Below are 57,168 nucleotides of genomic sequence, written 5' to 3' on the forward strand. Positions count from 1 at the left end.
CAATTGTACAAGTTTATTTGGTTAATGGTTTTTGGTTCGTTTTTGCCCAAACAAAAATGATTGCCCGTCCCTGTCTGCCGACAGGCAGGTGGCAGGACAGCAGAGAATTAGAAGTCTTCGTAAGAACACTATGATGTTAAGAACAAGTTTTCTAATCAAAAACAACAATCCCCGATATTTATCATCAGACCCTATCATAATGAAAAAGGTCTCTCTACCTTTGCGGCTTCAAAAGCAGGAATATATGATTTCGATAGATAATGTAGCGGTAGAGTTTAGTGGAAGAACACTTTTTAGTGATGTCACTTTCAATGTCAATGAAACTGACCGAATAGCCCTTATGGGTAAAAATGGAGCGGGTAAGTCAACGCTTCTTAAGATTATTGCGGGAGTAGATAAACCAACTCGCGGTAAGATTTCTACTCCAAATGACGCCGTGATTGCTTATTTACCGCAGCATTTATTAACAGACGATACCAGTACCGTTTTTGAGGAAACGTCTAAAGCTTTTTCGGAAATACTAAAGCTTAAAACAGAAATGGACGAGCTGAATGGACAGCTAGAAACCAGAACAGATTATGAGTCGGACGAATACATGGCCATTATTGAAAAGGTTTCTGATATAAGTGAGAAGTATTATTCTATAGAAGAGGTAAACTATGACGCCGAAATAGAGAAAACGCTTCAAGGTTTAGGTTTCATGCGGTCAGACTTTACTAGGCCAACCAGCGAATTTAGTGGAGGTTGGAGAATGAGAATTGAATTGGCTAAAATACTTCTTCAAAAGCCAGATTTGATACTTTTAGATGAACCTACCAACCACATGGATATTGAGTCTATTCAGTGGTTAGAAGATTTCCTGATAAATAGTGCTAAAGGAGTTATTGTGATTTCTCACGATAGGGCTTTTGTTGATAATATTACTAATAGAACTATTGAGGTGACCCAGGGCAAAATTTACGATTATAAAGTAAACTACAGCCACTATTTGCAGCTAAGGAAGGAAAGATTAGAGCAGCAGCAAAAACAGTTTAATGACCAGCAAAAGGAGATTGCCGATATTCAAGGTTTTATAGACCGTTTTAAGGGAACATATTCCAAAACACTTCAGGTGCAGTCTAGGGTGAAGATGTTAGAGAAAATGGAGATTGTGGAGGTTGACGAAATTGACACTTCTGGTATTAGTATTAAATTTCCTGCGGCACCCCGTTCTGGAAATTACCCTGTCATAGCTGACCAAGTCAGTAAGTCTTATGGCGATAATCTGATTTTCAAAGATGCCAATATAACCATAGAAAGAGGTCAAAAACTGGCTTTTGTGGGTAAAAATGGGGAAGGAAAATCAACCATGGTCAAAGCCATCATGGGAGAGATAGAATATGACGGAGAACTAAAAGTAGGGCATAACTGCCAAATAGGCTATTTCGCTCAAAATCAAGCTTCCATGTTAGATGGTGAGCTTTCTGTTTTTGATACCGTTGATAATGTAGCGGTAGGGGAGATTCGCTCTAAAATTAAAGACCTTTTAGGTGCGTTTTTGTTTAGTGGTGATGATTTGAACAAGAAGGTGAAGGCTCTGTCTGGTGGTGAGAGAACAAGGCTTGCCATGATAAAATTGCTTTTAGAACCAGTCAATCTTTTGATTTTGGATGAGCCTACTAATCACCTAGATTTAAGAACAAAAGATATTCTTAAAGACGCTCTTTTAGCGTTTGAAGGAACGGTAATTCTAATTTCTCACGATAGAGATTTCTTAGATGGTTTAGCCACAAAGGTGTTTGAGTTTGGGAATAAACGCATCAAAGAACACTTTGAAGACATCAATGGCTTCTTAAGAAATAAGAAAATGGAAAACTTGAGTGATATAGAGCGTAAGAACCAAGCTTAATATCGTAAACTAAACTGTTTAACCTTTGGCATATCCTTGACCTTTACCTCTAATTAAATAGGAAGGTAAAGAACCATTAGAATTTGCAGAACAAAGTATATTAGAAAAGGGATGGCCAAATATCCCATGACATCTCTGGCCTGAATCTTTAATCCCGCACCCATAATAGGCACCACTATCAATAAGAAAAATGGTTGAAGCAGATTAGTTAAAGCTTCGCCATAGGCCAAAGATAGAGAAGCCCTTGCAGTCATTTCTGTCAATTGAGCCTCAGATAAGCCTGCCCCGATTTGATTCACAGCCTCTATGATGGATGGCCCTATAACCGCAAATTCACCGCCACCAGAAGGAATAGCAAAGTTCACAATACCGCCCAAGACATAAGCGTAAAAAGGGTAGTTATCTGATGTTGCAATATTTGCAATGGCCTGTCCTAAAGCATCTCCTAGTCCAGAATAGGTCATGATTCCCATTATGCCGGCATAAAAAGGGTATTGATATAAAATACTTGAGATATTGGTGGAAGACCTTTTCATGGAGATGCTATATCTCATGGGGGTTTTATGCAATAGCATTCCTAGCATTATGAAGAAGAATATCATAATGTTCAGATTAAGGTCTAATCCCTTAGTATAAAAATGATAAACAACATAGGAGAGCCCCATGAAAACAATGATATATTGAATGATAAAAGTATTATTCATGAAGTCTGAAAATGACTTTTCTGGTAGCTTTAGGTCTTCGGCTTCTTGCGAAATGCTTTTATTGAGTGCTTGTTCTTCTTTTCCTAATTCATCAATTATGTCTATGCCTTTTTCTTTTTTTGGTGCAAGCCAAAGCATTAGAAATGGTCCTAAAAGAACAAACAGTGCTATCATGCACATGTTAATAGTAGAGCCTAGTGTTAATGATGTTGGTAGTATCTTATCCAGTATTCCAGCTTCTATTAGAAAGTTTTTTTCTGTATTTAAAAGGAGGGGGACTGAGCTAGACAAACCTGATACCCAAGAAATAGAAGAAAAGTAAACACATGCAATTAAGTAAGCATAATTTACTCCTCTTACCCTTAAAGCTAATTCTCTGCCCAGTAAAGCAGCAATAATTACCCAGCCCCAACTTACTAGACCAGCCAGCATACCAAATACAACTGTGATAAAGTAAACTTGCTTAGGTGTTGAAATGTAATTGGCCACTTTATCTATAGCTCTAGATGAAAAAGGCGATAGAGCAATACTGTAACCTGTTATGATTAATAAGACCATTTGCATACCAAAGGCAAGCATAGACCAGAAACCATCATACCAAGATTGAATGATTTTAAGAGGGGTGGCTTCCACCCAGAAAAAGGCAGTAATTGATGTTATTAGGGTTAAGACCAGTGCAAAAACGAATGCATCTGGCATGTTCTTACGAAATATATCCGTGAACTTTTCTCCGAGTCTTGAAATCATATTTCAATAGGTAATTTTCTGTTTTTAAGGCTATTACCTGCTAAAGTACAATTTTTTGATTCTTAAAATGGAAAAAGAACCAACGTTGTCAATATCGCCAAGCCAATACTCGGCTGATTTTATTACCAGTCGCCATTTCTATGACTTTAACCTCTTTAGCTTCTAACTTAGTTAGGAGCTTTTTTAATGGCCTGATATTATCTTTTTTAGAAACCAAAGAAGTAAACCAACCTACTTGCCTAGTGAAATGCCTACTTTCGTAAATCATGTTAGTCAAAAAAGCTTTTTCACCACCTTCACACCAGAGTTCGTTGCTTTGTCCGCCAAAGTTGAGTAGAGGCTTTTTGTTACCAAGGTTTTTCGTCTTTCGTAAACTTCCTAGTCTTGCTTCTTTTTCTGAAGCATGAAAAGGTGGATTGCATATACTTACATCAAAGTACTCATCAACGCCAAGTACCTCTCTAAATATAAATCTAGGATTTATCTGACGTCTAAGTTCTATTCTACCTCTTAGTGCATCGTTATTATTGACAATTTTAAAAGCCACTTCCAGAGCTTCTTCGTCAATATCTGTTGCCACAAAACGCCAGTTATATTCCGCTACGCCGATAATGGGGTAGATGCAATTTGCCCCTGTTCCTACATCAAGACATTTGATTTGCTTATCATCATCAGCTCCAATTAAATCTGCTATATAATGTATATAATCGGCTCTTCCGGGTACTGGAGGGCATAAATAGCCATTTGGAATATCCCAGTAATCAACATAATAATGGCTTTGCAGCAAAGCCTTATTGAGTAGTTTTACAGCTTCAGGGTTTGAGAAGTCTATGGTTTCTGAATCGTATTTATTGACAAAAACATGCTCCTTTAATTCTGGGAGAACTTCTGTTAAAACGGTGAAATTATATCCTTCGTTATGCTTGTTTCTGGGGTGTAACTCAGATTTTACAGCTAGTTTGGAATTTGGCATGTTTCTAATCTACGTCAATTTTAGCTTAAAGCCTTCATGTGATTGGGCAAAACCCAGTTTTTTATAAAATGAGTGGGCTTTGTCTCTGTTTTTATTAGAGGTTAGTTCAATTAAACAAGCACCTCTTTCCTTTGATTTAGCCACTGCCCATTGAATAAGTTGCTCTCCTATTCCATGACCTCTTCTTACTTCTTTAACTATAACGGCTTCTAGCAATGCCACTTTTCTAGCATGTCTAAAGAGGTATTGTATAATGCTGAGATGTAAGCTTCCTACCACTTCTCCATTATCTTCTATCACCATCAAATATTGATTAGCATCTTCAGAAATAGTGTTAAATGCTTCCAGATAGTTGGGCGATAATTCAGGCTCGTTCTTTTCTAATCTAATGGAGTTTTTATCCGTAGCCCACATGGCTATGATAGGCTTAATATCTTCCTTTTTTGCTCTTCTAATTTCCACTAGTCAAAGTATTTAGAAGTTCTAAATTGGTTTTACAATGAATTGGATGCACAAAATCAGGAGCAATATTGGCCAAAGGCTCTAAAACAAAAACTCTCTCCGAAATATAGGGGTGGGGTACTACCAAATTCGGTGTATTGAAATACCAGTTATTAAAATACAGGATGTCAATATCAATCACTCTACTAGCCCACTTTTCTGTTCTGGTACGTCCTAGTTTTGCTTCTAAAGCTAAAACCTTCTCAATTAACTCAAGAGGAAGAAGTTCTGTTTCAATTTGGACAACAGTATTAAGGTAATCGGGCGAATCTGTTTTGCCCCATGCTTTTGTAGAAATGGTAGGGGCTACTTTTATAACTTTGCCTAAACTTCTTCCTATATTATCTATAGCGTTTGAAATAGAAGTTTCTCTATCCCCTAAATTAGAACCGATGCCTAAAAACACCTGATACATCAAATAGTCTTTTGGGTCGAAAGTTCCTTTTTCAAAGCCCCTAATTCCATGATGAAATTTGGGTCTTTTTCGGTGGCATTTCCTACCACTATTATATCTGCACCGGCTTGATAAGCACTTTTAGCTTTTTCTATAGTATTGATGCCACCACCTACTATAAGTGGGGTTTCTATATTGGCCTTCACGGCCTCTATCATTTCTAAGCTTACAGGGGTCTGAGCTCCACTGCCAGCATCTAAATAGGTTAATTTAAGACCTAACATTTCGCCAGCCATAGCCGTAGCCACTGCTATATCCGCCTTGTCATTAGGAATAGGCGTAGTGTTGCTTATGTAAGAAGCAGTAGTTTGCTTTCCACCATCTACCAATAAATAGGCCGTTGGCAAAATTTCTAAATTAGACCTTTTAAGAGCTGGAGCCGACAATACATGCTGACCTATCAAGAAATCAGGGTTTCTACCAGACAAAAGAGAAAGCAATAAAATACCGTCAGATTTACTATTTACATGTAGGCTGTTTCCAGGGAAAAGTACGTTTGGGATGTTTTTTACATCGTTTAATTTAGAAAGTACCATATCCATGTTGTCAGAGCTAATAAGACTTCCTCCCACCAGAAAGAGGTCCACTTTAGCTCGAATGGCATTTATAATAAGGTCGTTTAGAGAAGCTTCATTAACCTTATCTGGGTCAATAAGAATAGCCAAACCTTTGTGCTTTAAACCCTTTATGTTATTAAGAATCTTGCTCACTCTCTTCTTCGTTTAAACCTTCTAAATAATCTGTTAGTTTACTTTTAGCCACTGCCAATAATATGCTAGAAGCAGCACCTTTTAAGGCTGATGAGAATATAGAAGGGCTTTCTGCTTCAGTTGATATTTCTTGGGTTTCGTCCTCATCTTCAGTGAAAAGTTTCATTAGCGAATAACCAGCCACTATAATTCCGCCTATAACTAGAGCATCTTTACCAAGATTTTTAAATCCACCGGCTTTTGATTTCAAGTCTTCCGTGAAATCGTTTATCTGCTTATTGAGAGCTATTTTCTTTTCGTTTCTATTCACAGTCTTAGCTATTTCGTAATAAAAACAAAAATACTAAAAAGGGAGTATAAGAGATTTACCTTTGGCAATTATATAGATTCTGATTCTCTTTTTAGGCTGAGAAGTGGTTTTGCAAACTCAAAAATTAATAAAGCAAAGAAAACTACCTGACTTTCAACACACCATTTTGTAGTATCCAATAGTTTCGGTCTACAAAGTGGTGCACTATTTCTTCAATATTGACATTTGAGTCAAAAGTTAATTCTGTAAGCTGTTTAGGAAGTTGTTTTGCTAGTTCGGCTCCTAACTTTTCAATGTTTTGAATTCGTAGGATATCCTTTTGTTTGCTTTGACAGATATCACATTCGTCGCAGTCTATGGCATTTTCTTCCCCAAAGTAATCTTGCAGCTGTGTCATTCTACACCTTCTATAGCCTGATACGTAACTAATCATTCTTTCAATAGCTGCTTTTTCACTTTTCTTTTTACGGGCTATTTCAGAATGGTTTAGAGGTAATTTTTCTGCATCGTACCTTTTACCAAGAAAGCTTATTGTCGGCTTGCCAGATTGCTGGAAATAGCTACCAATGTTTAGCTTTTCTAGCCTTCTAAGCATTCGTTCTACTATTATTTTCCCGGCTCCATAGGCTTTAGATATTTCACTTTCAGAAATGATTGATGGATTTAGAAAGAGCTCGCCACCGTAAATGCGGAGCAATGTTTGGGTGAATTTTTCTAAATCTCTATTTTTCTCTTGAAGCTCTCCCAGCTCAAAACTACTTACCAAAAACTGGAATTTAGACGGAGCTTGGTAAGAATCATTCATTTCAATAATGCCTTGATTTTCAAGCATTTTTAAGCCGTAGTAGGTCGGGATAGCCTTTAGCCCAAAGGTGCTTTGAAAGTGAAAAGCGTCAAACTCATAATATTGCTCTGGTACCGAACCATATGCCAGCTTATAAAAATTACAAAGCGATTGGTAGAGTTTTATTATGGCCTCCATCGGAGGAAAAGCCTGTTCTAAATTAAATTTTAACTTTTCAATGTCTTGACCATTATATAATAGAAATACAGAAGATGCTGCCCCATCTCTTCCTGCCCTGCCAATCTCTTGATAGTAAGACTCCATATTTTCAGGAATGTGAAGGTGAAAGACTGAGCGAACGTCAGATTTGTCAATCCCCATTCCAAAGGCATTAGTACTCACTATAACTTGTGTTTTATTCTGAATCCAGTCCTCCTGTTTTTTGAAACGAAGTTCATTTGACAGGCCAGCGTGGTAAAAATCAGAAGATATGCCACAATTTTTAAGGAAGAAAGCGACTTCTTGGGTGTCTTTTCGGGTTTTGCCGTAAACTATGCTAGAGCCTTTAGTCTTAGCAAGTAAACCAGCCAGTTCTAAATTTTTGCTGTTTGATTCATGAGCGTAAATGGCAAGGTTGCTTCGTTTGAAGCTCATTTTAAAAACCTCAGGCTTTTTAATTTGAAGTTGTTTTAAAATATCCTCTTGAGTCTCTTTGGTGGCAGTGGCGGTTAATGCAATGAGTCTTGCTTTTGGGCAATATTGCTTAAACTCCTGGATTTTTAAATAGGAGGGTCTAAAATCATGTCCCCATTTAGAAATGCAATGGGCTTCATCTATTACCAAAAGGCTTACGTTCATCCTCTTGGTTCTTTCTATCATCATCTCTGTTAATAACCTTTCGGGAGAGACGTAAAGGAACTTGTAATCGCCTAGAACAAAATTATCCAAGGTTCTGTCAATGTCACTTTTATGCATGCCAGAATAAATGGCAGCAGCTCGAATGCCTCTATTTTTAAGCTGACTTACTTGGTCTTTCATCAGGGCAATGAGAGGTGTAATTACTATACTCACACCGTCTAAAATCAAACCTGGAACTTGAAAACATAAAGACTTACCACCACCAGTTGGCATTAGTGCTAAGGTGTCTTTTTTCTCTAAAACAGAAGAAATTATTTCAAACTGAAGTGGTCTAAAGGAATCATATTGCCAATATTTTTTAAGAATATCTTTCGGAGAAGTCATACCTTTTGCCTGCCGATTACGTATTAGAATTAAGAAGTGGCATAAAAGTCATGAAATAAATGCTATTGTAGCCAATCAAACGGTGAAATATCATTTATATTTACCAATATAACCTATCCTGTACTACAAATATGAAAAGAAAAGTTTTATCTGTTTTAATCGGATTTATTTCTCTTACAGCTTTTGGTCAGCAAAAGTTTACCGATAGAGAATTTAAAGCCAAAATGGAATGGAAGAAAGGTAATGAAGTGGTTTGTCCTGCGAGCCACATTGATGAAAATACCTTTAGAGATATTCCTATTGAAATTAAACAAGCCATTGCGGCAAAGAATAGGTTAAGACCAGCAGCTACCAATGCTGCTAAATTTGATGTACTCTATGACCCAGAAATGCCAGAAGTAGCTCAAGAAGCTTTTCAGAGAGCAGTGGATATTTGGTCTGAGCTTTTAAATTCAGAAGTAGAGATTAATGTGATTGCATTGTGGCAAGACCTTGGGCCTAGTGTTTTGGGTTCCGCAAGTCCAGGAACTTATTACAGGAATTTTTCAGGAGCCGAAAAAGCTAATACTTGGTATCCTATTGCATTAGCAGAAAAAATGAGTGGTCAAGAACTTAACTCACCTGAAGATTTCGATATTGTAGCTCGTTTTAGTTCTGCACAAAACTGGTACTATGGTACCACAGGAACACCAGCCGTAGGACAGTTTGATTTTACTTCAGTGGTTTTACATGAGTTATGTCATGGTTTAGGTTTTGTAGGTTCTTTAGGTGTAGAAGGTACCCAAGGTTATTATGGATTAGGTACTGACATTCCGGTAATTTTTGACACTTTCGTTCAAAACGAGAAAGACCAGAATGTGGTTGATACTACGCTATTTCCAAATCCATCAACTGCATTGAGAAATGAGCTTATTTCTGAAAATCTGTTTTTCAATTCGCCTATGGCAATTGAAAAAAATAATGGAGATAAAATCAGTTTATACGCTCCTACAATTTTTGATTCAGGGTCAAGTATTTTTCACTTAGATGATAATACATATCCGGCAGGAACCATAAACTCTTTAATGACTCCTACTGCGGGAATTAGAGAGATTAATTATGATGTGGGGCCAATAGTGATGGATATTTTCACGGATATGGGATGGAAAAGTTCATCCATTATTCATTCGCCAGTTAAGGATATTGCTTCAGCTACAGAAGTCCCTATCAATGTTACTATTTTTTCGGATACTACTTTAGTAGAAGGTTCTGCTATCTTAAACTATGTATCTATTGATTCTGAAACAGGTACAATCGAGGATAGAGACGCTGGTCTTCTTAATCCTACTCAAATTCCTTTAGTTAAAGGAGATGGCAATAGTTATTCTGCTGTTATTCCAATTACAGACCCAACTTCTTTCATCTTTTACTTTATAACAGCTTCGGATAATTTAGGAAATAATATGAGTAGCCCACCGAATGCCCCAGAGCTTTATTGGCTATTTGAAGTAGGAAGACCTGACGAAGCTGGTCCGGTAATAGAGTATTATCCTCCTACTATTATTTCTTCTGGAAACGCAGTGAACTTTGTAGCTAATGTAGAAGATGATTTTCAAGCTGGTGTAGATACCGTTTATGTAAATTATACAATAAATGGAGTAGACCAGGCTCCTTTTGGTTTAAGAAAGTATAATGCTGCTACTGATGCTGAGTTTTCTCAAGGTGGGGCTGATGATATAGCCTACATTATGCCTGAAGGGATTCCTGCATTGGAAGATAACGACGTGGTAACATTGAGTATGACAGCCATTGATAAAGCAGGGAACATTACCACTATTCCTACAACTACGGGAGGAACAAGCTTTGACAGTCCAGTGGTTTCTGACGTTTATGAGTTTGTAGCGACCACGCTTTTAGAAACTATTTCAGAAAATTTCTATGATTTTGAGGAAGATGATGATGCTTTTGCTACTACGGGCTTTAATATATTGACACCATCTGGCTTATCTAATGGAGCTTTACAGACTGAAAGCCCTTATAAGAATGGTTTAGGTTTATATGACCCTGTATTTGGAACAGTTGCACTACCTTTTGATTATAATGCCATAGCACTTTACAGACACCCTATTTTAATTAGCACAGATTCGGCAACCATTAGCTTTGATGAAATAGTAATGGTAGAAGGTGGTGAGGCTGGTGTTGAATATGGTGATGAAGGGTTTTGGGATTATGTAATAGTGGAAGGTTCTTTAGATTACGGAGGCTCTTGGTTTTCATTAACTGATGGTTATGATTCTAACGCTGATAACGCATGGTCTGAATTATTTAATGGCTCTCTAACTCCAGCAGATGCAGAAGTACCGACTTCCAACGGAATCCCATCACCAGCTTTGTACAGAACTAGAGAAATTAATATTTATGATGCCTTGTTACCTGCTGCTGCAGGTTCGGAAATGCTTTTAAGGTTTAGGCTATATGCTGACCAATGGGTAAATGGTTGGGGCTGGGCTATTGATAATTTATCAATACAAAAACCAGCACCAAAAGCTTTAGCTTCAGAAGCTGCTCTATTCGATATGACTTTATCTCCTAACCCTACGGTTAATCACATAGATGTGAAAGCAAGAATGGCTCAAGCCACAAAAGCTAAAGTAGAAATATTCCAGATAAATGGTGTGAAGGTTTATGATAGAGATTTAGACTTAGAAGATAATGCTTTAGAGCATAGAATTGATACACAAACGTATGATGCGGGTTCTTACATTGTTAAATTAAAAACAGAAGAAGGCGTACAGTCTAAAAGGTTTGTGATTAACAGATAGGATATTCTAAACAACTATTAAAGGAGCTTTTACTCAGGTAAAAGCTCCTTTTTTGTTTTAGACTTTCTTTTTTTGCCAGCGGTTTGTCTTAAAATAAACTACTGCAGATATGGCAAGTATAAAATCGGCAACGACAATGGATACAAAAACTCCAGTTTCTCTCCAACCTACTTTTTCTGCTAAGTAGTAAGCAAGCGGAATTTGAATAAACCAAAAGCATACTAAATTAAAAATAGTAGGAGGGAGCGTATCGCCAGCACCATTAATAGCTTGGGTAATGACCATACCCAAAGCAAAAATAATATAGCCCGAGGCTAGTATTTTCAAACAACTAACACCTGTTTCTACTACCTGGGGCGTGTTGTCAAAAAACATAATAAAGGGCTTGGCAAACAGAAAGAAGAAAATGGCAATGAACGTCATAAAGGCCATATTCATATAAGCGATAGTCCAAGCCGATTTGACAGCTCTTTCCGCTTTACCGGCTCCTAGGTTTTGACCTACAAGGGTGGCACCAGAATTAGCTAAACCCCAAGAAGGTAAAATGGTAAAGATGATTATTCTTAGAGCTATGGTATAGCCCGCAATAACCTCGCTACCATAAATCGATAGGATTCTTACCATAAATACCCAGCTCGCAGATTGAATCAAAAATTGACCAGTACTTCCAGCGGCTATTTTTAAGACATTGACAATTATCGTCTTTTTTGGTATAAAGCCTTTCAGTATTAATTGAAGTTTACTACTGGCATTGGTAAGAATATAAAGTTGGTATAAAACACCTACCGTTCTACCAATCATAGTTGCTATGGCAGCTCCCTTAATACCCAAGCCCATTACTGGAATGAACAAATAGTCAAGAGCTATGTTTAGCACATTGGCAATAATTACAGACTTCATAGCTAGGGATGCACTACCAGCCCCCCTTAAAGATCCACTTAAAGTAAATAAAAGTATAATGATAGGCGAACTAAGAAATTGGATTCTTGTGTACCAGTGGCCTTCTTGAACTAGTTCTTCGGAACCACCCATAAGGCGGAGTATGTCCGTAGAAAAATAATATCCGAAACTGGCTATGATTAAACCTAGCGAAACGGATATTAAAATAACATTAGCTAAGGCCAAGCCAGCTTTCTGGTTATCTTTTTCACCAATTCGTCTGGCTAATACTGCCGCCGCTGCACTGCTTAAACCCCATGCCATGGAGTATATAATGGTAAGAACGGATTCCGTAAGCCCTACTGCTGCTACGCCTAAAGTACCTACATAGCGTGCCACAAAAAATGCATCTGCTAAAGCAAAAGATGCTTCAAAAAACATCTCTATTACCATAGGTACTGATAATAAGAAAATGCCCTTGTTAATGCTTAAAGAGGTATAGTCTCTTTCTTCGTCGCCTTTGAGGGCGTCTTTAAATAATTGAATGTAATTTGACATAGAAATGATTGTTCTTTCAGAAATTGAAGAAATTTTTCAGGGAAAATAGAACACCAAAAGAGCTGGTGTTAGCAAACAATCAAAGTAATCATGGGCGTAAAATTTTGCACAAAGTAAAGTGATTTTAATTTAATGGGGAAATAATTGCTCTAGAACTTACATTTAACACTTTGTTTTTAGAAATTTAAAACTTGTCAAAATACGTTTAAAGGAAATTAAAGCCTAATAAGGTATATATTTGAATTTAATTCTAATCAACAAATAAATGACCAAGCCCCAAACCTCTATTTCACTCTTTCAATCCTTGATTCCCGTCGTCATTCTGGTGGCTATTTTAGGTTTTAATGTTTACGTTTTTGGAGATAATGCCCTTTCAGGGTCAAATCAATTTGCATTACTTTTGGGTGGAGCAGTTGCTGCAATAATTGGTTTTACAAAAAAGATATCGTTTGAAAAAATGCTTGGGAATGTAGCCAGTAATATTGAAACTACTTCAGGAGCTATTTTGATTTTACTTTTTGTGGGAGCACTTTCAGGAACTTGGCTTATTAGCGGAATTATACCTGCCATGATTTATTATGGATTAGAAATATTGAGCCCTTCTATTTTTTTACCTGCCTGTGTGGTTATATGTTCTATAATATCTGTGGCTACCGGAAGTTCCTGGACCACCACGGCCACGGTAGGTATAGCTCTAATTGCTATTGGGGGCTCTTTGGGCTTTTCATTAGGCATGGTGGCAGGTGCTGTTATTTCAGGAGCATATTTTGGCGATAAGCTTTCGCCAATGTCTGATACCACTAACTTGGCTCCAGCTATGGCAGGGACAGACCTCTTTACACACATAAAGTATATGCTATTTACTACCGTTCCTAGTATAGTGATAACCATAATTCTTTTTACAATTATTGGCTTAATGCAAAGCTCAAAAGGCAATGTAGATGTGTCTCAAATGCAGGAGGCTATTACCACTACTTTTGATATTAATGGTTGGTTGTTTTTAGTACCAGCCTTGGTTATTTTCCTAATTGTTAGGAAAACGGAGCCCTTAATTGCACTCTTTGTAGGAACTATGGGGGGAGCACTATTAGCCCTAGTATTTCAGCCAGATATTGTTGTCAAAATTTCAGGAGAAGGTCAAATGTCTTTTGTGGCGGCATACAAAGGAATTATTAATGCCATATCAGGCCCTGCGGGTATAGATACCTCAAATGCTGAGTTAGTAGATTTATTCAAATCAAAAGGAATGGCAGGTATGTTAAATACCATTTGGTTAATCTTATGTGCTATGACATTTGGTGGTTTTATGGAGGCCATAGGTGCTTTAGATAAGATTTCTAGTTCTTTGCTGAAAGCGGCCAAAAGTGTATTTGGTTTGTTTGCGAGTACAGTTGCCAGTTGTTTAGCGTTAAACCTTACGGCATCAGACCAATATTTAGCCATTGTGGTACCCGGCAAAATGTTTAAAAATGCTTTCAAAGAAAAAGGTCTTGCTCCTGAAAACTTAAGTAGAACTTTAGAAGATAGTGGAACCGTAACTTCTGTTTTAGTACCATGGAATACCTGCGGAGCTTACCAGTCAAATGTACTTGGTGTAGACACCATGGCTTATATCCCCTATGCTTTCTTCAATATTATTAGTCCTTTTATGACACTTTTCTTTGCGATGTTTAGTCTCAAGATAAGAATGATTTTGGACAAAAAATAATTGCAAAACACCCTAAGTAAAATGAGTAACAAGGAAATTTCTGATGTAATAGAGCTTACCAGTAAGCTAATGATTCTTCATGGTGAAGATGAAACGAGAGCAAAAATTTATGGAGGGACGGCTTTTAATCTAGACAGGTTAGAAGATGACCTCTTTAGTATGCCCGAAGAAGAATTGATGAAGATTAGAGGTGTTGGGAAATCCATGGCTGCTAACATTCTTCAAATAGTGGCTACTGGAATTACCACAGAATTACAAGAATTAATAGACAAGACGCCAGAAGGGGTTTTGGAAATGTTTAAGGTCAAAGGCATAGGTGTCAAAAAAATAAAGACCTTGTGGGAAGAGTTAGGAATTGATAACCTAAACGAACTCCAAATAGCCTGTGAAAGTGGTAAAATAGCTGAAACAAAAGGCTTTGGATTAAAGACCCAAGAGAAGATATTGGAGTCTCTTTTGTTTCTACGTCAGCAGTCAGGGAAGTTAAGAATGAATCAAGCGGCTGAGCTTTCTGCTGTAATTTTAACAGAGCTTTCAGGTATTTATGGCAAGGTGGAAGAGGTAGGGGCTATTCCTCGTAAGTTAGAAACTATTGATGCCTTATCTTTCTTAGTTGAAGGTGATTTTACTAATAAGTCGAAGCTGCCAGAAGGCTTTGTAGAAAACATGAAAGCCTCTTCACCTTTTATTTGGCGTGGTACCTATGGCGAGAATCAAATTTTGATAGAAATTCAGTTTGAGTCAGCAGATACTTACGAAAGAGAAAAATTAATTTGTAATGCCTCTGAAGACCATTTGAAAATTGTTTTGCCCGAAGGGCAACAGAACTTTTATCATTATGTGAAGTCAAATATATTTGATACCTCTGAGGCATATTATGCTGGTTTTGGCTCAAATTATATACTCCCTGAAATGCGAGAAGGTTTGTCTGAGTTTGATTGGATAAAAGAAAACTCAAATGATGACCTTATTTCTTGGGATGCTTTAAAGGGAAGTTTGCATAATCATTCGAAATATTCTGATGGTAAGAACACATTGAAAGAAATGTCGGAAGCCTGTAGAGATTTAGGCTTAGATTATTTTGGTATTGCAGACCATTCTCAAACGGCTACATACGCAGGAGGTCTGACTGCTGGAAGAGTAGTACAGCAACAAGCAGAAATAGATGAGATAAACGAAGAAATGACTCCCTTTAAAGTTTTAAAGGGTATTGAGTCAGATATACTTAGCGATGGTGGTTTAGATTATGAGCGTGAGATTTTAGCCACTTTTGATTATGTGGTAGCCTCTGTTCATGCTAATCTTGATATGAGTATTGAGAAAGCTACTGATAGAATCTTAAAGGCTGTAGAAAACCCTTTTACTACTATTTTGGGTCACCCCACAGGTAGGTTGTTACTTTCAAGAAAAGGGTATCCTTTAGATTTCAAGAAAATTATAGATGCTTGTGCTGTCAATAAGGTAATAATGGAGATCAATGCCAGCCCATATCGTTTGGACATTGATTGGAGATGGATTCCATATTGTTTGGAGAAAGGAGTGATGCTTTCAATTAATCCTGATGCTCATAAGATAGAGGGCTTCCAAGATATGCATTATGGAGTAGCTGTGGCCAGAAAGGCTGGATTGACAAAAGACATGACTTTTAATGCCATGTCTTTAGATAAATTAGAAAGTTTTCTTAAAAGTAGAAAGGCTTAAAGCATCTTCCCTATAATATTTTGTACTGAAACGCCTTCGGCTTCAGCCTTAAAGTTTCTAACGATTCTGTGGCGAAGTACGGCTGTTGAAACGGCTTTTACATCTTCAATATCTGGAGAGTATTTGCCGTTTATTAGTGCATTACATTTTGCTGCCAATATCAAGTTTTGAGAGGCTCTAGGTCCTGCTCCCCAATCTAAAAAGTTGTTTGCAATTTCTGAGGCTCTTTCTGTTTGCGGTCTTGTTTGCTGTACCAAATTCACAGCATACTCTATAACATTATCTGCCACGGGTACCCTCCTTACTAACTGTTGGAAGTAAAGTATTTCTTCTGCTGTAATTACTTCTTTAACTGTTTTCTTCTTATCAGAAGTTGTACTTTTTACAATAGCCAGTTCTTGATCATAAGATGGATAATCTAAATAGACCATAAACATAAAACGGTCTAACTGTGCCTCTGGAAGTGGGTACGTACCTTCTTGTTCAATCGGGTTTTGCGTAGCCAAAACAAAGAATGGCTTTTCTAATTGGTGCTTTTGACCAGCTACTGTTACAGAATACTCCTGCATAGACTCTAAAAGAGCTGACTGCGTTTTTGGAGGAGTTCTGTTTATTTCATCAGCCAAAATGATATTAGCAAAAACAGGTCCTTTTATAAATCGAAAATTCCTTTCATTATCTAGGGTCTCAGAACCTACAATATCCGAAGGCATCAAATCTGGTGTAAACTGAATTCTATTAAAGTCTAAATCTAAAGCATCAGATATGGTTTGAATAAGTAAAGTTTTAGCCAAACCAGGAACACCTACAAGTAAGCAATGCCCTTGACAAAATATCGCTGTAAGAAGTAGTCTTACGGTTTCCTCTTGTCCAACTATAACTTGTCCTATTTCTTTGCTTAGCTTCTCGTATGCTATCTTTAAAGCGTCTGCCGCTTCTACATCAGATTTGAAATCTATTTTTGCCATTTTAAGGGTTTATTGTTCGAATAATCTACAAACGTTGTAGTCTGGGTCAATTTTTATATATACCTCTTTGATTGCATCGCCAAACCACTTTTCAATTTCAACATTTCTTTTGTTCATCAGAGCAAATTCTCTGATTTTTTCATAATCATCTTTAATATTGATGGTATGAGGTGCATATTTTTTCTTGAGGTAAAGTAATCTCATTCCAGTTTTACCATCTGGGCTACGGTAAGGTAGTGGTTTGGTAACAGAACCAACCTTCATAGTATCAATAGTGAAATACAAATTAGGCTCCATAGAAAGATCCAAAGCCATTTTATTACTACCTGTGTTTGGGTCTGTCAGGCTACCGCCAGTGTATTTGCTGTTTTCATCTTCGCTAAATTGAGCCACAGCATTTTCAAATTTGATACTGTCCATCACTATAAAATTTCTTAAACTATCTAAGAAATTAGTAGCATCAGTCATGTCTAACCTGCTATATTCTGGTCTTAGTAGAATATGTCTAGCGTGATATTCTTGACCTCTTATTTCTAAAAGCTGGATTAGGTGAAAACCAAAATCACTTTCTACTACTTCACTCATTTCATTAGGCTTAAGTCTCATGGCTGTAGCTTCAAATTGAGGAACCATTTGCCCTCTTTTTGCCCATCCCAAGTCTCCACCGTAGGTTTTTGAACCTTGATCTTCAGAGTATTCTTCTGCTAATTTTTCAAATTTTTCTCCCGCTTCTATTCGCTTTCTAATATCGTTCAGGCGGGTAACTAACTCTCCTTTTTGAGAAACAGTAAGTTTTGCAAGTCTTACCAACTGACCAACTTCCACTTCAGAGGGAATGGTAGGTAAACTGTCTTTAGGAATTGCAGAGATAAACTTTTTAACCTCATGCGGAGTAACAGTTAAGCCTTCCGTAATAGTTTCTTGCATTTGTTGGGCTGTAAGCTGCTCACTAACTTGCTTTCTTACTTCACTTTTTAAGGTCTCTAGAGACTTATTAAACTGCTCTACAATGTTTTGCTCATTCCCATAAATTCTAACCATTTCAGCCATTCTGGAATCAAGCTGGCTTTCTACCATGACTGGCTCTACTATTACCGAGTCAATTTCAGCTTTAGCTACTAATAACTTCTGAACAGCTAGAGACTCTAGAGCTTGACACTTGTCTAATGCCTGACCTTGCTGCTGTGATCGAACCAAAAGGTTCTCTACTTCTGAGCGTAAGATATAATAGTTATCAACCTTGGCTATAATTTTATCCAAATTGACGCCTACCATCTGCGAATGCCCTAAAAATGGAAGTAGTAATAAAAGGAGTACTTTCTTTAACATAAATGTAATTTTACAGATTCTTTTTCTTGTGATCAGTATAAAGTTTTAATAATTCTTTTCGGTTGAGTTGGGCTGGATATTTAACGGCTAATTCTTTGCTAAGTTGCTCTTTTAGCTCATTTTGATAATCAGAAACTACAGAACCAAAGGCTTCACGATAAGTTTTTGTCCTAGCCGGACTTACTTTGTCAATTTCAATTCTATAAAATTCATCGTCAAATTCTGCTTCAAAAGAGCCTGTTTCCCATGCAGTAGCATCCACCATAACATTTTCTCCCTTATAAAATTCGCCTTCTGTTACAGTCAAGCTGTCATTCTCTAGTTTAATAGTACGAGCTACGTCAATTTTTTGAGTAGTAAAAAATTGAAAACTCACTCTTTGATTTTGGGTCCAATCAAAACGGTCTGATAAATGAGACGTTCCGTAGTCGTATTCTCTAATTTGAGTGATTCTCAAACCGTTTTTCTTTAGAAAATTAACAACTTCTTGTATGCGTAAATAAGAGGCTTCCACTTCTTCATTTACATCCCTATGACCACCTATTTCCACCACGTAATTAGGGTTGTTTTGCATTATAACCGTTAGGCCCACTAGCTTTCGTTTCACATCCTCGCTTAAGATAGAAACGTTTTTGTCAAAGTAAGCAGGAAGAATACCTCTTTTTAGTCTATACGGGCCTTCTCCTTTAGTTGTTTCAAAATACTTATCTAAAAGGGCTTTATTTTTTGATTTTAAAATAAGGGCTTTGGCTCTTTTAGGGAGTTGGTAGCTGGCAAGGTGATTGTTATAGTAATTTTTTAAGCCTAGACTATCTAACACAGATTTTTCATAAATTTCTTTGTTTAGGTAGCTGCTGTTAACCAGATTTTCTTTGTAAGCAAGTGACATTAGTTTAAAGTCGCTATTCCATTTAGAAAGATTGTTTACAATAGCCTCTTCCACTTTTGACGTTTTAAAGTCTTTGTAGAAAGACCTGATATACATGTCTGGTGTAAATCCTTCTACTTCTTTTTCGAAGGTTTGTTTGTCTTCTGCGTACCTGTAAAAGTCAAGGTTAGTAAAATCATCACCAGCTACGGTAAGTAAGATCTTTAGAGCAATTCCGTTTTTGTTGACTTTCCAATTTTTTTCTAGAATGTCCTGATTAGCAGTTTGAATAACTTCCTCTAAGACAGCCTTATTTTCTTTAATATTAAGTTTTGGTGCATATTTTTTAAAACTTAGTTTCTTTAAATACTCACCCCTAGAATCAGTGGTTACTTTCTTTAAGATAGTGGGTTCTATTTCTTCAAATGAATTTAAAGGTTCTTTCTTTACCAGTTTTATTATATGCCAACCAACTTCAGTTTTGACTGGTTCTGAAACTTCGTCTACTTTAAGAGAAAAAGCCATTTTTTCGAAAGCCTTCTCTTTTCTACTACCCACAGAGAAAGGTTCAAGTAGCCCGCTATTGTCTTTGGAGTAAATGTCGTCTGAATTTGTTTGACAGAGGGTCTCAAAATTTGCTCCTTTTTTTATTAAGGAATATAAAGAGTCAATGCTGTTTTTTTGAAAAGCAATGAAGTCGGGAGTACTTTCTTTTGGTACTACTTTTAAGAGGTGTTTTGTAAAGAGCCTTCCGCTAAAATTTCTAGTACCATTTACTTTCAGAAGGTGATAACCTGCTTTGGTCCGGATAACTTGAGATACAGAATCTACGGAAGTATTGTAAGCTGCATTTTCTAAAGGATATAAAAGCTGTAAAGCAGAAAACCAACCCATTTCACCACCAATTCCTTTGGTATTGGCATCACCTGAATAAACACGAGCTAGGGAGTCAAAAGGAACTCCTTGAAGGTACATGTCACGAATAAGGCTAATCCTATCAAAAGCCAGTAATGTGTCTTTAGGGTTTGCAAACTCAGATATCGGTATTAACAGATGAGAGGCGTTAATCTCTTTTTTCATTCTGTTATACGTGATACGAGCTAAGTTATTTGTTAAAGCAGAATCCACTATAAAGCTTTGAGCTACTATTTTAAGGTAAGAATTGAATTCCTCATTAATTGCTTCATCTTTAGTATAGCCTTGTTCAGAAGCTAAAGCAAATACTCTTTTTTGAAACAGTATTTCATCAATAACATCATCAAAATTGCTAGAGTCCGTAATTAAGTAAGTGTCTAAAATCTTATCAAAAGAAGTAGTATCAAATTTCTCTATGCCCAAAGTGAGTATAGGTTCACTTATTGAAGTACTGCTCACAGTTTTTTCTGTGAGAGTAGGTAATTGCTCGGTTTTGCAAGAAATTAGTGCTAAAAGAAATAAGAAGTAATATAAATGTCTGCTAATGGGCATAAAATAAGTGCCAGAGATAAGTCTGTAATAAATAAGCCGCAAAAGTCGGTATTTATTGCCAAAAAGAATCGTTTTTAACAAATATTATACTTCAGGTTCTTGTTGAGATAGACAATGTAAACTACCTAAACCCCAAATTATTTCGGTAGAATCAATTCCAACCACTTTTCTATTTGGAAAGCATTTACCTATTATTTCTAATGCTACATCATCCTGTTGGCAGTTATATATTGGAACTAAAACCTTCTGATTACAGATGTAAAAATTGGCGTAAGAAGCAGGAAGTCGAAGCCCATTATCAATAACGGGAGAGGGCATGGGTAGCTCTATAATATTTAAGCTCTCACCATTTAGGAGCTTCATCATTTTTAGCTGTTCTAAGTTTTCTTTTAGGATTCCATAATTGTCATCTAACCTGTCCGATTCCATTACAGTCAATACCGTATTTTCGTTAATAAATCTCGTGGTGTCGTCCACGTGTCCGTCTGTGTCGTCTCCCACTATACCGTCTTCTATCCAAAGAATTTGCTCTACACCATAAAAATTCATTAAATAAGTTTCTATTTCCTTTTGGTTTAAATGAGGATTACGATTTTTATTTAAAAGGCAAGATTTACTAGTCAAAAGACTCCCTGCACCATTTACCTCAATAGAGCCGCCCTCCATGACAATACCAGGCTTGTATGTTTTGAGGTTAAGTAGTTCTGCTACTCTTATAGGTATTTGATTATCATCATTAAAAGGAGGGTATTTACCTCCCCAAGCATTGTACTGCCAATCCACAATTCGTTTTTCTTTAGTGGTAGTGTTGACCACAAAGCTTGGTCCGTGGTCTCGGCACCAAGAGTCATTGGTAGGGAAGTCATGTAATAGGATATTACTATTATCTAGATTATGGAAAGCCAGTTGCTTTTCAATTATGGTTTTAACCTGACTATTCCCCACATTTATATTTACCTGCTCTACTTCCGATATTTCTTTGATGAATTGAAAGTAGGAGGGGTACACTCTCGGCAGTCTGTCTTCCCAAGTTTCTTTATTCCAAGGGAAACTTAACCACGTAGCTTTATGCTGTAGCCATTCTGCGGGAAACTTGAAACCGTCTTCTTTTGGATGCATTCGTTTTTGTATTTCTTGATTTGGTCGACAAATTTAATTTGTTGGAATCTATTTGTTTATAAAAGAATGTTTTATTTATTTTGCAAGTGTTATGCATGCATAACATTTTACTGTGAGCATTGGGTGTTCACGTAAGAGTGGTTGAATAAATGATTGGTAGAAAGACGGAAGATATTGTTTTCCGTCTTTTTTTATGTTTGGTCGTTTATATTATTTGAATTTATCACACTATATTGGCGACTGTAAAATGAACCAATCAAAAAAGTTACATATTGAGGAATCTGACCTTCTGGAATTGTTGAAAAACAAAGATAGAAACGGTTTTAATATTTTATATCAAAACTATTCTGGAGCCATTTACGGAATTATAATAAGAATGCTCCGTGAAGAAGGTGAAGCAACGGATATGCTTCAAGAGGTTTTTATTAAGATATGGAATAAAATAGACAGTTACGATAGAAAGAAGGGAAGACTTTTCACTTGGATGGCCAATTTGACTCGGAACCTTGTCATTGATAGGATTCGTTCAGCTGATTATAAAAACCATACATTAAAGAATTTCGTAAGAGATGATAATGTAAGAGTGACTGATTCGGAGTATAGTTCAGTTATGAAGATAGATAGTATAGGTTTGAAGGGTTTAGTGTCCGAATTAAAACCTGATTTAAAAATACTAATTCAAAAGATTTATTTTGAAGGATATACTCAAGCAGACTTAGCAGAGGAGTTAGATATCCCTCTAGGGACGTTGAAGACACGAGTGAGAGCAGCCATTAAGGCCTTAAGAAAACAGTTTGATTAGAAAGAGTGATGGAACAGTATATATTTGAAACTGGTGATTTGGAACTTTTGGCTATGGGTGCTTTGCCTGTAGAAAAGGAGCGAGCGTTATATTTACTTTTAGAGGAAAATGAGGTTTTAAGAGCCGAGTATGAAGAAATAGAAAGCTCTCTCTTTTTAACTTCAAATGAAAACGCAGTGGAACCACCGAAACAAGTGAAAGATGAAATAGCTTCATTTGTATTTGAGGAGGTAGAGGAAAAATCAACATTTAGCTTCTCAGCCGTCAATGTTTTTAAGATGGCAGCTAGTATTCTCTTGATAGGAAGTTTAGCTTTTAACTTTATTTTATGGAAAGATACTAATTCGAAGTCAACAATTTCAGAGAGTATTGTAGGGGAGGATACTTTAGAGGACTTACCTTTTAGCGAACCTATGTTTAATGAAATGTTTGCCTATTTGAAAACCGAACTTTCTGAGGAACCTTGTAAAATGGATTTCAGAACCACCAGAGCATTTCTTAGCTCTCATAATTTAGACACACCAGAAAACCTAGCATTCTTAAAAGATCATGAAGGACACTGCGACTGCGAAGTTCTTATGAATGTGGCACAGTACTTTCCTGATAATAAGTATCGCCATGGTGGGATTTTACCTAAGGTGCATAAAATGGCCAAACCAATGGCCGTTTCCTTTCTTCGCCAATATAGAGTCCGTTAACTATCTCACTGCAAAACTTCCTTTTAGAGAAGGTGCGTGTCCTTTTGCCAAAAGGTTGAAAATATTGGCTTTACTGAAAAAAGCTATAAATACTTAAGTTAATATTTTTTCTTATCAAAATTTATTCTACCTTTGCGGCATATTCGACGGAGAGTATCTCTCTTTAAAGAATTAGATGAAGTCGCATCCTCGCGAAACCATTCTGATTCCGACTGTGAGAAAAAGATGTAAGAATTCTTTTTAAGTATTTAAACAGTCTCCGATTCGCGTGAAATGAAAATTTGGGAATCGTCGCAAGGCAACAAGGTGTCACCCTCAGTAAAATGACTCCTTACCTGTAAAGGTTTGAGACGCAAAGTTTAAGTTGACGTTAGTTCAACCTCTGATAGTATAATTTTTAACCTATTTCCTTGGATAGGAATGCATTAATAACGATTTTTGCAGCCCGTTTGAGAGAATAGAGAATTTAAAAGCGAAAATAAAAAGACAATGTCTGGAATTATTGGAAAAAAAATTGGCATGATGACCATCTTTGAAGGTGGTGCTGCTGTTCCTTGTACACTTATTGAGGCTGGGCCTTGTGTAGTAACTCAGGTAAGAACTGAAGAGACTGATGGCTATAAAGCTATACAGTTGGGTTACGGAGAAAAGAAAGAGAAGCGTACTTCAAAGGCACTTCAAGGTCACTTTAAGAAAGCAAACACTACTCCAAAGAGAAAGTTGATTGAGTTTAAAGAGTTTGAAGCTCAGTTTAATCTTGGTGACGTCATTAATGTTGATGATGTTTTTGCCGAAGGCGAATTCTTAGACGTTAGTGGAAAAACTAAGGGTAAGGGTTTTCAGGGTGTTGTTAAAAGGCACGGATTTGGTGGTGTGGGTCAATCTACTCACGGTCAGCATAACAGAGCTCGTCACCCAGGTGCTATTGGAGCTTGTTCTTATCCAGGTAGGGTTTTTAAAGGCCTTAAGATGGGTGGAAGAATGGGTAACACTAATATTACTATCCAAAACCTTAAGGTAATGAAGGTTATGGCTGACAAAAACTTAATTCTTGTTTCTGGTTCGGTACCAGGTCCTAAGAATTCTGTGATAACATTACATAAATAAAATAAGGTCGACTTCTAACGACATCGAAAAAACAGAAACTTAAAATGGAATTAAAAATAATAAACAAAGACGGTAAGGAGACTGGCAAGAAAGTAACACTTTCTGATGAGGTTTTCGGTATTGAGCCTAATGAGCACGCTATCTGGATGGATGTTAAGCAATATCTAGCTAATCAGCGTCAAGGAACTCACAAGTCTAAAGAAAGAGCTGAAATCAATTACACTGGTAAGAAGCTACACAGACAAAAAGGTACTGGTGGAGCCCGTCATGGTTCTAAAAGATCACCAATATTTGTAGGTGGTGGTAGAGTTTTTGGTCCTCGTCCTAAAGACTACGGATTTAAACTTAACAAGAAAGTGAAAACTTTAGCTAAAAGGTCTATCCTTTCTGCTAGAGCGGCTGAAGGAAAAGTTTTTGTGGTTGAAGATTTTGCATTAGATACACCAAAAACAAAAGACTACTCTGCATTTATTAATGCGGTAGGTGTTTCAGGAAAGAGTTTATTTGTAGTAGATGGTATTGAGAATAACTTATACCTTTCTGCAAGAAACCTTCCGAAGACAATGGTGACAGAAAAGAATCAAGTTAACATCTTTGATTTAGTAAATGCAGAAAGCATTTTGATTTCTGAAAATGCATTAAATCATTTAGAATCAATTTTGAAATAAAACCTTTCGGGTTTTAAAACTTATACAAAAATGAGTGTTTTAAAAAGACCATTAATTACAGAAAAGTCTCAAGGACTAAATTCTCAAGGTAAATATACTTTTGAGGTATCAATGGGGTCAAATAAAATTGATATTGCTAGAGAAGTAGAAGAAATGTATGGTGTAACGGTAGCTTCTGTAGCTACTATCCGTCAGTATGGAACTACAAAGTCTAGAATGTCAAAATCAAAGGTGTCAACAGGACGTACATCTACATTTAAAAAAGCAATTGTAACAGTGAAAGAAGGAGACTTGATCGATTTCTACGCTGATTTATAATAAATATTTAATAATACGTATAGCTTCCGTTTGGAAGCTGCAAAATTAAGAAGAATGGCTGTTAAGAAGTTAAAACCAACTACGCCGGGTCAGAGACAAAGGGTTGCCCCTGATTTCTCCGACATTACTACCAATAAACCTGAGAGAAGTCTTATTGGGGTAGTAAAGAAAACTGGTGGTAGAAATAATGAAGGACACAGAACCTCGAGATATATCGGAGGTGGTCACAAAAGAAGATACCGTATCATTGACTTTAAAAGAGACAAGAGAGATATGGTTGCAGAGGTTGCTACAATTGAGTATGACCCGAATCGTTCTGCAAGAATTGCATTAGTAAAATATGAAGATGGTGAGAAGAGATATATTATTGCTCCTCAAGGTCTTCAAGTAGGACAGAAGATTGAAGCTGGTGACAGTGTTGCCCCTGAAGTTGGAAATTGTTTGAGAGTAGGTAATATGCCATTAGGTACTATTATTCACAATATTGAATTGACTCCTGGAAAAGGTGGTCAGTTATCTAGAAGTGCTGGAACATATGCACAACTTCTAGCAAAGGACGGTAAATACGTTACTTTAAAAATGCCTTCTGGTGAAATGAGACTTGTTTTAAGTACTTGTGTTGCCACTGTAGGGTCAGTATCTAATCCGGACCACATGAACGTTAACCTTGGTAAAGCAGGGCGTAACAGATGGTTGGGTAGAAGACCTAGAGTTCGTGGTGTAGCTATGAACCCAGTTGATCACCCAATGGGTGGTGGTGAAGGTCGTTCTTCTGGAGGTCATCCAAGATCTAGAAATGGTGTGATGGCAAAAGGAAAGAAGACCAGATCTAAAAACAAGTATTCTAATCGTTTAATAATCTCCAAAAGAAGTAAATAATGGCTCGTTCGCTAAAAAAAGGACCTTATATAGATTTTCGCCTTGAGAAAAAAGTAGTCGACATGGCTGCCTCAGGTAAGAAGTCAGTAATAAAGACATGGTCTAGAAGATCAATGATTTCGCCTGACTTTATCGGATTTACCTTCGCGGTACATAATGGAAACAAGTTTATTCCAGTTTATGTAACAGACAATATGGTAGGTCACAAATTAGGAGAATTTGCTCCTACTAGAAACTTTAGAGGGCACATTAATAAAAAAGATAAAGGGCGTAGATAATAAGGAGAAATTCTTAACGCTTGGGTAAAATAATATAAAAATGGAAGCAGTAGCAAAACTTAACAATTTTCCAACCTCACCTCGTAAAGCCAGATTGGTAGCGGATCTTATTAGAGGAAAGAAAGTTAGTCAAGCACTTGGAATTCTAAGCCACCAGCCTCAGGCTGCAGCACCAATACTTAAGAAAGTATTAATGTCGGCGGTTGCTAATTGGCAAGAAAAAAACACAGAGATTACTATTGATGATGCAGAATTGGTAGTTAAAACTATTTTTGTGGATAGCGGTAGAATGCTAAAGAGATTGAGACCTGCCCCTCAAGGTAGAGCTCACAGAATTAGAAAACGTTCTCATCACGTGACTTTGGTTGTTGACAATGTGGCAACACCAGTAGAAGCCCCAGCTGAGGAAGAAGTAAAAACAGAGGAATAATTTATACCCCGAAATTAATTTAGATTACAAAACATGGGACAAAAAGTAAATCCTATAGGTCTTAGACTTGGTTACATCAAAGGATGGGACTCTAGCTGGTATGGTGGAAAGAACTTTTCAGACAAGCTAGTAGAGGACAACAAAATAAGAAAGTACATCAAAGCCCGTATTCAAAAGGGTTCGATATCTAAAGTTGTTATCGAGAGAACACTTAAAAGGATTACGTTAACGATTCATACGGCTAGACCAGGTGTTGTTATTGGTAAAGCAGGTGCGGAAGTTGACAAGTTAAGAGAAGAGCTTAAGAAATTAACAGGAAAGGATATTCAAATAAATATTTTTGAAATCAAAAGACCTGAATTGGATGCAAAGTTGATTGGTGAAACTATTGCTCAACAGCTTAAAGCTAGAATTTCTTACAGAAGAGCAATGAAACAATCTATTCAATCTGCAAGTAGAGTAGGTGCTCAGGGTATAAAAATTAAACTTTCTGGTAGATTGGGTGGAGCTGAAATGGCGAGAACTGAAATGTACAAAGAAGGTAGAATACCTCTTCATACACTTAGAGCTGACATTGATTATGCAATCTCTGAAGCTCTTACAGTATATGGTATTATCGGAATCAAAGTTTGGGTATTCAAAGGCGAGGTTTACGGTAAGAGAGACTTGACACCAAGTGGTGCTATCGAAGAAAGTAAAGAAAGTGGAAGAGGAAACGATAGAGGCCGAGGTAGAAAAGACGGAGGAAGAGGTAGAAGAGGCGGAGACGCAGGTGGAAATAGAAATAGAAGATAAGAGGTATACACCTCAGATAAATACGAATAGTAATGTTACAACCGAGAAGAACTAAGTTTCGTAAGCAGCAAAAAGGAAGAATAAAAGGTTTAGCCTCTAGAGGTCATCAAATAGCTTTTGGTTCATTCGCAATAAAGTCATTAGAGCCAGGTAGAATAACCTCTCGCCAGATTGAAGCTGCTCGTATTGCCGTTACACGTGCTATGAAGCGTGAAGGACAAGTGTGGATTAGAATTTTCCCTGATAAGCCTATTACAGCAAAGCCTCTTGAGGTTCGTATGGGTAAGGGTAAAGGAGCACCTGAGTATTGGGTGGCTAATATCTATCCAGGTACTGTTCTTTTTGAAGCAGGTGGAGTTTCTCTTGAAGTAGCTAAAGAAGCCCTTAGGTTGGCCGCTCAAAAGTTACCTATGACAACGAAGTTTGTTGTTAGAAGAGATTATCAAGCTTAATTATAGATAAATATTTGGAGTCATTGATTCTAATATAAAAAAGACGAAGATGAAAAAAGTAGATTTGAAAGGTTTAAGTGCAGAGCAGTTAGCTCAGCAATTGACCGAGGAGAAACAAAGGTTGCAAAAGATGAAGTTTGCACACGCGATTACTCCTATTGAAAATCCAAGACGAATTACAGAGGTTAGAAAAGTGATAGCTAGGTTGTCAACTGAAATAGCTGCTAGATAATTCAATTAATAGTACAGAAGTAGGAATAACGTGGTGGAACCACAAATCTGTTATCAAAATGGAAAGAAAAGTTAGAAAAGAGCGTGTAGGAGTTGTGACAAGCAACAAAATGGACAAATCTGGTGTAATGCAGGTTGTTCGTAAAGTAAAGCATGCGAAGTATGGTAAGTTCATGCTCAAAACAAAGAAAATCATGTTTCATGATGAAAATGGTGAAGCCGGAATAGGTGATACTGTTAAAATAATGGAAACAAGACCTTTGAGTAAATCAAAAAACTGGAGACTTATAGAAGTTCTTGAGAAAGCTAAATAAGCTTCTTAATTATAGGTCTTTTTATAATAAAGTTTAAATAATAGAATAATGTTACAGCAAGAATCAAGAGCGAATGTAGCTGATAATAGCGGTGCCAAAGAAGTATTAGTAATTCGCGTTTTAGGCGGTACTAAGAAAAGATATGCTGGTATTGGAGATAAGGTAGTAGTTACTGTGAAGCAGGCTCTATCATCTTCTAATATGAAGAAAGGTACAGTCTCTAGAGCGGTTGTGGTGAGAACCAAAAAGGAAGTAAGGCGTAAAGATGGTACTTACATTCGTTTTGAAGAGAATGCAGTAGTTCTTTTGACTAATAATGATGAGCCAAGAGGAACTCGTATTTTCGGGCCGGTGGCACGTGAACTTCGTGAGAAGCAGTTTATGAAAATTGTTTCATTAGCACCAGAGGTTCTTTAATAGGCTTTTGGATAATTAATTAGTAAAGAAAGAAATTATGAGTACTCAGAAAAAACGTCATGTACGCACTGGAGATACAGTGAAAGTAATAGCGGGTAATTCTAAAGGAAAAGAAGGCAAAGTTACTGAGGTAATTGTAGCTAAGGATAGAATTATAGTGGAAGGTGTCAACATGATAAAAAAACATGTTAAGCCAAACGCTCAAAACCCACAGGGTGAAATCCAGGAAACGGAAGGTACTATTCATATCAGTAATGTTATGGTAGTAGATCCTTCAAGTGGTGATGCTACTAGAACTGGAAGAAAACTTAACGAAAACGGAAAATTGCAACGCTTTGCAAAGTCAAGCGGCAAATTCATTTAAAAGATAAACGTGGGTCGGAAATCCACATTTGAAAATGGCAAGATTAAAAGAACAATACATTAAGGAGGTAGTACCTGCATTGAGAGAGAAATTCTCTTATAAGTCAATAATGCAAGTACCTAGTCTTAAGAAGATCGTAGTAAACAGAGGTGTTGGAGAAGCAACTGGTGATAAAAAACTAGTAGACTCTAGTGTTGAAGAATTAGGAATTATTACTGGTCAAAAGGCTGTACCTACTTTGTCTAAGAAGGCGGTTTCTAACTTTAAGTTAAGAGAGAACATGCCAATTGGTGCTAAGGTAACTTTGCGTGGTGAAATCATGTATGAGTTCATGGACAGGTTAACATCTGTAGCACTTCCAAGAGTAAGAGACTTTCAAGGAATAAGTGATAAAGGTTTTGACGGCAGAGGTAACTATACTTTTGGTGTAACAGAGCAAATTATTTTTCCAGAAATTTCAATTGATAAAATTGCGAAAATTCAAGGTATGGACATCACTTTCGTGACTACTGCTGTAACGGATGCAGAAAGCTACGAATTACTTAAAGCTTTGGGTATGCCTTTCGCAAGTTCTAAAAAAAGTAATAATTAATTTCTATCAAAGATGGCAAGAGAGGCAATAAAAGCAAGAGAGCGTAAAAGAGAGAAACTAGTAGCACGTTATGCAGATAAGAGAGCTGCTTTAAAAGCTGCTGGAGATTGGAAAGGTTTAGATGCCCTTCCTAAGAACTCTTCACCGGTTCGTCTGCATAACAGATGTAAGTTAACTGGAAGACCAAAAGGATATATGCGTAAGTTTGGAATAAACCGTGTGACCTTTAGAGAAATGGCCAGTGCTGGTCTTATACCTGGAGTTACAAAAGCTTCTTGGTAAAAATTTGGAATTAATTTAGAAATAACTATCTTTGCAGCCCAATTGAGAAAGTCACGCCTGTGATACTCCTCAATGTTGGCTAAGGTATCCTATAATATATATTAAAAAGAATGGTAACAACGGATCCAATAGCAGATTATCTAACTAGGATTAGAAATGCTATAAGTGCGAGACATAGAGTAGTTGATATTCCTGCTTCAAACATGAAGAAGGAAATCACTAAAGTACTTTATGACAAAGGATATATTCAGAGCTATAAATTTGAAGATTTAGGTCCTCAGGGTCAAATCAAAATAGCTTTAAAATATAACTCACAAACTAAAGAATCTGCAATAGTTGATTTAAGAAGGGCTTCTAAGCCAGGTTTGAGGAAATATGCGAAAGCGTCTTCTCTTCCAAGAGTTTTAAATGGACTAGGAATTGCAGTAATGTCAACTTCTCAAGGTATAATAACCGACAAGGAGGCTCGTACATTAAATATTGGTGGAGAGGTACTTTGTTATATCTACTAATAATAACTTAAAGTTGACCGCTTAGAAATAAGCCTTAAACAAAACAATAATGTCAAGAATTGGAAACAAATTAGTAGTAATCCCGGCTGGGGTTACTGTATCAGTAAGCAACGATAATGTTGTTACTGCAAAAGGTCCTAAGGGCGAGCTTACTCAGGCTATTGATAAGGATATGACTATCTCTATCGAAGGTTCAGAGTTAAAAGTGGTTCGTCCATCAGAACAAAAGAGACACAAAGCTCTTCATGGTCTTTCAAGATCACTTATCAATAATTTAATTGTAGGTGTATCTGAAGGTTTCAAGAAAGAATTAGAATTAGTAGGGGTTGGATACAAGGCTACTAATAATGGAAATATTCTTGATTTATCTTTAGGTTACTCTCACAATATTTATTTCGTTGTTCCTTCCGAAATTAAAGTATCCACCGAAATGGTTAAGGGTAAGAGCCCGATGGTTACTTTTGAAGGTTGCGATAAGCAGTTGCTTGGTTTGGTTGCTGCCAAATTAAGAGGCCTTAGGAAAATTGAACCTTACAAAGGTAAAGGTGTTCGTTTTGTTGGAGAACAAATACGTAGAAAAGCAGGTAAGACAGCTGCTAAGAAATAAATTATTGAATAACGATTTAAAAAGAATATAATGTCAACTTTTAGAACGAAAAGAAGGCAAAGGATTAAGTGGAGTATCAGAAGAAAGGTTAACGGCACAGCCGAAAGACCAAGATTATCTGTATTCCGTTCCAATAAAGATATTTACGCTCAATTAATTGATGATGTAAAAGGTCAAACATTAGCAGCCGCTTCGGCAAAGAGCTTAGGTTTGAGTGGTCTTAACCTTGAGAATGCCAAAAAAGTAGGAGAAGGCTTAGCCAAAGTGGCAGTTGAAAATGGAATATCAGCTTGTGTTTTTGATAGAGGCGGATATTTGTATCACGGTAACGTTAAAGCTTTAGCTGACGGAGCCAGAGCTGGTGGCCTTAATTTTTAATATCAGAACTATATCATAATGAGCAAAGGAGTAAAAGTAAACGAGTCAGAGCTTAAAGAGAAAGTAGTTGCGATTAACCGTGTAGCCAAAGTGGTTAAGGGTGGTCGTAGATTTAGTTTCTCAGCGATTGTTGTTTTAGGCGACGGCGAAGGTTCTGTTGGACAAGGTTTAGGAAAAGCTAATGAAGTAGTAGATGCTATTTCTAAAGCAATGGATGACGCCAGAAAAAACATGGTGAAAGTTCCTATAGTGAATGATACTGTGCCTCACGAGATGCACGGAAAATATTCAGGTGGATATGTTTTCGTTAAACCTGCAGCACCTGGAACAGGAGTAATTGCTGGTGGTGCGATGCGTGCGGTACTTGAAGCAGCTGGTATTCATAATGTACTAGCTAAATCAAAAGGTTCGTCTAATCCTCATAACGTGGTAAAGGCAACTATTGCGGCACTTCAAAAAATGAGAGCACCTCATGAAGTAGCAATACAGAGAAGAGTTAAACTGAGCAAAGTTTACAACGGATAATTAGAATTTATTTTAATAGAAAATAAAATGGCAAGCGTAAAAATCACTCAGATTAAGAGTACAATTGATAGACCTAAAAGACAAAAGCTTACTATTCAAGCTTTAGGATTAGGGAAAATGAATCGCACGGTTGAAGTAGAGTTAAATCCAGCTATTCAAGGCATGATTAACAAAGTTCAACATTTAGTAAGAGTAGAGAAATAATAGGGCAAACCGAGTAACTCTTTTTAGGGTTGCGTAAAGAATTTTAAAATGATAAAATTAGAAAATTTAAAACCTGCTAAAGGTGCTGTTAAACAAAACAGCAGAGTAGGTAGAGGCCAAGGTTCTGGTGGCGGTGGAACTGCTAAAAGAGGTCACAATGGAGCTAAGTCTCGTTCTGGGTATTCTCAGAAAAGAGGTTTTGAAGGTGGACAGATGCCTCTTCAAAGAAGAGTTCCAAAATTTGGTTTCAATAACATTAATAGAGTAGCTTATAAGGCTATCAACTTAGACTCTTTGCAGAGTTTAGCAGATAGTACAGGAGCTAAGTCTATTGATCTAGGCTTGTTATATAATACTGGTCAGATTCAAAAGTCTGATGTTGTTAAGATTTTAGGTAGAGGGGAGCTTACTGCTTCTTTAGAAGTTAAAGTAAATGCTTTCTCTAAGTCTGCAATTGCAGCAATTGAAAAGGCAGGAGGTTCGGCCGTTGTAGATGGTACTTTTAATCCAGAAGCTACTATTAGTTTAAAAGGGAAAAAACTAGGAGCAGCGGTAGCAGCCGAGGTTACACCAAAGAAAGAATCGAAAAAAACTGCTACGATAAAAGTGGTAGAAGAAAAAGCTCCAAAAAAGGCAACTGCTAAGAAATCAGCTAAAGGTGATGATTTAAAGAAAGTTGAAGGAATTGGACCGAAAATAGCAGAATTGCTTTCTACGGGAGGATTCGATACCTTTGCGAAATTATCAGAAGCTAATGTTGACGATTTGCAAAACATTTTAAATGAAGCAGGTTCAAGATACGCCTCTCATAATCCAACTACTTGGCCTGAGCAAGCAGCTTTAGCAGCAGCAGACAAGTGGGAAGAATTGAAAGAATTACAAGATAAATTGAACGGCGGAAGGCCAGAATAAGCTAGCAAGTACTTTGCAATGAATAAACTTATAACCACTCTTAAGAATATTTGGTCCATTGAGGAATTAAGAAATAGAATTCTTAATACGATAATGATTATCGTGATTTTCAGAATTGGGTCATTTATTGTGTTACCTGGTGTAGATCCTTCAAGATTGCAGGATCTAACCGGCGGGAATGGATTATTGGGATTGCTTGATACTTTGGTTGGAGGTGCATTTAGTAATGCCTCCATCATGGCTTTAGGTATTATGCCTTATATATCTGCTTCTATTGCAATACAATTAATGGGGCTTGCATTGCCTTATTTTAGTAAACTGCAAAAAGAAGGAGAGTCTGGAAGAAAGAAGATAAATCAAATAACTCGTTGGTTGACTATTGCTGTAACGGCAATGCAAGGTTTTACATACCTAAGAACTACGATACCTACTGAAGCGATTACAGTAAGTCAAGGTTTATTTTATTTCTCATCTGTTATTATGCTTGTAGCTGGTACAATGATGTGCGTTTGGCTAGGTGAAAGAATGACAGAGAAAGGTGTGGGTAACGGAATCTCAATGATTATCATGATTGGTATCATTTCTAGATTGCCAGCAGGTTTAGTTCAAGAATTTAGTGCTAGAGCTAATGGTGGTCAGATTTTGTTCTTCATTATTGAAATGATTATTCTCTTCTTGGTTGTAGTGTTTGCTGTAGCAGTAACACAAGCAGTAAGAAGAGTTCCAGTTCAATATGCTAAGCAGATAGTAGGAAATAAGATGGTGTCGGGTCAGAGACAATATTTACCTTTAAAAGTGAATATCTCTGGAGTTATGCCTATTATTTTCGGTCAAGCATTAATGTTTGTACCTGCAGCATTAGCTAGTGCCTTTGCTGAGAAAAGTGATTTTTGGGCAAACATTCAAACTGTTTTCTCTGACTTTACATCTTGGCAATACAATGCTCTTTATGCATTCTTAATTATTGCTTTTACTTTCTTTTATACTGCTATCACGATTAATCCTAATCAGATGGCAGATGATATGAAGAGAGGAGGAGGATTTATTCCAGGTGTTAAGCCGGGGGTAAACACTGCTAATTATATAGCAGCAATTTTAGATAGAATAACTTTACCGGGTTCTATATTATTAGCAGCTATTGCAGTATTTCCTGCTGTTGCTAGTTTGTTTGGCGTAAGTAATGTTTTCGCTCAATTTTTTGGAGGAACGTCTTTACTTATCCTAGTAGGTGTAGTTTTAGATACACTACAGCAAATTGAGAGTTATTTATTAATGAAGAGATATGAGGGTTTAATGCAATCAGGACGTCTACAAAATAGACAAACTGGTGTAGTCTCTCAATAAGGAATAAATGAGTCAAAGGAAAATTATACTAAAATCTGAGGAAGAAGCAGAAATCATTCGTCAGAATGGTGTGATTTTAGGAAAGACTCATGCTGAAGTAGCCAAGGTTCTAGATGAAGGAATGACTACAAAGCAGTTAGATTTAGTAGCTGAAGAGTTTATTAAAGATAACAAGGGTATCCCATCCTTTAAGGGTTATGGAGGTTTTCCAGCGTCATTATGTATTTCGGTTAATGATGTTGTAGTGCACGGAATTCCGAGCAATAGAGTTCTTAGAAATGGTGACATAGTGTCCATTGATTGTGGTGTATTAAAGAATGGATATCATGCTGATAGTGCTTATACTTATGTTATAGGTGAAACTACCGATGATGTTTCTGACTTACTTAAGTCGACAAAGGAATCCTTGTATCAAGGAATTGCCAAGGTTAAACCAGGTAATAGAATTGGAGATTTGAGTTATGCTGTACAATCATATAATGAAGATAGGGGCTATGGTTTGGTTCGTGAACTTGTAGGTCACGGAGTAGGCAAAAGTCTTCATGAAGCACCTGAGGTACCTAACTTCGGAAGAAGAGGGAATGGACCAAGGATGCAGAAAGGAATGGTCTTGGCGGTAGAACCTATGGTAACACTAGGGAAACGATATATTGTCCAAGAAAATGATGGTTGGACTATTAGAACTGAGGACAAAAAGACCGCCGCACATTATGAACATACCGTGTTCGTAACAAAGACAGGGTATGATATTTTAACCACGTTTGAGTATCTCGAAGAGGTGCTAAAAGAACGAAAAATGTTTTATGTATAAATATGGCAAAACAAGCTAATATACAAGTAGATGGAATTATTAGTGAAGCATTATCAAATGCGATGTTTCGAGTGGAACTTGAAAATAAGCATGAGGTAGTAGCTCATATATCAGGAAAGATGAGAATGCATTACATTAGAATCTTACCTGGAGATAAAGTTAAATTGGAGATGTCTCCGTATGATTTAACTAAAGCAAGAATTGTTTACAGATATAAATAATACTGAGGGTGTTTCCCTCTAAATTTTCAGAGCATGAAAGTCAAAGCATCAGTAAAAAAGCGTAGTGTTGATTGCAAAGTAATTCGCCGTCATGGTAAGATTTACGTTATCAACAAAAAGAATCCAAAATTTAAACAAAGACAAGGATAATAAGATATGAGGATTTCAGGTGTAGATATTCCGGATAACAAAAGAGGTGAGATTGCCTTGACCTATATATTTGGTCTTGGTCGTAGTACTTCACAGAAGATACTTGCAAAAGCAGAAGTTTCTGGCGATAAGAAAGCTGGAGAATGGTCTGATGATGAAGCCAATGCAATTCGAGCGGTCATTACCAACGAATACATGGTGGAAGGTGCATTAAGATCAGATGTACAATTGAGTATTAAGCGTTTGATGGATATCGGATGTTATAGAGGTCTTAGACATCGTAAAGGTTTGCCTTTAAGAGGTCAAAGAACAAAAAATAACTCAAGAACCCGTAAAGGGAGACGTAAGACTGTAGCGAACAAGAAGAAAGCTACTAAGTAAAAAAAACTAGAACAGGGGTAACAGTTTGTTACCCGCCGAATAGCTTAAAATAATAATAATGGCTCAAGCTAAAAGAAAAGACAAAGCAAAAAAAAGAGTTGTAGTGGTGGAACCTCATGGTCAGGTTCATGTAAAAGCATCATTTAACAACATCATTATCTCTGTAACCAACAGTACTGGTCAAGTAATATCTTGGGCTTCTGCAGGTAAAATGGGATTCCGTGGTTCTAAGAAAAATACGCCTTACGCTGCATTAACTGCATCTCAGGATTGTTGCCAGAAGGCTTACGATGCGGGGATGAGAAAGGCTGATGTGTTTGTAAAGGGACCAGGTTCAGGAAGAGAATCAGCAATACGTACTATTCAAAGTGTAGGTATTGAAGTGGTTAGCATTACAGATGTGACTCCATTACCTCATAATGGTTGTCGTCCTCCAAAAAGAAGAAGAGTTTAATTTTTTCACTTGTTTATTAAATGCTGGTTTGGACATTGGGGCCAAGTATTTTTTAAACAGTAACATATAATAATGGCAAGATATACAGGTCCGAAGGCAAAGATTTCTAGAAAGTTTGGTGAACCTATAATGGGACCAAGCAAAGCCTTACAAAAAAAGAACTATCCTCCGGGACAACACGGTAAAGGAAGAAGAAGCAAGAAGTCGGAATACGCACTTCAGCTTCAAGAAAAGCAAAAAGTTAAGTATACTTATGGTATGCTTGAAAAGCAATTTGCTCGTTTCTTTCAGATAGCAGCTGTTAGACCAGGTAGAACAGGTACTAATTTAATTCAATTATGTGAATCAAGATTAGATAACTTAGTATACAGACTGGGAATAGCTCCAACAAGGAGAGCGGCAAGACAATTAGTTTCACACAAACACATTGTTGTAGATGGTGAGGTATTAAATATACCGTCTTATACAGTTAAGCCTGGGCAACTGATTGGAGTTAGAGAGAAGTCAAAAGCAATGGATTCTATTGTAGAGAGTCTTAGCCTTAATTCAGCTACTAAGTATAGTTGGTTAGAGTGGAATGGTACAGATATGAATGGTAAATTCATCTCTTTCCCAGAAAGAGACCTTGTTCCTGAGAACTTCAATGATCAGGCAGTAGTCGAGTTGTACAATAAATAAATAATTAGCTAGTCACTTTATATTAGGGTGACTAGCATTTCTTGATTTAGGAAATCCCTAAATCTACTTTCGTTAACGAAAAAAACACACCATAGTATGTCAATATTAGCATTTCAAATGCCCGATAAAGTCGTGATGGAAAAAGCAGACGACTTCCATGGCTTTTTTGAGTTTAAACCACTTGAGAGAGGTTATGGAGTAACTATCGGTAATGCTTTGCGTCGTATTTTGCTTTCTTCTCTTGAAGGATATGCAATTACTGCTGTAAGGTTTCCAGGAGTACTTCATGAGTTTTCATCAATTGAAGGTGTTGTTGATGATGTAACTGAAATAATTTTGAATCTTAAGCAAGTTAGATTTAAAAAGGTATCAGATTATGTAGATAACAAAATAACCGTAAAGGTAAAAAACCAAACTGAGCTTACAGCTGGTGATATTTCTAAGTTTACTCAAAGTTTTGAAATCTTAAATCCAGACATGGTTATAGCCCGTCTTGATTCTAAGAAGGAAATAGAGTTTGAAATTGTGGTTGATAAAGGTAGAGGTTATGTTCCTTCTGAGGAGCAAACTAACACGGATTTACCAATTGGTTTCATAGCTGTAGATTCTATCTATACTCCTATTAAAAACGTTAAGTTTAGCGTTGAAAATACAAGAGTAGAGCAAAGAACTGACTTTGAAAAACTTTTATTAGAAATCAAATCAGACGGTTCTATTCACCCTGAGGTGGCTCTTCAAGATGCATCGAATATTCTTATTCAGCATTTCTTGAAATTCACTGATGAGAACATGGTATTCGATACCAAAGGTGATGACGACAATGATATGGTTGATGAAGAGTTCTTACACATGAGAAAGCTTCTTAAAACATCCCTTCAAGATTTAGATCTTTCGGTAAGAGCTTATAACTGCTTGAAATCAGCTGAAATAAGAACTTTAGGAGATTTAGCTAGATTGGAAGTGGCTGATATGATGAAATTCAGAAACTTTGGTAAAAAGTCTCTTACAGAATTGGAGCAGCTTGTAGCTGAAAAAGGCCTTCACTTTGGAATGGATATCGTGAAGTACAAGCTAGACGAAGAATAATAATCGCAATTTAATATAAACAAACGTAATAGGTGGGGCTGATAGACGCGGTTATTTCAGCCTTTACCGGTACTTACTAAATTAGAAAATGAGACACGGAAAGACAATTAATCACTTAGGGAGAACAAAATCCCACAGAGTTGCGATGTTGAGCAACATGGCGAATTCTTTAATTCTTAATAAGAGAATTGCTACTACTTTAGCTAAAGCGAAAGCTTTGAGAAAGTATGCAGAACCTCTTATTACAAAAGCAAAGAATGATACTACGCACTCTAGAAGAACGGTTTTTTCTTACTTACAGGATAAAGAAGCCGTTAAGGAGCTTTTTGGAACTATCAGTGAGAAAGTGGCTGAAAGAAATGGTGGTTATACTCGTATAATCAAGTTAGGAACTCGTTATGGTGATAACGCAGAGATGGCCTTGATTGAATTAGTTGACTTTAACGAGACTTTACTTGCTGATAAGGAAGAAGCTTCTGCAACAGAAGGTAAGTCTACAAGAAGAAGAAGAGGTGGTAAAAAAACTGCTTCTACTGACAAAGTAGAAAATGAAGCAGGAACGGAAGCTGTAGAGGTAGTGAATACTGATGCTGATGACGCTTCTGTTGAGGAGCCTAAGGCTTAGTCGAGTTTTAAGAAATTAAAAATGCCTGTTTCAACTTGAAACAGGCATTTTTTTTGCCCAAATTTTAATTCTGCTTTCTAGCGTAATAGTTGTAATCAGAAAGAAGTGCAGTAAGAAAGTCTGAATTAGAAAGTTTAGATTTTATTGACAGAATCCTTTTTACATGATTTGCAAGTTTATTGATGGTTTCATAGTTATCATTTAAGTTGCTATTTTCCATTATACTTTGAATTTTAGATATGTCTGAGTCGGGAAGACGCATGATTTCTGGAAATTGGGGAATATAGTCCTCTTTTTGAATGGTGTATGCGTAGATAGTGTCATATATATCAACCGCTTCCTCTTTTGAACTAACGACTAGGGTATTTGCCGCAAGGTCACCGAGTCGTTGATGATTCTTGGTGAAAGCTATAAATAGAGCTCCGGTAAGCGGGCCGAAAATAACAAAAGAAAACACATTGTCAATTAACGAACCTAGAAGGACAATCAGCCAAATATCTACCATGTTAAAGATCCACCTAATGGCAATTTGATAGATAGAGGCCAATTTCCCAGTCGCACTAATGACTTGTGCATGTAATATCATTTTACCAGGAGAACGTCCTTCGTTTAACCATTCAAAAAGAAAGGAGTAAAACAGAAAAGGAAAGTATAAAATTAGAATTAGGAGATAACTATCTCCAAGAATATCTATATTGGTAATGGTAGAAACTAAAAGTATATAGAGCCATTTGATGGACCAATCAATGATGAAGGCACCAAATCTTTGCCCCAATTCTAGTACCTTGAAATCAAGGCCTATATTTAGGTGTGTAGCGAGTGTTTTTTGTTGCATATTTGATTGAAAAGTAGTTGAAAAGAGAAATGAACTAAATTAATCTACTTAGTCTATGTGAAGATTGTGTTTTTCTATTTAATATTACTTTTAGGTCCAGACAATTAATTTAGAAGCTTAAATGAGAGAGAGTAGTTTTATTCATAAGTATAAACATCGATGGGATGAAATTGAAACTTCTGAGGAACTTGAGATCGAGAACAAAGCGAACAACTTTATTGATTTGGCGAATGATTTAGCTTATGCCAAAACAAACTATCCGCATAGCAAGTTAACTTCTTATTTAAATAAACTAACTATACGTATTTATAAATCTATCTTTTTTGAACCTAAAAGGTCAGAGAACGCTTTATTAAATTTTTGGACAGATGATTTACCCGTAATTATAGGGATGAACATAAAAGCGTTGTATATCTCATGTTGTTTTTTCTTTATTTTCTGTAGTCTTGGGTATATATGTTCTTCTCTTGAACCTGATTTTGTGATTGGGGTAATGGGAAGCGAGTATGTAGAAATGACAGAAAATAACATTCTATCAGGAAAGCCTTTCGGTGTTTATAATCAAGAAAATGCCTCAAGAATGTTCTTGAAAATACTCAGTAATAATCTTTTCGTAGGTCTTTTACTATACACATCTGGTTTCTTTTTTGGCATTGGGTCAGTTTATCACATGTTTGGTAATGGTGTGATGATAGGCTCTTTTTTCTCTATTTTCTTTGAGAATAATCTTGGAACAGATGCTTTTTTTGTGATTCTTCTTCACGGGATTTTCGAGCTCATGGGCTTGATTTTGGAAGGAATGGCTGGCTTAATCTTAGGCTTGTCAATTATTTTCCCCGGTGTTTTGAGTAGAAAAAAGGCTTTTATCAAAGGCTTAAAAGAGAGTGCTTTAATATTTCTAGGAACCGTTCCCTTTACTATTATAGCAGCGGCCATAGAAAGTTATGTTACTCGATTTGGCGAGGGAGGTTTTATAAGTTTGGGATTGTTTCCAATGCTTTTACTTGGTTTAGTTTTTTTGTCATCTTCGATTTTTGTGGTTTGGTACTTTTTTATTTTTTCTAAAAATAAGAGTGTGGTTTGGAGTTATTCGAAATATTTAAGAGTTTTCCATGCTTAAGAAACTGTATACTTTAGTCTTACTATTATGCCCATTCCTTGGATGGTCTCAAAACTCTAATGAGTATGTGAAGGAAACTCCGTATATAATGAAAGGTGAAGTAGATAGTGTGAAAGCGTCCAAGGGATTTTGGTACGTTGATGAACTGTTTGAGGATGAAAAGGTAGGAACGAAGAAGGAAAGGAAGTTTGAATTCGAAACTCGATTAGTTTCTCTAAATGGCTTGGGGAGTTTTATTCAGATTTTGGCTTGGTCCCTACTAGCTATTGTCTTGGTGCTTATGATTTACTTTATGTTTCAAAATTTTAATTTTAAATCTAACAACAAAAAAATAGGTACTTCTTCTGTTCAATCTAATATTATTTCTAAAGAAGACATATTTGAGTCTAATCATATTAATGAAGTGAATTCAGCACTTAAAGAAAAGGATTTCAAGAGAGCAATTCGATGGTATTTTATTTGGCTTTTAAAAGAATTAAATAATAATGATTTTATAGTTTTTGAGAGTCATAAAACTAATTACGATTATATATCAGAATTGACAATTGAAGACAAAGTGTTAGATGAAGATATGGCTAAAATTAAAGAGTGTATAAAATATTATGAATATTTATGGTTTGGCGATTTTAAAATAGATAGCGATGGTTTTTATAGGATCGAGAAAATATTTAAAAGCCTTATTTTTTGAAAAGGACGGTTTACATAGGTTTGTTCTTAATTGGAGGGGTAGTAATAAGCTATTGGCTCCTTACTAAGCCGTATTCTAGGCAAAAAAAGTTAGACAAAAGCTTTTCTTTAAGTAAGAACTCATTTAAACCTTATGATACTAAGTTCTTTTACTCGCAATTAAGGAAGGATAACTTTCGCAATAATTACCAACCTTTAGTACCTGAGAATGAAAATTTCAATGGTTATATAGAGAATAATTTATATGTGGCAATAGCACCATATTATATACCAGAATATCATGAAATTAGAAGATTAAAAGATTATATAAGTTCCGGCAATGTGGGGCTAATCTCCTCATTCAATCTTGGTGCGGAGCTTTTAGACTCTCTTTTTCAAACAAATGCTGGTAGTGAAAATATTGATTATAAGTTTCCACCAATTTTACTTAAGTCTAAAACCGGACAGGTATGGGATGAGTCTCTTAAGTTTTTCCCTCAGAACTATGCTTACCCTGGTCATTGGGCAATTAATCAATCTGATTTTAAGAATAGGATAGATAGTTCAAATCATAATGTGATTCCCATACTAAAAGATGACCTTGGAAATGTTCAAATGGTTAGAATTAAGATAGGGGAGGGTGAGGTCTATTTGTCAAATAATCCTTTGGTTTTTAGTAATTACTTTTTGCTTCATAAAAAAAACTATAAGTTTTTGAATCAGCTTATGACCTTGGTAGATATTAAAAATAGAGGCGTTGTTTGGGATGATTATTATAAAGATTTTAAAGGAAATTCGCCTTCTGAAAAAAAACAGTCTAAGGTTTTAAATACAATTCACAAGTATCCTTCTTTAAAAATAGCCTTCTATACGTTTATTTTCACAGTTTTACTTTTCATTTTATTTTATTATCGAAGAATTCAAAAGGAGGTTGAGGTATTACCAGAAGCTAAAAATCAAACTTTGGATTTTGTTAATGTGATTACGGGTTTATACTGGAATGAACAAAATCACCTTTTAATGGCTCGTAAAATGCATGCTCATTTTCTCGAAGACCTTAAAGATAAGTATCATTTTTATGCAAAAGATGTGTCTCTGGATAACCTAGAACTGTTGTCTCATAAAACAGGTAGAAAAGAGCATGTTTTAATGGGGGTTTTAAGCGATATGGAAGCGGTGAAAAATGGCAAAGATTTAAAAGATACTGAGCTCATAAAGATGTATCAAAACGTACAGAAATTTTATAAAAACTAAATATGGAAGAGGATAAACCAATATTTGAGAATCGTATTGAACTCAGTGAACTAGCTGAGGCATTAGAAAAAATAAAGTCAGAACTTGGAAAGATAGTTTTTGGTCAGGACAAAGTTCTAGAATTGCTATTTATAGGATTGCTGTGTGATGGCCATATTCTAATGGAAGGTGTACCTGGTGTGGGGAAAACACTTAGTTCTAAATTGTTAGCAAAAGCTTTGGACATTTCTTTTCAAAGGATTCAGTTTACACCCGACCTGATGCCTTCTGATATTTTAGGAACCTCTATTTTTAACTCAAAGACTTTGGAGTTTGAATATAAACCAGGGCCAATTTTTAAAAACTACATACTCATTGATGAAATAAACCGATCTCCAGCTAAAACTCAGGCAGCTTTATTTGAACTAATGGAAGAAAAGCAAGTGACTATAGATGGCTGTACTTATCCTATGAAAGAACCTTTCATAGTGGTTGCGACTCAAAACCCTGTGGAACAAGAAGGTACCTATAGGCTGCCAGAAGCTCAGTTAGATAGATTTCTCTTTAAAATAATTGTTAATTACCCTCATGCAGACGCTGAGTTAGGAATGCTAAGGAAGTTTAACAGCAATGGTTTAGTGGAACTGCTTCCTGAAATAAGTAAGATAATTTCTGGAGATGAAATAGTTTCCTTAAGAGCTACAGTAAAATCTGTAAGAATTGATGACAACTTACTTCAATTTATAGGTTCCATAGTTCAAAATAGTCGTTCTCACAGACATTTAGACTTAGGGGCATCTCCTAGAGCGGCAATAGCTTTAATGAATGCAGCAAAAGGTTTTGCTGCAATTAGAGGACGAGACTTTGTGACGCCTGATGATATTAAAAGTGTCGGTTTAGCGGTACTTGGTCATCGGGTGATTTTAAGACCTGAAGCTGAAATTGAAGCCTTGACCGCCCATGAAATTATAGAAGATTTATTTAAGTCAATTGAAGTTCCTCGCTAGTGCGTTTTTTTCAAACATATTACCTAAGTAAAAGAAGTTTCTGGATTCTTTTAGTAAGTGTTTTTATAAATGCTTTGGGTTTAGTTTGGCTATTTGCTAATCTTCTAGCTTTTATTCTACTTCTAGCTTTATGTGTGGGTATCTTATTTGACAGTATCGTGCTTTATTCTAAAAAAGGGCTTCTTGAGTGCGAAAGAATATTGCCTACTAGGCTAAGTAATGGTGACACTCATACTGTAATACTTAGATACAGGAATTTAAGTTCTCAGAAATTACTACTGGAAGCCTATGAAGATTTACCAGTTCAGTTGCAAAAACTTGATTGGCAAAAAGATTTAGTAATCGAAGCAGGCAGTAGTTTAGAATTTACTTATCACATAAGCCCGAAGCAGAGAGGCAACTATCAATGGGGTAACCATTATTTAATAGCCCGACTTTCTACATTTGGTTTAGTAAGTAGAAAATTGACTTTCGATGTGGAACAGAGTATTAGTTCCTATCCTTCTTTTCTTCAGTTAAAAAAACTTCCGCTGTTCGCCATGGTAAACCACTATAACGAAGCAAATGGGACCTATATTCGGAAGATTGGTCAAAGCTTAGAGTTTGAACAAATAAAGAATTATGTAGCTGGGGATGATGTTCGGCACATTAATTGGAAAGCAAGTGCTAAACAAGGTTCATTGATGCTTAACCAATATCAAGAAGAAAAAAGTCAAGATATTTATTGTGTACTTGATTTGGGAAGAAACATGAAGTCCAGTTTTAATGAGCAGCAGTTGTTAGACTACGCCATAAATGGAGGTATTGGACTTTCTAAAGCAATTTTGGATATCAAGGATAGAGCAGGTATTATAACCTTCTCATCAGAAGGTTGTAGTATTTTGGTGGCAAAAAGGGAACCGCAACATTTAAAAACAATAAATGAGAGCCTTTTTAATATAAGTGCGGCATCTGGAGAAACTGATTTTGAAAAGCTTTATAAATTTGTGAGATATAGGGTCTTGCAAAGAAGCCTTTTAATAATATTTACCAATTTTGACACTGTTCAAAGTATGCAAAGGAACATGAGCTATTTGAAAGGTTTATCTAGCCGGCATTTGGTTTTAGTAATTTCATTTGAAAATACGGCTATTAGAACTTTTGTGGAAGAAGAAGCAAAAGATTTAAAGGGGGTCTATTCAAAAATTACGGCAAAGAATTTTCTAATCCAAAATCGAATAATTGCGAAAGAATTAAATAAGCATGGGATTCAATCTTTGATTGCAAAACCAAATGATTTAAGTATCCAAGTGATTAATAAATATCTGAATATCAAGAAAAAACAGATGATTTAATGGGGCGATGACAAAAGTATGTCGTAGGGAATTACTGAAAATCCATAACAGTAGGGTAAATTATTTTTTTTAATATGAACTATTATTTAGATGCATTTAGACCTTATTTCAATTTTGAAGGTAGGGCAAGAAGAAAGGCATATTGGATGTTTTTTCTCTTCAATATGATTGCCGTTTTTATTACAACTCTGTTGGATAATACTTTAGGAATGACTTTTGATGGGGAAGATGTTATGGGACGTGGCTATATCTATTTGCTTTATATGCTTTTCACATTCGTTCCTAATTTAGGAATGACTTTAAGAAGGCTTCATGATGTTGGTAAACCCGGTGCTTTCATTTTAATAGGACTTATACCACTTGTTGGTGCTTTTTGGCTGCTGGTACTTTTCTGTACTGATAGCCAATATGGAGAGAATGCTTATGGACCAAACCCAAAAGGTAAAGGAAATTCAAATGAAGATGAAATTAGCGAAATAGGAAAAAGTTTATAGTTATATGTTAGCCGTTTCCAATTAAAACGGGGAGTAATCGAAAAGCCTTAAGAGTAGAGCAACTTTATACACCAAACAAATGAATTATTTTTTAGACGCATTCAGATTAAATTACGCCAACTTTGAAGGCAGAGCTCGAAGAGAGGAATATTGGATGTTTATTTTATTTCACATGCTTACCTCATTTATACTTGTAATGATGGGCTCAATACTTGGAGAGTATACTTTCATTTTATTGCTTGTATATGTCTTTGGAGCAATGATACCAAACATTGCAGTTTTGGTTAGAAGACTTCATGACGTTGGTAAGAGTGGTTGGTTTTACTTTATATCACTAATTCCTCTGGTTGGGCCGATATGGATGATAGTTCTCTTATGTACAGATAGCGATCACGGACCAAATGAATATGGAGAGAATCCAAAGGGGATAGGCAACTATGAGGATGATGAAATAGATCAAATAGGAGAAAGTTTATAATATTTAATAAAAGAGGGGGCTTCTAGCCTCCTTTTTTTATTCTGAATTGTGGTAAAATTTTTTAGTAAAAAAATAGGTGCACATTGTTTGTCATTTAGTCTAGTTACTTGAATTAAGTTTTAGTTTAACGCAAAACACCTTCTTATTTCATTTTCACATCTTCAAGAATGGAAAATTCCATATTTTCCTCTAACTTTACACTCCGATAATTCATTCTACTCATCGGAAATCTACTTAAACATTGATGGAAAAAACGCAAGCACATGGGGCATACCTCATGCTAGAGGACGGGACTGTATTTAAAGGGAAAGCTTTAGGAAAAAAAGGTACATCGTCTGGAGAAATCTGTTTTAATACAGGTATGACGGGATATCAAGAAATCTATACCGACCCTTCTTATTCGGGACAAGTCATCATTAACACCACTTCACATATTGGTAATTATGGTGTGAAAATGGAGTCTGAAGAGGAATCTTCAAGTGTGAAAATTAAAGGAATGGTATGTAATGCCTATGCCGATAACTATTATTCTAGAAATACGGCTGACGGTTCTTTGCAGGAATATTTAGAGAATGCTGGTATTGTTGGTATTTGTGACGTGGACACCAGACAGATAGTACGTCACATTAGAAATGCAGGAGTAATGAACTGTATCATTAGCTCTGAGATTGAAGACTTAGTAGCTTTAAAAGGTGAGTTAGATAAGTGCCCTTCTATGGAGGGCTTAGAGTTATCAAGTACAGTTAGTACCCAAGAACCTTACTTCTTTGGAAATGAAGCTAGCAAGTATAAGCTGGCCGTTCTTGATTTAGGCTGTAAGAATAATATTTTAAGAAGTTTTGCGGAAAGAGATTGCTATATGCAGGTTTTTAATGCAAAGACTGACTTAAAAGAAATTATGAAATGGAATCCTGATGGTTTCTTTATCTCAAATGGTCCAGGCGACCCAGCTGCAATGGATTACGCCGTAGATACAGTAAAAGCTATGTTGGAAACCGGAAGGCCATTGTTTGGAATATGCCTTGGGCATCAAATTTTAAGTAGAGCTTGTGGAATTAAGACATATAAGATGCACAATGGGCATAGAGGATTAAACCACCCAGTAAAAAACTTGGTAACTGGAAAGTCTGAGGTAACTTCTCAAAACCATGGTTTTGCAGTAAGTGCTGATGCAGTAGCTGGCATTGATACTGTGGAAATTACCCATATAAACCTAAACGATAAAACGGTAGAAGGGCTTAAAGTTAAAGATAAGCCCGCCTTCTCTGTACAGTATCACCCTGAGGCCGCTCCAGGACCTCATGATTCAAGGTATTTATTTGACGATTTTGTTTCTCTATTAGCCAAAGGCTAATAGAGTTTATAATGATTTAACTTGCATTCTAGGCCACCATTAAACATTTGGTGCCTAGATTCAGGTTTTAGTCCAAAGAATTTAAGAGCCTCTAAGTTTGAGCTTATTATCCAAGCTTCATGATTGGTGTAGTGTTTCTTAAGTTGGTCGCCAATATTCTTATAAAACGAATTGATTTCGTCAATTTGAAGCCTTTCGCCATAGGGAGGATTAAGAAAAACTACTCCCTTTTCTCCTATTTTTTCTGATCTAAAAAAGTCCTCTTTTCTAACTTTAATGTTTTCTTCTAAATTGGCTTTTTCTACATTGGTAGAGATGTTGTCAATGTTTTCAGTCAATAAATCTCTGCAATAGATATTGGTTTCAGATTCTTTTACGTCCCCTTCAAGTTTCTCTTTTACTTCATAAAATAAAGCTTGGTTGTAATCTGACCACCTTTGAAAGCCAAACCCTCGATTTAAGCCAGGGGCTCTGTTAGTGGCTATTAGAGCGGCCTCTATTCCAAATGTACCTGAACCTGACATAGGGTCGTAGAGGTCATCCTTTCCATTCCAGCTGGACTTTAAAATGATTCCTGCTGCCAGCACTTCGTTTAATGGAGCTTCGTTTGAAAATGTTCTGTATCCCCTTTTATTAAGTGAGTCACCTGAAGAGTTTAAGGAAATGGTGCATTTATTATACTGAATATGGACATTGAACTGATAATCTGCATCTACGGTGTCTACATCTGGTCTACTTTTAAATTTCTTTCTAAACCTATCTACTATGGCATCTTTAGTTTTTAGAGCTACATACTTAGAGTGGGTAAATATTTCGCCGCTAACAGTTGCGGTGAGGGAAAAGGTATCTCTTAAGCCAAATATTTCTTCCCATTGAACAGCGAACGCTTGGTCGTATAATTCATATTCGTCATTTGCCTCAAATTCCATGATAGGTATCAAAATGCTAATGGATGTTCTTAAAGCCATATTAGCTTTCATCATTAAGGCGTCATCACCATCAAATGACACAGCTCTTTTTCTTTTTAGCATATTTACTGCACCTAGATTTTCTAGCTCCGCAAATAGTTCGTTTTCTAGTCCAGCCAAAGTCTTGGCAATCATCTGATAGTTTTCCATGCTACAAAGCTAAATTTAATATCCTCATTTCTGTCAATTCTCTAGTCTCTTGGTGATAATTTTCCTAAAATTGCGGCGAATTAAAGCAGTTTAGGGAATACAATGAGACTTTTTAGCACAAACAAGACAAGCCCATCGGTAGGAATAGAGGAAGCTATTTTTCAGGGATTACCACCGGATAATGGACTTTATCTACCAGACGAAATTCCTGTACTACCAGATACATTTTGGGAAACCTGTGGAAGTCTATCTTTTCAAGATATAGCCTTTGTTATTGCTAATGCTTTTTTTAAAGATGAAATTCTAGCAGAAGATCTAGAAGGACTTATTCAAAATTCTATGGATTTTGATGCTCCTTCTGTAAATATAGGAGATGATTTATACTGTCTAGAACTGTTTCATGGCCCTTCTATGGCATTTAAAGACTTTGGAGCAAGGTTCATGGCCGCTGTGATGTCATACTTTTTAGAAAAGAAGAATAGGAAAGTACATATCCTAGTTGCCACTTCTGGTGATACTGGTGGAGCTGTGGCTCAAGGTTTTTATGGTCAGAGTAATATTGATGTTCATATTTTATACCCTAGCGGAAAAGTAAGTGATATTCAGGAGAAACAGCTAACCACACTTGGCGAGAATGTTAAAGCTATTGAAGTTGATGGAACTTTTGACGATTGCCAGAAACTAGTTAAGACTGCCTTTTTAGATGAAGAACTTAGAGAAAAGCTAAATTTGGCTTCAGCCAATTCAATTAATATTGCCAGGCTAATTCCTCAAGCATTCTACTTTGTTTATGCCTATTCTAGATTAAAGGAGAAGCATTTACCTGTAGTATTTAGTGTGCCTAGCGGCAATTTTGGCAATTTAAGTGCTGGGGTTATTGCCCATAAGATGGGAATGCCCGTTTATAGGTTTGTCGCGGCTACTAATGTTAATAAAGTAGTGCCTGAATATTTAAAATCAGGGAACTATGAGGCTATTGAACCTTCTATTAGTACTATTTCAAATGCTATGGATGTAGGGAATCCTAGTAACTTCCCTAGATTGAAGGCTTTATTTGGTGATGAATTTGAAGATTTAGCTGCTTCTGTTTCTGGATATTCATACACAGATGAAGAAACAAAAGAAGGAATATTAGAAGTTAAGAAATTGTATGATTATGTGGTTTGTCCGCATACTGCCATTGCCTATTTGGGTTTAACTAAATATTTGGAAACTATTGAAGAGCCAGTTTCTGGAGTTTTCTTATCAACAGCTCATTATGCTAAATTCCTTCCTGATATGGAACAAGTTCTTGGTGATGGCTTGCCTGTTCCAGAGCGTTTGGAAGACTTGTTGGATAAAACTAAAGTAGCCTTAGAAATGAAACCAGACTATAAGGTTTTTAGAAGTTACTTGGATGATTTAATCTAGTATTTACTGTCGCTCTAAAGAAAAGAGGGCACTGTTAATACGCTTGTTTAATTCTATTTCTTCCACAGTAGAAGTGTAAGATGGAATGCCGTTTATTTCCGCTTTCTGTTTATGAGGATATTGTACACCGTCAACCTCCTTGTAGTCAGAGTAATAGATTGATAGTTCGCCATTTGCGTTAAATTCAACGCTTTTTACTATTTGGAAGTTTTGTTTGTTGATATAAAAATCCTTTTTACCGACAATATTATTTTTCATGAAAATATGGTCTGGCTTAAGAATTGATAGGGCGTAGCATGGAATCCCGTTAATAAGAGTATCACTTCCTTTTGATAGTTCATATTGGTTTTTATAGCTTTTGAAAATAGGGTCAGGGAAATCTTCAATAGTATTTAGCAGGTCTCCCATGTCCTCCTCTAAAAGCACCTCGTATTTCATAGTAATGGGGTTGGTAGCCCAACCTTGTCTTCCATCATAACAAGCAGTTATTTCTATGCCTTCGTAACTAAGTGTTGATTTATATGCAGGTCCTTTTTGAATGGTAGTAGTTTGATAAGTAACGTCGTTTGTAACTACTTTTTTTACCTCCTTCATGCTGTTTAGCCTAGTCAAGGTAACTTTGCCTCCTTTTTTCTCAATGTAGGTATCTACAAGTTCTTCTAGCGTTTGGCCGAAGGTTAAATTGGACACAGAAATACAAAGGGATATTATAAATACTCGTAACATTCTATAAGACAAATTTTAAAAGCTCATTAATGAGCTTTCAAAATTTGAACCAGTTTTTTGATATAAAATGTTAACGTTACTTTCCTTTGAAAATTATACCCGCTAAAGGAGGTAAATCTAAAGTAACTGAATACTCTAGACCGTGATATGGAGCTTTTTTAGCTTTAAAAGACCCATTCCCAACTCCTGAACCTCCATAGAGTCCATTGTCACTGTTAAGTATTTCTTCATAGGTACCAGCATTGTCTACACCGAGTTGGTAAGACTGTCTAGGCACTGGGGTCATATTTAGCACTATATATACCTCTTCTGTTTCTGTTTTTCTTTTATAAAACAATACAGAATTTTCTTCGTCTGTGGTGTCTATCCATTGGAAAGCAGTATGACTAAACTGATTTAAGGTCAAAGACTTTTCTGTCTTATAAACGTTGTTTAAACCTTTAATGAGTTCTGTCATTCCTTTATTCAGCGGATTCTCAAGTTCATGCCAATCTAAGCTATTCTTAAAGTCCCATTCTGCTTTTTGACCAAATTCACCTCCCATAAATAGTAGTTTAGCACCAGGGTGTGTAAACATGTAAGTGTAGAGTAATCTTAAGTTTGCAAATTTTTGCCAATCATCTCCGGGCATTTTGTCTAAGAGAGAGCCTTTTCCATATACTACCTCATCATGAGAGAGTGGTAGCATAAAGTTCTCCGTAAAAGCATATACTGTACTGAAAGTAATGTCTTTTTGGTGAAATTTCCTGAAGGCTGAATCTTTTTCAAAGTAGGCTAAAGTGTCATTCATCCAGCCCATCATCCACTTCATACCAAAGCCTAAACCTCCACTATACGTAGGTCTTGAAACACCCGGGAAAGCTGTTGATTCTTCGGCAATGGTTTGTGTACCTGGGTAAGAAGCATAAACTTCTTCATTAATTTCTTTTAGAAGGGATATAACTTCAAGGTTTTCACGCCCACCATGTATATTAGGTATCCATTCGCCTTCGTTTCTTGAATAATCTCTGTAAAGCATAGAAGCTACAGCGTCCACCCTCAAACCGTCAACATGAAATCTATCTAGCCAAAAAAGGGCGTTACTGATGAGGAAAGACCTTACTTCAAACCTACCGTAGTTGAAAATATAGCTTTTCCAGTCAGGATGATAACCTTCATGTGGGTTTTCGTGTTCATATAATGCGGTTCCATCAAATCGGAATAAACCATTTGCGTCACCAGGGAAATGAGAAGGGACCCAGTCTAAAATTACACCAATATCATTTTTATGAAGCTCTTCAATCAAGAACATTAAGTCTTGAGGATTGCCAAAAATGCTACTAGCAGCAAAGTATCCCGTTACTTGATATCCCCAGCTTGGTTCGTATGGGTGATGCATTATCGGCATAAGCTCCACATGCGTAAAGCCCATCTCTTTCACATAAGGAACCAGGTCTCTCGCTATTTCTCTATAGCTCAGTCTTCTGTCATTATCAGAAGGGTCTCTTTTCCAAGAACCTAAATGAACTTCATACACAGAGTAGGCAGAATCTAAAGAGTTTTTGTCTTTCCTTATATCCATCCAGTTTTTATCACTCCACTCATAATAAGTGTCCCAAACTATACTGGCAGTTTTAGGTGGTTTTTCCCACATAAGAGCAAAAGGATCTGCCTTTTCAAGCTCTTCGCCTGTATTAGATTTGATAAAATACTTATAGACTTGACCATTGCCAATATCAGGGATGAATGTCTCCCATATTCCAGACTGATCCCATCTTGGGCTTAGTTCGTTTGAAGTTTTATTCCAACCATTAAAATCACCTATTACAGCAATTTTTTCTGCATTTGGAGCCCAAACTGCAAAATAAGTGCCTTTCTGTCCATCGTTATCAACTACATGAGAGCCTAGTTTTTCGTAAAGCTTGTAGTGTTTTCCGGATTTGAAAAGGTGAATATCATAATCGGATAATAAGCTAAAGGACATAAATTAAAGGTTTTAAGTTATATTATTTAAATAGGGATTCTTCTAGACTTTAAACTGTAACATCTTTTTCTCAATGAAACGCCATGAAAGATAAGCAACACAAATAACTATGGCACATATAAAGATGAGTTTTTCCCAACTAATTTCTTTTTGCTGATTTATGAAATAGTTGAATATTGGCATATGGAAAATATACATCCCATAGGAAATGTCGTTTCCGCGTAATAATTTATTGCTTAATGAAGGAGCTGTATAAGTTAAAGAAATGGTAGCTATACCTAATAGTGTAGCTCCTAAAAATCCATAGGCCGATACTTCATATATGTTATCAAAAAGACCCAGCCAATTTCTGAATATTAGCGTATAGCTTACAAAAAAAACTAACCAGAAAAGCCCTTTATTTTTAAGGAACTTTGAAATAAATTCAAAATTTATATAAATCAAAATACCAATACAGAAGAAATAGAGATAGTTAAAGAGTATAACACCCATGATATTTCCTGCCATTTCGCTTTCTAAAATGACAGTTTTTTGATAGCTGGCATAAACTAAGGAGAGTAAACCTAGAAACAGGAAAGTTAAGTTTTGAACAAGCTTTGTTTTACGCCATTTAAATACGGAAAGGAATAAGAGTGGTAAGAAAAAGTAATACTGAAGTTCTACAGAAATAGACCATAAGCTACCGTTAGGGTGACCTACACCCCAAGTTGCTAGCGAAGGCATTTTATAAAATTGGAAAATACTAAGCTGAGCAGCTATCCACAACCAAAATGAAGCTGAAAAGAAATCGGGAAATGTTAATTCATTTGAGCTTGCAAGTAAGATTACCGTAAAAAGTAAGCAGATAAATAGGGCCGGGAAGATTCTAATCAAACGGTTTTTAAAGTATCGTTTTAGGTCATGGCTATTCCTTTCAATTGATTTATAAATCAAAAAACCACTTATGGTAAAGAAAATAGGAACACCGGGGAAGTAAGAAATTACTGCCTTTATTTTATCTTGATAAACGCTGTTTAGATTAAAATGAGTAAGGGCGTGATAAATTAGGACTTGCAATGCTGCCACAAGTCTAATAAGGTCAAAATTGTTTACTCTGGCTGAGTTCAAGTAGTTTTCGGTTTGATGATGCTGTTATTTATGGCCGGCATAAATCTACAAACTAAAGCAAAGAAAGTCCACCTGTTGTAATCAATGATTAGCCCATTGGTAAATGTAAAAACAAAAAAGTAGATAAAACCATACGCTGCAAATTCGCTAATTATGCTGGTGGGTTTCCTGATTTCTATATAGCAATATTTTAACATAAGGTAGAAAAAGACGCCAAATAAGAGAAAGCCGACTAAGCCGTAGGAATTAAAAACCTCCACGATTGGAACATCTACATAAAAAGCGTAATAGCCATTACCGAAAATTAGATTGAGGTATCTCCCTTCTTCAAAATTCTCTGCTAAATCCTCTGCCATTCTGTTGAGAATTTCCACTCGTCCTGCTGCGGATAGGTCAACCTGCACGGAGCCTTTACTATACCACTTATCATCTACTTCTTCCGGTATAAAAGTATTAACTAACTTTTCTAGCCTTCGCTGGACAAATCGATAACCTAGATCAAGAATTGCTTCATTCTGTCGAATGAAATCGATGCCCTTCACTGACATAAAAATTACAATAAGCCATACGTACCATTTGGTAAACAGAAATTTAATTTTATTCCAGATTGTGCGAGCGTTATGGTTAAACCAAATAAAGCAACAGACAAAAAGAAAGCCAGAGATGATGGAGGACATGGCTTGAGCCAATATTAAAACGGCAAAAAAGAATATCAAAGCGAAAGTTGTGGCATACCTCCAAAGCTTCCTGCTTTCATATTTGAGGTAAATGAAACCAGCCACAATTCCAAAAAAAGCACCCCTTCCAAAAATATGTGGATTACCCATTGCTTCCATTTCAGAAGAGTCACCATAAGAAATAGCGAAACGCTGTCCGAGAGAATAATTAGGGTTCTTTATAACAAAATAGACAAGACCTACAGAACCAAGAATAGAGAGGCCGATACATATCTTTAAGAAGTTCATTCTTAAATAGGACTCCCGGACAGTCATAAGGTAAAAATAGAAATAAAGAACAATCCCGATGACGAAGTAGTCGTAAATGAAAAGCATAATAGACATATATCTGTATGCTGGGTAAATAATCATATAAAGTATGACCATAACCAAGAAAGATATACCTAGAAAAACTAAAGGGGTGTCATTTATGTAGAGTGACTTGAAGTTTCTAAAGGGAAGTGCAAGAAAAATAGCCCCAAACATGAATAATGTAGAGAAAGCTGTACTGTTAGGAGCAAGGCCTATTCCATCTCTTATGGCGTAATTAAGCGGGCCACTACAGAAAACCATGCTAATGGCAAATGCATCTCTGTGTTTTAATATGAAGTTTAGCAATCTCATTTAAGCGTTATGCAGTTTTAAATAACCCTCATACATCTCTTTAGCCACATTTTCAGGAGAAAAACTCGCTATCATTTCTTTAGATTTTAATCCAAATTCAGTTATTTTTTCGGGCTTGTCTACAAAGAACTGCATGGCATCTTTTAGCTCCTTTTCAGCGTAGGCATCGAAGGTAAATCCATTTTCATTGATTCTTACTAAATCAGCAGAAGAGCCTGATTGTTCTGAGACAATCACTGGCATTTCGCAAACCATAGCCTCATTAGTAACCAAACCCCATGGTTCGGAGTAGCTTGGTAAAACAAGAATATCTGCAAGTGCAAGTTTTTTAGGAACTCCATGCCACTCTTGAGGCGGTAAAATAAATAAGCCTTTCAAGTTGCCATATTTTGCCAAGATATCTTTTTTCAATGGCCCATCGCCCACAAGAATAAGTCCCCAATCTTGAGCATGTGTCAATTTTTTGTAAGACTCTATAAGGCGGATAAGGTTTTTGATATCCAGAAAACGTCCCACAAAAATGAAATTGTGCTTGGAGTATCCTTTTCTTTCTTCTTTAAACTCCTTAGACTCTTTATGTTTTATGTGAATATCAGCAACAAGCCTATTGTTGACCGAATTGCGTCGCATCAAAATTTTAGTTTCGGGAGCACCAAGCTTTAGCATATAGTCGGCAGACTTCTTGCCATAACAAAAAAAACCATCAGCAAAAAAAACAATGATTTTCTTAATGAGCTCAGCGTACCACTTATTTGGATTGTCTGATTCAGTAGAGTCCACCGCCAGTACCACCTTAATTCCCATCAGTTTGGCTATAAAGTGTATTGTCACCATGGCAGGTTCATAATAGCCAGGTAGTGTAATAACCGTAGGTTTTAAAAGCCTTAGTCTTTTAAATACTTGCTTTACTCTGTCAAGATACTTTGTGTTTTCATAAACATCATCATAAAGTAGTTCATACTCGTACGTATGGATAGAGGTATCAGCTTCCCCAAAATCTAAGCGAGATTTTTCATACTTCGCGGTTTGAATAATGTGAAGCGAGTCTTCAGGTTTCCCTTTGACAATGTTTTCTAGCTCCTGAAAAATTCCTGCTTTGTAATGTGACCAAAGAAACTGATGAATCAGTAAAATCCGCATTTATGCACTTTAAGTTTCGGTGTTTAGGCAAATTTAGGAATAAAAATATAGGACTTTGAATGCGAATGCGAAAAACAAAAAATTATCTTTGCCCTATGACTGAAACTGCTTTAGGTAACAAACTTCCAATTACAGCCATAATTCTTACTTTTAATGAAGAAAAGAATATTGAAGAATGCCTCAATAGCATTTATGATTTTGTAGGGGAGATATATGTGGTAGATTCTTTTTCTACAGATAACACACTATCGCTACTTAAGAAATACCCTTCGGTCAAAGTAGTACAAAACGCCTTTGAAAACTACAGTATTCAAAGAAATTGGGCTTTTGATAATCTTGAAATAGAAAATGATTTCATTCTAAATTTAGATGCAGATCATAGAGTTATGCCGGAATTGCTGGATGAACTCAAAGGGTATTTTGACAAAGGGATTTCAGAAAACATTAATGGTTTTATGGCCTCAAGAAGAACCATGTTTTTAGGGAAATGGATTAAAAGAGGTGGGCACTTTCCAGTATACCATGGCATTATTTTTAGAAAGGGTTTTGGTCAGTGTGAACTAAAGAAGTACGATCAGCATTTTCTTATAGAAGGGGAGAGTATAGTTCTTAAAGGT

General features: G+C 36.3%; 64 protein-coding genes and 1 pseudogene (1 of these 65 only partly in view). 46 read left to right on the top strand and 19 right to left on the bottom strand.

From position 1 onward, the window contains the following. The first annotated feature begins 244 nt into the window (after positions 1-244). Positions 245-1,888, top strand: a complete 1,644-nt coding sequence (locus tag AADJ06_RS21280) for an ABC-F family ATP-binding cassette domain-containing protein (protein WP_341228605.1) — start codon at positions 245-247, stop codon at positions 1,886-1,888. Between the two features lie 53 nt (positions 1,889-1,941). Here the strand turns inward: AADJ06_RS21280 and AADJ06_RS21285 are convergent, their stop codons facing one another. The 7 genes from AADJ06_RS21285 to AADJ06_RS21315 form a co-directional block, all read right to left on the bottom strand. Beyond that, positions 1,942-3,339 (bottom strand): TIGR00366 family protein, encoded by a 1,398-nt coding sequence (locus tag AADJ06_RS21285; protein WP_341228524.1) that lies wholly within the window; start codon positions 3,337-3,339, stop codon positions 1,942-1,944. An 88-nt stretch (positions 3,340-3,427) separates the two neighbouring features. Further along, complete coding sequence (rlmF, locus tag AADJ06_RS21290) at positions 3,428-4,312, bottom strand: 23S rRNA (adenine(1618)-N(6))-methyltransferase RlmF (protein ID WP_341228525.1); 885 nt, start codon at positions 4,310-4,312, stop codon at positions 3,428-3,430. A 9-nt stretch (positions 4,313-4,321) separates the two neighbouring features. After that, positions 4,322-4,774: a GNAT family N-acetyltransferase gene (locus tag AADJ06_RS21295; protein ID WP_341228526.1), complete on the bottom strand. Its 453-nt coding sequence runs from the start codon at positions 4,772-4,774 to the stop codon at positions 4,322-4,324. Further along, positions 4,764-5,228, bottom strand: coding sequence for a 2-amino-4-hydroxy-6-hydroxymethyldihydropteridine diphosphokinase (folK, locus tag AADJ06_RS21300; protein ID WP_341228527.1), 465 nt, complete (start codon positions 5,226-5,228; stop codon positions 4,764-4,766). The genes AADJ06_RS21295 and folK overlap by 11 nt, the downstream gene beginning before the upstream one ends. Next, on the bottom strand, positions 5,228-5,977 hold the full coding sequence (locus AADJ06_RS21305) for a geranylgeranylglyceryl/heptaprenylglyceryl phosphate synthase (protein ID WP_341228528.1): 750 nt from the start codon (positions 5,975-5,977) through the stop codon (positions 5,228-5,230). The genes folK and AADJ06_RS21305 overlap by 1 nt, the downstream gene beginning before the upstream one ends. Then, positions 5,961-6,287 carry a hypothetical protein gene (locus AADJ06_RS21310; RefSeq protein ID WP_341228529.1) on the bottom strand — a complete coding sequence of 109 codons (327 nt, stop codon included), beginning with the start codon at positions 6,285-6,287 and terminating at the stop codon, positions 5,961-5,963. Before AADJ06_RS21310 ends, AADJ06_RS21305 begins: the two co-directional genes overlap by 17 nt. A 142-nt stretch (positions 6,288-6,429) precedes the next feature. Beyond that, positions 6,430-8,313 (bottom strand): ATP-dependent DNA helicase RecQ, encoded by a 1,884-nt coding sequence (locus AADJ06_RS21315; protein ID WP_341228530.1) that lies wholly within the window; start codon positions 8,311-8,313, stop codon positions 6,430-6,432. Positions 8,314-8,444: 131 nt separating this feature from the next. Here AADJ06_RS21315 and AADJ06_RS21320 point away from each other — a divergent pair, with 131 nt between their 5' ends. Further along, entirely contained in the window at positions 8,445-11,114 is a 2,670-nt protein-coding gene (locus AADJ06_RS21320) for a T9SS type A sorting domain-containing protein (protein ID WP_341228531.1), read from the top strand. Positions 11,115-11,171: 57 nt separating this feature from the next. Here the strand turns inward: AADJ06_RS21320 and AADJ06_RS21325 are convergent, their stop codons facing one another. After that, positions 11,172-12,551, bottom strand: a complete 1,380-nt coding sequence (locus AADJ06_RS21325; protein WP_341228532.1) for an MATE family efflux transporter — start codon at positions 12,549-12,551, stop codon at positions 11,172-11,174. A 265-nt stretch (positions 12,552-12,816) separates the two neighbouring features. Here AADJ06_RS21325 and nhaC point away from each other — a divergent pair, with 265 nt between their 5' ends. After that, positions 12,817-14,259 (top strand): Na+/H+ antiporter NhaC, encoded by a 1,443-nt coding sequence (nhaC, locus tag AADJ06_RS21330; RefSeq protein ID WP_341228533.1) that lies wholly within the window; start codon positions 12,817-12,819, stop codon positions 14,257-14,259. 21 nt (positions 14,260-14,280) lie between these two features. Beyond that, on the top strand, positions 14,281-15,960 hold the full coding sequence (locus AADJ06_RS21335; RefSeq protein ID WP_341228534.1) for a PHP domain-containing protein: 1,680 nt from the start codon (positions 14,281-14,283) through the stop codon (positions 15,958-15,960). Here the strand turns inward: AADJ06_RS21335 and AADJ06_RS21340 are convergent. The 4 genes from AADJ06_RS21340 to AADJ06_RS21355 form a co-directional block, all read right to left on the bottom strand. Continuing rightward, positions 15,957-16,919 carry a MoxR family ATPase gene (locus tag AADJ06_RS21340; RefSeq protein ID WP_341228606.1) on the bottom strand — a complete coding sequence of 321 codons (963 nt, stop codon included), beginning with the start codon at positions 16,917-16,919 and terminating at the stop codon, positions 15,957-15,959. The genes AADJ06_RS21335 and AADJ06_RS21340 overlap by 4 nt on opposite strands. A gap of 18 nt (positions 16,920-16,937) precedes the next feature. Next, entirely contained in the window at positions 16,938-18,257 is a 1,320-nt protein-coding gene (locus AADJ06_RS21345) for a peptidylprolyl isomerase (protein ID WP_341228535.1), read from the bottom strand. 10 nt (positions 18,258-18,267) lie between these two features. Beyond that, positions 18,268-20,592, bottom strand: coding sequence for a peptidylprolyl isomerase (locus AADJ06_RS21350; RefSeq protein ID WP_341228536.1), 2,325 nt, complete (start codon positions 20,590-20,592; stop codon positions 18,268-18,270). Positions 20,593-20,676: 84 nt separating this feature from the next. Continuing rightward, entirely contained in the window at positions 20,677-21,711 is a 1,035-nt protein-coding gene (locus AADJ06_RS21355; RefSeq protein ID WP_341228537.1) for an agmatine deiminase family protein, read from the bottom strand. Between the two features lie 247 nt (positions 21,712-21,958). On the opposite strand from AADJ06_RS21355, the gene AADJ06_RS21360 reads away from it, so the two are divergent. The 32 genes and pseudogenes from AADJ06_RS21360 (at position 21,959) to rplQ (ending at position 39,226) form a co-directional block, all read left to right on the top strand. Continuing rightward, positions 21,959-22,513, top strand: a complete 555-nt coding sequence (locus tag AADJ06_RS21360) for a sigma-70 family RNA polymerase sigma factor (protein WP_341228538.1) — start codon at positions 21,959-21,961, stop codon at positions 22,511-22,513. Positions 22,514-22,521: 8 nt separating this feature from the next. Next, positions 22,522-23,211, top strand: coding sequence for a DUF2695 domain-containing protein (locus AADJ06_RS21365; protein ID WP_341228539.1), 690 nt, complete (start codon positions 22,522-22,524; stop codon positions 23,209-23,211). 489 nt (positions 23,212-23,700) lie between these two features. Continuing rightward, entirely contained in the window at positions 23,701-24,318 is a 618-nt protein-coding gene (gene rplC, locus AADJ06_RS21370; RefSeq protein ID WP_341228540.1) for a 50S ribosomal protein L3, read from the top strand. A 44-nt stretch (positions 24,319-24,362) separates the two neighbouring features. Next, on the top strand, positions 24,363-24,986 hold the full coding sequence (rplD, locus tag AADJ06_RS21375; protein WP_341228541.1) for a 50S ribosomal protein L4: 624 nt from the start codon (positions 24,363-24,365) through the stop codon (positions 24,984-24,986). Between the two features lie 30 nt (positions 24,987-25,016). Then, a complete protein-coding gene (rplW, locus tag AADJ06_RS21380) occupies positions 25,017-25,304 on the top strand; it encodes a 50S ribosomal protein L23 (RefSeq protein WP_341228542.1) in 288 nt (95 codons plus the stop codon). A gap of 54 nt (positions 25,305-25,358) precedes the next feature. After that, positions 25,359-26,183, top strand: coding sequence for a 50S ribosomal protein L2 (rplB, locus tag AADJ06_RS21385; protein ID WP_341228607.1), 825 nt, complete (start codon positions 25,359-25,361; stop codon positions 26,181-26,183). Then, positions 26,183-26,461 (top strand): 30S ribosomal protein S19, encoded by a 279-nt coding sequence (gene rpsS, locus AADJ06_RS21390; protein ID WP_111371829.1) that lies wholly within the window; start codon positions 26,183-26,185, stop codon positions 26,459-26,461. The genes rplB and rpsS overlap by 1 nt, the downstream gene beginning before the upstream one ends. A 40-nt stretch (positions 26,462-26,501) precedes the next feature. Next, positions 26,502-26,891 (top strand): 50S ribosomal protein L22, encoded by a 390-nt coding sequence (rplV, locus tag AADJ06_RS21395; RefSeq protein WP_341228543.1) that lies wholly within the window; start codon positions 26,502-26,504, stop codon positions 26,889-26,891. A gap of 33 nt (positions 26,892-26,924) precedes the next feature. Then, positions 26,925-27,686, top strand: coding sequence for a 30S ribosomal protein S3 (rpsC, locus tag AADJ06_RS21400; protein WP_341228544.1), 762 nt, complete (start codon positions 26,925-26,927; stop codon positions 27,684-27,686). A 32-nt stretch (positions 27,687-27,718) separates the two neighbouring features. After that, the gene (rplP, locus tag AADJ06_RS21405; protein ID WP_341228545.1) at positions 27,719-28,138 is read left to right on the top strand and encodes a 50S ribosomal protein L16; all 420 of its coding nucleotides are present in this window, start codon (positions 27,719-27,721) and stop codon (positions 28,136-28,138) included. Between the two features lie 49 nt (positions 28,139-28,187). After that, a complete protein-coding gene (rpmC, locus tag AADJ06_RS21410) occupies positions 28,188-28,370 on the top strand; it encodes a 50S ribosomal protein L29 (RefSeq protein WP_341228546.1) in 183 nt (60 codons plus the stop codon). A gap of 58 nt (positions 28,371-28,428) precedes the next feature. After that, positions 28,429-28,683 carry a 30S ribosomal protein S17 gene (gene rpsQ / locus AADJ06_RS21415; RefSeq protein WP_341228547.1) on the top strand — a complete coding sequence of 85 codons (255 nt, stop codon included), beginning with the start codon at positions 28,429-28,431 and terminating at the stop codon, positions 28,681-28,683. A gap of 48 nt (positions 28,684-28,731) precedes the next feature. Beyond that, entirely contained in the window at positions 28,732-29,100 is a 369-nt protein-coding gene (gene rplN / locus AADJ06_RS21420) for a 50S ribosomal protein L14 (protein ID WP_111371823.1), read from the top strand. 37 nt (positions 29,101-29,137) lie between these two features. Then, positions 29,138-29,464 carry a 50S ribosomal protein L24 gene (gene rplX, locus AADJ06_RS21425; protein ID WP_341228548.1) on the top strand — a complete coding sequence of 109 codons (327 nt, stop codon included), beginning with the start codon at positions 29,138-29,140 and terminating at the stop codon, positions 29,462-29,464. A gap of 28 nt (positions 29,465-29,492) precedes the next feature. Then, a complete protein-coding gene (gene rplE, locus AADJ06_RS21430) occupies positions 29,493-30,056 on the top strand; it encodes a 50S ribosomal protein L5 (protein ID WP_341228549.1) in 564 nt (187 codons plus the stop codon). Between the two features lie 12 nt (positions 30,057-30,068). Continuing rightward, positions 30,069-30,338 carry a 30S ribosomal protein S14 gene (gene rpsN / locus AADJ06_RS21435; RefSeq protein ID WP_111371820.1) on the top strand — a complete coding sequence of 90 codons (270 nt, stop codon included), beginning with the start codon at positions 30,069-30,071 and terminating at the stop codon, positions 30,336-30,338. 110 nt (positions 30,339-30,448) lie between these two features. Then, the gene (rpsH, locus tag AADJ06_RS21440) at positions 30,449-30,850 is read left to right on the top strand and encodes a 30S ribosomal protein S8 (protein ID WP_341228550.1); all 402 of its coding nucleotides are present in this window, start codon (positions 30,449-30,451) and stop codon (positions 30,848-30,850) included. A 49-nt stretch (positions 30,851-30,899) separates the two neighbouring features. Beyond that, positions 30,900-31,457 carry a 50S ribosomal protein L6 gene (gene rplF, locus AADJ06_RS21445; protein ID WP_341228551.1) on the top strand — a complete coding sequence of 186 codons (558 nt, stop codon included), beginning with the start codon at positions 30,900-30,902 and terminating at the stop codon, positions 31,455-31,457. A gap of 30 nt (positions 31,458-31,487) precedes the next feature. Then, positions 31,488-31,835 (top strand): 50S ribosomal protein L18, encoded by a 348-nt coding sequence (gene rplR, locus AADJ06_RS21450; RefSeq protein ID WP_341228552.1) that lies wholly within the window; start codon positions 31,488-31,490, stop codon positions 31,833-31,835. An 18-nt stretch (positions 31,836-31,853) separates the two neighbouring features. Continuing rightward, the gene (gene rpsE / locus AADJ06_RS21455) at positions 31,854-32,360 is read left to right on the top strand and encodes a 30S ribosomal protein S5 (RefSeq protein WP_341228553.1); all 507 of its coding nucleotides are present in this window, start codon (positions 31,854-31,856) and stop codon (positions 32,358-32,360) included. Positions 32,361-32,387: 27 nt separating this feature from the next. Further along, complete coding sequence (gene rpmD, locus AADJ06_RS21460; protein WP_341228554.1) at positions 32,388-32,564, top strand: 50S ribosomal protein L30; 177 nt, start codon at positions 32,388-32,390, stop codon at positions 32,562-32,564. Between the two features lie 51 nt (positions 32,565-32,615). Then, positions 32,616-33,053, top strand: a pseudogene (gene rplO, locus AADJ06_RS21465) (50S ribosomal protein L15); the annotation flags it as partial. A 117-nt stretch (positions 33,054-33,170) separates the two neighbouring features. After that, positions 33,171-33,476 (top strand): helix-hairpin-helix domain-containing protein, encoded by a 306-nt coding sequence (locus tag AADJ06_RS21470; protein WP_341228608.1) that lies wholly within the window; start codon positions 33,171-33,173, stop codon positions 33,474-33,476. Between the two features lie 18 nt (positions 33,477-33,494). Further along, positions 33,495-34,820, top strand: a complete 1,326-nt coding sequence (gene secY / locus AADJ06_RS21475) for a preprotein translocase subunit SecY (protein ID WP_111371814.1) — start codon at positions 33,495-33,497, stop codon at positions 34,818-34,820. 7 nt (positions 34,821-34,827) lie between these two features. Beyond that, the gene (map, locus tag AADJ06_RS21480; protein WP_341228555.1) at positions 34,828-35,631 is read left to right on the top strand and encodes a type I methionyl aminopeptidase; all 804 of its coding nucleotides are present in this window, start codon (positions 34,828-34,830) and stop codon (positions 35,629-35,631) included. A 2-nt stretch (positions 35,632-35,633) separates the two neighbouring features. After that, complete coding sequence (infA, locus tag AADJ06_RS21485; RefSeq protein ID WP_111371812.1) at positions 35,634-35,852, top strand: translation initiation factor IF-1; 219 nt, start codon at positions 35,634-35,636, stop codon at positions 35,850-35,852. A gap of 33 nt (positions 35,853-35,885) precedes the next feature. Continuing rightward, positions 35,886-36,002: a 50S ribosomal protein L36 gene (gene rpmJ, locus AADJ06_RS21490; RefSeq protein ID WP_111371811.1), complete on the top strand. Its 117-nt coding sequence runs from the start codon at positions 35,886-35,888 to the stop codon at positions 36,000-36,002. A 6-nt stretch (positions 36,003-36,008) separates the two neighbouring features. Next, positions 36,009-36,383 (top strand): 30S ribosomal protein S13, encoded by a 375-nt coding sequence (rpsM, locus tag AADJ06_RS21495; protein ID WP_341228556.1) that lies wholly within the window; start codon positions 36,009-36,011, stop codon positions 36,381-36,383. A 58-nt stretch (positions 36,384-36,441) separates the two neighbouring features. Continuing rightward, entirely contained in the window at positions 36,442-36,837 is a 396-nt protein-coding gene (gene rpsK / locus AADJ06_RS21500) for a 30S ribosomal protein S11 (RefSeq protein ID WP_111371809.1), read from the top strand. Positions 36,838-36,909: 72 nt separating this feature from the next. Continuing rightward, positions 36,910-37,515: a 30S ribosomal protein S4 gene (gene rpsD / locus AADJ06_RS21505; RefSeq protein ID WP_341228557.1), complete on the top strand. Its 606-nt coding sequence runs from the start codon at positions 36,910-36,912 to the stop codon at positions 37,513-37,515. A gap of 96 nt (positions 37,516-37,611) precedes the next feature. Next, positions 37,612-38,601, top strand: a complete 990-nt coding sequence (locus tag AADJ06_RS21510; protein ID WP_341228558.1) for a DNA-directed RNA polymerase subunit alpha — start codon at positions 37,612-37,614, stop codon at positions 38,599-38,601. A gap of 88 nt (positions 38,602-38,689) precedes the next feature. Further along, a complete protein-coding gene (gene rplQ, locus AADJ06_RS21515) occupies positions 38,690-39,226 on the top strand; it encodes a 50S ribosomal protein L17 (protein WP_341228559.1) in 537 nt (178 codons plus the stop codon). Positions 39,227-39,290: 64 nt separating this feature from the next. Here rplQ and AADJ06_RS21520 read toward each other — a convergent pair whose 3' ends face one another. Beyond that, positions 39,291-40,061, bottom strand: coding sequence for an RDD family protein (locus AADJ06_RS21520; RefSeq protein WP_341228560.1), 771 nt, complete (start codon positions 40,059-40,061; stop codon positions 39,291-39,293). 121 nt (positions 40,062-40,182) lie between these two features. Here AADJ06_RS21520 and AADJ06_RS21525 point away from each other — a divergent pair, with 121 nt between their 5' ends. The 8 genes from AADJ06_RS21525 (at position 40,183) to carA (ending at position 47,747) form a co-directional block, all read left to right on the top strand. After that, positions 40,183-41,181, top strand: a complete 999-nt coding sequence (locus tag AADJ06_RS21525) for a stage II sporulation protein M (protein WP_341228561.1) — start codon at positions 40,183-40,185, stop codon at positions 41,179-41,181. An 88-nt stretch (positions 41,182-41,269) separates the two neighbouring features. Next, positions 41,270-41,869, top strand: coding sequence for a hypothetical protein (locus tag AADJ06_RS21530; protein ID WP_341228562.1), 600 nt, complete (start codon positions 41,270-41,272; stop codon positions 41,867-41,869). After that, a complete protein-coding gene (locus AADJ06_RS21535) occupies positions 41,866-43,101 on the top strand; it encodes a hypothetical protein (protein WP_341228563.1) in 1,236 nt (411 codons plus the stop codon). The genes AADJ06_RS21530 and AADJ06_RS21535 overlap by 4 nt, the downstream gene beginning before the upstream one ends. Positions 43,102-43,103: 2 nt before the next feature. Next, on the top strand, positions 43,104-44,087 hold the full coding sequence (locus AADJ06_RS21540) for a MoxR family ATPase (protein ID WP_341228564.1): 984 nt from the start codon (positions 43,104-43,106) through the stop codon (positions 44,085-44,087). Next, positions 44,087-45,421 carry a DUF58 domain-containing protein gene (locus tag AADJ06_RS21545; protein ID WP_341228565.1) on the top strand — a complete coding sequence of 445 codons (1,335 nt, stop codon included), beginning with the start codon at positions 44,087-44,089 and terminating at the stop codon, positions 45,419-45,421. Before AADJ06_RS21540 ends, AADJ06_RS21545 begins: the two co-directional genes overlap by 1 nt. Before the next feature lie 74 nt (positions 45,422-45,495). Beyond that, positions 45,496-45,915: a DUF805 domain-containing protein gene (locus AADJ06_RS21550; RefSeq protein ID WP_341228566.1), complete on the top strand. Its 420-nt coding sequence runs from the start codon at positions 45,496-45,498 to the stop codon at positions 45,913-45,915. A 79-nt stretch (positions 45,916-45,994) separates the two neighbouring features. Then, positions 45,995-46,393: a DUF805 domain-containing protein gene (locus AADJ06_RS21555; protein ID WP_341228567.1), complete on the top strand. Its 399-nt coding sequence runs from the start codon at positions 45,995-45,997 to the stop codon at positions 46,391-46,393. 244 nt (positions 46,394-46,637) lie between these two features. Further along, positions 46,638-47,747 carry a glutamine-hydrolyzing carbamoyl-phosphate synthase small subunit gene (gene carA, locus AADJ06_RS21560; RefSeq protein WP_341228568.1) on the top strand — a complete coding sequence of 370 codons (1,110 nt, stop codon included), beginning with the start codon at positions 46,638-46,640 and terminating at the stop codon, positions 47,745-47,747. On the opposite strand, the gene AADJ06_RS21565 is transcribed toward carA, so the two are convergent. Further along, positions 47,744-48,865, bottom strand: coding sequence for a THUMP domain-containing protein (locus tag AADJ06_RS21565; protein WP_341228569.1), 1,122 nt, complete (start codon positions 48,863-48,865; stop codon positions 47,744-47,746). The two genes, carA and AADJ06_RS21565, sit on opposite strands and share 4 nt — an antisense overlap. 102 nt (positions 48,866-48,967) lie before the next feature. Between AADJ06_RS21565 and thrC the strand changes: the two genes are divergently transcribed. Continuing rightward, complete coding sequence (gene thrC / locus AADJ06_RS21570; RefSeq protein WP_341228570.1) at positions 48,968-50,275, top strand: threonine synthase; 1,308 nt, start codon at positions 48,968-48,970, stop codon at positions 50,273-50,275. A gap of 3 nt (positions 50,276-50,278) precedes the next feature. On the opposite strand, the gene AADJ06_RS21575 is transcribed toward thrC, so the two are convergent. From AADJ06_RS21575 to AADJ06_RS21595, 5 genes are all read right to left on the bottom strand, one after another. After that, positions 50,279-51,001, bottom strand: a complete 723-nt coding sequence (locus AADJ06_RS21575) for a hypothetical protein (protein WP_341228571.1) — start codon at positions 50,999-51,001, stop codon at positions 50,279-50,281. Positions 51,002-51,077: 76 nt separating this feature from the next. After that, the gene (gene glgB, locus AADJ06_RS21580; RefSeq protein WP_341228572.1) at positions 51,078-52,964 is read right to left on the bottom strand and encodes a 1,4-alpha-glucan branching protein GlgB; all 1,887 of its coding nucleotides are present in this window, start codon (positions 52,962-52,964) and stop codon (positions 51,078-51,080) included. Between the two features lie 42 nt (positions 52,965-53,006). Continuing rightward, on the bottom strand, positions 53,007-54,071 hold the full coding sequence (locus AADJ06_RS21585; protein ID WP_341228573.1) for an acyltransferase: 1,065 nt from the start codon (positions 54,069-54,071) through the stop codon (positions 53,007-53,009). Continuing rightward, complete coding sequence (locus tag AADJ06_RS21590) at positions 54,068-55,411, bottom strand: hypothetical protein (protein WP_341228574.1); 1,344 nt, start codon at positions 55,409-55,411, stop codon at positions 54,068-54,070. Before AADJ06_RS21590 ends, AADJ06_RS21585 begins: the two co-directional genes overlap by 4 nt. Next, positions 55,412-56,551, bottom strand: a complete 1,140-nt coding sequence (locus AADJ06_RS21595) for a glycosyltransferase family 4 protein (protein ID WP_341228575.1) — start codon at positions 56,549-56,551, stop codon at positions 55,412-55,414. Between the two features lie 95 nt (positions 56,552-56,646). On the opposite strand from AADJ06_RS21595, the gene AADJ06_RS21600 reads away from it, so the two are divergent. Beyond that, a protein-coding gene (locus AADJ06_RS21600; protein ID WP_341228576.1) for a glycosyltransferase family 2 protein crosses the window boundary here: on the top strand, positions 56,647-57,168 show its 5' portion. 351 nt of this gene lie beyond the right edge of the window; 522 of the gene's 873 nt are visible here — the first part of the coding sequence; it begins with the start codon at positions 56,647-56,649; its stop codon lies off the right edge, out of view.

It is taken from the genome of uncultured Arcticibacterium sp. (genome assembly GCF_964021845.1).
GTDB lineage: Bacteria > Bacteroidota > Bacteroidia > Cytophagales > Spirosomataceae > Arcticibacterium.

Coding starts and splice junctions, on each gene's coding strand:
- AADJ06_RS21280 (WP_341228605.1), top strand. CDS start 245: ATGATTTCGATAGATAATGTAGCGGTAGAGTTTAGTGGAAGAACACTT.
- AADJ06_RS21285 (WP_341228524.1), bottom strand. CDS start 3,339: ATGATTTCAAGACTCGGAGAAAAGTTCACGGATATATTTCGTAAGAAC.
- rlmF (WP_341228525.1), bottom strand. CDS start 4,312: ATGCCAAATTCCAAACTAGCTGTAAAATCTGAGTTACACCCCAGAAAC.
- folK (WP_341228527.1), bottom strand. CDS start 5,228: ATGTATCAGGTGTTTTTAGGCATCGGTTCTAATTTAGGGGATAGAGAA.
- AADJ06_RS21315 (WP_341228530.1), bottom strand. CDS start 8,313: ATGACTTCTCCGAAAGATATTCTTAAAAAATATTGGCAATATGATTCC.
- AADJ06_RS21320 (WP_341228531.1), top strand. CDS start 8,445: ATGAAAAGAAAAGTTTTATCTGTTTTAATCGGATTTATTTCTCTTACA.
- AADJ06_RS21325 (WP_341228532.1), bottom strand. CDS start 12,551: ATGTCAAATTACATTCAATTATTTAAAGACGCCCTCAAAGGCGACGAA.
- nhaC (WP_341228533.1), top strand. CDS start 12,817: ATGACCAAGCCCCAAACCTCTATTTCACTCTTTCAATCCTTGATTCCC.
- AADJ06_RS21335 (WP_341228534.1), top strand. CDS start 14,281: ATGAGTAACAAGGAAATTTCTGATGTAATAGAGCTTACCAGTAAGCTA.
- AADJ06_RS21345 (WP_341228535.1), bottom strand. CDS start 18,257: ATGTTAAAGAAAGTACTCCTTTTATTACTACTTCCATTTTTAGGGCAT.
- AADJ06_RS21350 (WP_341228536.1), bottom strand. CDS start 20,592: ATGCCCATTAGCAGACATTTATATTACTTCTTATTTCTTTTAGCACTA.
- AADJ06_RS21355 (WP_341228537.1), bottom strand. CDS start 21,711: ATGCATCCAAAAGAAGACGGTTTCAAGTTTCCCGCAGAATGGCTACAG.
- AADJ06_RS21360 (WP_341228538.1), top strand. CDS start 21,959: ATGAACCAATCAAAAAAGTTACATATTGAGGAATCTGACCTTCTGGAA.
- AADJ06_RS21365 (WP_341228539.1), top strand. CDS start 22,522: ATGGAACAGTATATATTTGAAACTGGTGATTTGGAACTTTTGGCTATG.
- rplC (WP_341228540.1), top strand. CDS start 23,701: ATGTCTGGAATTATTGGAAAAAAAATTGGCATGATGACCATCTTTGAA.
- rplD (WP_341228541.1), top strand. CDS start 24,363: ATGGAATTAAAAATAATAAACAAAGACGGTAAGGAGACTGGCAAGAAA.
- rplW (WP_341228542.1), top strand. CDS start 25,017: ATGAGTGTTTTAAAAAGACCATTAATTACAGAAAAGTCTCAAGGACTA.
- rplB (WP_341228607.1), top strand. CDS start 25,359: ATGGCTGTTAAGAAGTTAAAACCAACTACGCCGGGTCAGAGACAAAGG.
- rpsS (WP_111371829.1), top strand. CDS start 26,183: ATGGCTCGTTCGCTAAAAAAAGGACCTTATATAGATTTTCGCCTTGAG.
- rplV (WP_341228543.1), top strand. CDS start 26,502: ATGGAAGCAGTAGCAAAACTTAACAATTTTCCAACCTCACCTCGTAAA.
- rpsC (WP_341228544.1), top strand. CDS start 26,925: ATGGGACAAAAAGTAAATCCTATAGGTCTTAGACTTGGTTACATCAAA.
- rplP (WP_341228545.1), top strand. CDS start 27,719: ATGTTACAACCGAGAAGAACTAAGTTTCGTAAGCAGCAAAAAGGAAGA.
- rpmC (WP_341228546.1), top strand. CDS start 28,188: ATGAAAAAAGTAGATTTGAAAGGTTTAAGTGCAGAGCAGTTAGCTCAG.
- rpsQ (WP_341228547.1), top strand. CDS start 28,429: ATGGAAAGAAAAGTTAGAAAAGAGCGTGTAGGAGTTGTGACAAGCAAC.
- rplN (WP_111371823.1), top strand. CDS start 28,732: ATGTTACAGCAAGAATCAAGAGCGAATGTAGCTGATAATAGCGGTGCC.
- rplX (WP_341228548.1), top strand. CDS start 29,138: ATGAGTACTCAGAAAAAACGTCATGTACGCACTGGAGATACAGTGAAA.
- rpsN (WP_111371820.1), top strand. CDS start 30,069: ATGGCAAGAGAGGCAATAAAAGCAAGAGAGCGTAAAAGAGAGAAACTA.
- rpsH (WP_341228550.1), top strand. CDS start 30,449: ATGGTAACAACGGATCCAATAGCAGATTATCTAACTAGGATTAGAAAT.
- rplF (WP_341228551.1), top strand. CDS start 30,900: ATGTCAAGAATTGGAAACAAATTAGTAGTAATCCCGGCTGGGGTTACT.
- rplR (WP_341228552.1), top strand. CDS start 31,488: ATGTCAACTTTTAGAACGAAAAGAAGGCAAAGGATTAAGTGGAGTATC.
- rpsE (WP_341228553.1), top strand. CDS start 31,854: ATGAGCAAAGGAGTAAAAGTAAACGAGTCAGAGCTTAAAGAGAAAGTA.
- rpmD (WP_341228554.1), top strand. CDS start 32,388: ATGGCAAGCGTAAAAATCACTCAGATTAAGAGTACAATTGATAGACCT.
- secY (WP_111371814.1), top strand. CDS start 33,495: ATGAATAAACTTATAACCACTCTTAAGAATATTTGGTCCATTGAGGAA.
- map (WP_341228555.1), top strand. CDS start 34,828: ATGAGTCAAAGGAAAATTATACTAAAATCTGAGGAAGAAGCAGAAATC.
- infA (WP_111371812.1), top strand. CDS start 35,634: ATGGCAAAACAAGCTAATATACAAGTAGATGGAATTATTAGTGAAGCA.
- rpmJ (WP_111371811.1), top strand. CDS start 35,886: ATGAAAGTCAAAGCATCAGTAAAAAAGCGTAGTGTTGATTGCAAAGTA.
- rpsM (WP_341228556.1), top strand. CDS start 36,009: ATGAGGATTTCAGGTGTAGATATTCCGGATAACAAAAGAGGTGAGATT.
- rpsK (WP_111371809.1), top strand. CDS start 36,442: ATGGCTCAAGCTAAAAGAAAAGACAAAGCAAAAAAAAGAGTTGTAGTG.
- rpsD (WP_341228557.1), top strand. CDS start 36,910: ATGGCAAGATATACAGGTCCGAAGGCAAAGATTTCTAGAAAGTTTGGT.
- AADJ06_RS21510 (WP_341228558.1), top strand. CDS start 37,612: ATGTCAATATTAGCATTTCAAATGCCCGATAAAGTCGTGATGGAAAAA.
- rplQ (WP_341228559.1), top strand. CDS start 38,690: ATGAGACACGGAAAGACAATTAATCACTTAGGGAGAACAAAATCCCAC.
- AADJ06_RS21520 (WP_341228560.1), bottom strand. CDS start 40,061: ATGCAACAAAAAACACTCGCTACACACCTAAATATAGGCCTTGATTTC.
- AADJ06_RS21525 (WP_341228561.1), top strand. CDS start 40,183: ATGAGAGAGAGTAGTTTTATTCATAAGTATAAACATCGATGGGATGAA.
- AADJ06_RS21530 (WP_341228562.1), top strand. CDS start 41,270: ATGAAAGGTGAAGTAGATAGTGTGAAAGCGTCCAAGGGATTTTGGTAC.
- AADJ06_RS21540 (WP_341228564.1), top strand. CDS start 43,104: ATGGAAGAGGATAAACCAATATTTGAGAATCGTATTGAACTCAGTGAA.
- AADJ06_RS21550 (WP_341228566.1), top strand. CDS start 45,496: ATGAACTATTATTTAGATGCATTTAGACCTTATTTCAATTTTGAAGGT.
- AADJ06_RS21555 (WP_341228567.1), top strand. CDS start 45,995: ATGAATTATTTTTTAGACGCATTCAGATTAAATTACGCCAACTTTGAA.
- carA (WP_341228568.1), top strand. CDS start 46,638: ATGGAAAAAACGCAAGCACATGGGGCATACCTCATGCTAGAGGACGGG.
- AADJ06_RS21565 (WP_341228569.1), bottom strand. CDS start 48,865: ATGGAAAACTATCAGATGATTGCCAAGACTTTGGCTGGACTAGAAAAC.
- thrC (WP_341228570.1), top strand. CDS start 48,968: ATGAGACTTTTTAGCACAAACAAGACAAGCCCATCGGTAGGAATAGAG.
- AADJ06_RS21575 (WP_341228571.1), bottom strand. CDS start 51,001: ATGTTACGAGTATTTATAATATCCCTTTGTATTTCTGTGTCCAATTTA.
- glgB (WP_341228572.1), bottom strand. CDS start 52,964: ATGTCCTTTAGCTTATTATCCGATTATGATATTCACCTTTTCAAATCC.
- AADJ06_RS21590 (WP_341228574.1), bottom strand. CDS start 55,411: ATGAGATTGCTAAACTTCATATTAAAACACAGAGATGCATTTGCCATT.
- AADJ06_RS21595 (WP_341228575.1), bottom strand. CDS start 56,551: ATGCGGATTTTACTGATTCATCAGTTTCTTTGGTCACATTACAAAGCA.